Here is a 57,671-nt window from a genome sequence, read left to right as displayed (position 1 = left end):
AAAGATTAGTCTGGCAGCGGCCTTTGATCTTAATATACGGCCTTGCCCGTGTAATGACCACACCCATGCGAGCAAGTTCCTGTTCGCAGTTAATTGGCCTGGATTGTATAATACGGCTGGCACCCACCGGACCAATGCCCGGGACCAGCAACAATTCCTTCAGGCTTGCATTGTTGATGTCTACAGGGAACAGCTCAGGGTTGCATTGGGCAAGCAGTATCTTTGGGTCCTGATCTTTCAGAAAACCCGCATCTGTATATATTTCATCGAGATCTTTTGACTTCAGTCCGTAATCCTTGAGCAGATAAGATGTCTGGTAGAGCCTCACCTCACGCCATTGAGGTGAGGGAGTGCTGTGTTCAAGAGGGGTGTCCGGTACAGGATCGAAACTCATAAAATAAGGTCTTCTAAGATCGTATTTATCCATGAACTTGTTTACAGTGTGCACGATATCTCTGTCAGATTCATCGGCAGCGCCTACTACGAACTGGGTATCATTGGCGCCTATGATACGTCCCCCGTAACCAACCTCTTTCCTCTTTTGTATTATAAGCTCCTTTGTCCACTTCAGGCGCTGGAGGACATCGTTATTGTAATCGAAGTTAGGGCACACTTCCGAATAGTTAATGCTGCTGGTAGTCTCTGCATTGACCCCGAACTTGTTTGCAACATCTGCTATCTCCTCCAGCAGGTATTTTGGAGTTCCCGGCATTAGCCTCATATGTATATAACCCTGAAAACCCTGAGCACGCAACTTCCTGGCCACTTCAAGCTGTTTTTCGGAAGTGTTCTCAGCGTCTCCGATTACACCGGAAGATAAGAATAAGCCTTCCACAGCATTCCGTCTGTAAAATGACCATGTAATCTTCACGATCTCATCCACAGACAACGACACCCGAGGTGTATCTCTTTCACATCTGTTAGGACAGTAGGTACATTCTCCTGAACAATAATTAGTGAGCAATGTTTTGTAAAGCTGGATACACCTGCCATCGGGACCAAAAGCATGGCATACAGCACTCTGGTTGCAACTATCGTACTTAGTTCCTGATGTCAAGTAGCGCATACGCTCTGTGAGGGTCTTATGGGCTTCATTGGGAGTTTTCAGTTGGCTCACAATGAAGTGACTGATGATTGAATATAAAACAGGGATGTAAGCGATGTGAAAGTATTAATAAGGTATAAGAAGCCACGATCCGTTCACAGAAAGCGTGAACGGTTATTCCTCATCCTTTACTTTGATATTGATCTTCAGTTTGGTAACAGCTTCCAGTTTCTTCCATTCCACTGTTGCATCCTTTTCAAACCTGCAGTTTTTAACAGTTTTGTCAGGAAGTTTACCGTCCACTTCATACACAAAGAAACCTTCTTCGCCATTGGTAGAGACTACATTCTCAAAATCATTATCCTGACGGACTTCTACCACAGCAACCTTTTTCAGGGCTTCCAGCAGAGTTGTACCCTTAGCTACTTCTATATTCTTAGTGGGTGCAAGAATATCCAGCGCAGAAACAATGTTCTTGTTGTTAAGTTTCAATACATGGGTTTTTCCATAGACCTTGCGCTCTATCAGCTGAGCTTCTTCGAGGATTGTCGCATGTTTCGCCGCAACCGGAACAGATATATCAAGCTCCCTTGCCAGTTCGGAGATATGCACCTCACCCTCACATAGCTTTTCCAGCATCTTCAAGCGTGTATCGCTTCCCAGGGCACTGAATACCTTAAGACGCTCGGTGTTGTCCAGGTCTCGAGGGTCATTGTTATCAGATGGGCTCATATATATCAAAACTATCTATTATACATATATAAAACATTCCCCGTTAAGATTCCACTGAATATTATACTTCATCCAAACAGAAAATATATGTAAAAATCGCTTTTGTTGAGGTAATCTAAAAAGATGTAATATATGAGAGTTAGTGCTACTATCTCTATCCATGCAGCGCCTGTATCTGTGTACCGAGCTTCCAGTCCAGCTCAGACAGGCTGTTAGTTTCAAATTCATGAGTAAGGAACCTCGGTCTGACGAGATCCACTATTTCCCTGCATCTTTCATCAGTAAAAGGCATATGCTGATCTATTTTAGATACATGTTCCATGACAGCAATAAGCCGTTCGTGAAAGGAAAGATCATAGTAACCCTCAGGTACCCCTTTTCTTGCTACCTGCATCTGGTAATCGCCTGAAAGACTGCAATGAAAATGCATACCTTCTATCATGTCAATAATATCTTCCGAATACCTGCCCAGCACCTCAAGCACAGAATCAATTGCAGTTTTTTCATCAGTGCAATTCATTATGGCATTCATCAAATGACCTGTATCAAGAGTAAAAGCCCAGTTCCCGAACTCAAGAGAATCCATAAAATGCATTGTTGCAGCGGGATCCAGCAGATTTAGGCCAGGCCACCACAGATTCTCGAAAAAGAGCCTTACAGGTGGTTCTCCATTTGGAAAAACTGATACAGATTCATTGAGAAACTCCGCTGTAGTATCCATAACTTCTATATCTGACACCCCGAAATCCCGGGTGAACACATGATCTAGCTCCACATAAGCAACATGGAAGACCCCGTATTCGGCATTTATAGATGCAGCATTCTCAAGTGAACTCCTGAAATTCCCTATAACATCCTGACGATCATTCCCCCCGAACAGGAAAAACTTTTCATGATCATCCATATCCTCATTAAAGGCTTTTTCATCTACCCATGCACGGTGCCTTCCCATCCAATAAGGCAAATGCACACCTTCAAGTATCTTAGTGGGGAAATCCGGCAGAGTTGTGTGATCAACAAAAAGTTCCACACCGTCAAGTCCATGAGACTGCAAGAAAGAAGACACTTTATTCCAGTCATTTCCAAAACGTGAAAGGTCACTCTCATGAAGAGAGAAGTTCATTAGTTCTTTAATGCTAAAACCTCACAATGATGTCTGATTACTGTTCTTCACCAACCAGGCAGTCATGTAAACCAGATTGTCAACAATACCATCATAATCATTTAGCAATTCCACAGGTGGTTTGTGGTTGCATTGGAGAATATCAGGAAGCTGCCTAATAAGAGCAATAGCCATTGTCCTGGCAGAAGTTTCAGGAAGCAAACCCCAGGAAACTTCATCTACGATGTGTGTAATTGCAGCAGTGGCTGCTACCAGTGAAGGATTAAGGGCCAGTTCTCGCAGGTCTTTCAAAAAGCGCATTTTGCGATTCTCACCTGCCATGTGGGAAGCCACTTTCCAGTAATATGCTTCATCCACTCCGAATCTTTCAAGCCTTAACAGCATATTTCGCTGGGAAATAGGTGTAAGTTCCGACTGCTTTTCAAGTGCTTTCTTGGTGGCCTCGATCACACATTTCCCTATAAGTTCACCTAACTTGGAATGCTTTCCTGCATCCGTGAGCTTCAAAGGACTTGTCATATCACTTACCACAGCGATCATATCCGTTCCTGAACCTGTAGCAATGCCCTGCGAATATCTGCTTGGGACCACAAGCTCCTGCAAAGCTACTGTTTTTGCTTCCGTGGTAGTCATGATCACACGGGCCATTACATATTCCGGAAGATCCGCATTTATCACAAGAATCGTATTGATAGTTCCACTTATAGGAAAATGATTACCATTTTCCTGATAATATGAAGATGGATCACCAACTCTTCCTCCGTTGATCTCCACGCCGCCAGTCACAATAGCCGTGACCTCCAAACCCCTGAAACCCTTGCTTACTATGGCAACATTATTCATGTTCGCAGCAGTGAGCATTCCGGAGCTTTTTGAAGGATCAAAACCCAACTTCGAAGCCAGCAGGGAAAGATAAGCAGATACATCTCCACCTTCCAGGTCCTCTCCATTTTTTACTCCACGTGGGATCTGGTTATTGATAATGCATTCCAGATCTTCACTATAACCTCCGTTTAACCATGAGGTTGTAAGCGTACGCCTGCCTACAGGAAGCTTTACAACTATTGAATATTCCTGCCTGTATACTTTTTCGCCCGCTGGAAGTTCCAATAGCATCAGCAGAGAAGCTTCATTATCATTTTTGGGAGTTTCCAGACATTTTTCATTTGGATGGGACCCAGTGTGCATGATCATCTACCTTGCAAAATAAATGTACATCTTTTACTGTTCCCTAAAAGGTACTTTGGATACCCGGACAGCAAAAAGAGCCTGTGCAAAAGTTCTACTATTGACTATAAATAGATGGTGTCTAAAAAGCCCAATATCGATGAAACTATCCTGAAGATTCAAAAAACCACCAAATATGCAAAATTACAGCGGTAAATCTACTTTTTCACTATGTGATTCGACGATTATATAATCAAGGATATATATTCTGTAATGCCATGATTGATTACATATTTATCCTGATAGGTCTTGCATTTTTATACAAAGGAGCAGACTGGTTCGTTGAAGGTGCATCAGCTCTTGCTAAGCATTTTGGAATCTCATCGTTGGTAATTGGATTAACGGTTGTTGCATTCGGAACTTCCATGCCTGAACTCGTCGTTAATGTCTTTGCTTCCATTCAAGGTAACAGTGATGTATCATTTGGGAATATCGTTGGAAGCAATATAATCAACTTACTGCTAATTCTGGGATTGACTGGTTCAATAGCTCCCCTGATTGTGCAAAAGTCAACTGTTTGGAAAGAAATACCCTTTGCTTTACTTGCTGTCCTTGTTCTGGCAACCATGTCGAACAAAATAATGTTGGCAAATGGTTCAGGAAATATCTTGACGCGAGTAGATGGGATAATATTGCTGTTTTTCTTTTCGATCTTCCTGTATTACATATTTGAAACGATCAAAAATGGAACAAATGGATCATCTGATAATATTAAGGAGAAGTCTCTTACAAAAATTTCTTTTATGTTAATCTCTGGGTTTATCTTTTTAGTATTAGGAGGAAAAATGACCGTGGATAGTGCTGTGTCAATTGCAAGGCAAATGGGGATAAGCGAGTTCCTTATATCTTCGACAATAGTTGCTGCCGGAACATCACTCCCAGAGTTAGTTACATCAATTGCTGCAGCGCTCAAAAAAGAGATGGATATCTCTGTTGGAAATATACTAGGCTCAAATATATTCAATATATTTTTCATCATGGGAGTTTCTGCAATAATATCTCCTCTAACAGTGCCAATTGGTATTAACGTAGACTTAATTGTTCTAGCAATTGGAACATTGTTGTTCTTTGTCTTCATGTTTACCGGAGAGAAGCACAAATTTGAAAGATGGGAGGCACTGATTTTTTTGTTAATTTATGTAGGATACACCCTTTTTATCATAAACAGAGGATGAGTTTAAAAGGTCCTGGAGTTCAAATCCAGACCTTTAATCTTTACCTAAAATAACATTCAAACTAAATAGTAAATCAGCTTCGCCTCTCAATAGATAACAGATAGTTTCTCAGGAGCATTCATCTGCAGTTTACGAACGTACAGATAGACCCATCCAAAAGTCATAGTAGAACCCAGCACGTTCCCAAAGACCAGTCCCCACCAGACACCTGTAAGACCCATTCCCAGATAGTAAGAGAAGAGGAAGGCAAATAAAGGGGTCAATATAAGTGACCGGATAATAGTGGCAATAAGAGAACTTGTGCCTCTTCCAGTTCCCTGGAACAAGGATGAAGAAAGCAAACCCATAGCCGTAGTAGGGTAGAAAAGGAATGCTATCTTTAGGAAGTTAGTTATATCCTCTGTTATATGAGCAGCAGATTCTGCCTGCGTGAAAACAGCAGCAATATAAGGTGCCAGAAAGAAAGTAAATATAGCAATACCTGTTTCGATCATAATTCCCACTTTTATTGAGTAGATAAGCACTGGCATGAGCTTTTTGTAAGATCTTTCTCCGTAAACAAAACCCGATACTGTCATTACTGCAGTTCCAATACCTACCAAAGGAGCTATAGCTATCATTACTACACGCCATCCAACAGCATAAACAGCAACACCATCAGTATTACTCACTGCAATAATAACCAGGTTCATGATAACCATGGTAAAGGCCATTGACAATTGCTGCATAGCTGATGGCAGACCCACCTTGGATATCTCCTTGATGATCGCCATATCCGGAGTGAAATCAGAGAAATTGAAAGAAACATATGTATCGTTATTCAGGAACAACCATTTGAAAATCATGGCTGCTGTCATAGCCAATGAAAGCACAGTCGCCCAAGCTGCTCCTTTTATACCCAATCCAAAAGTGTAAATGAATAATGGGTCTAAAACAATATTTAGAACTGCTCCCAATACCATGGCATACATAGCACGTTTAGCATCACCCTCACTACGCAATATGGCACTTGCTACATTAATGAAGAATATGAGAATACCACCGGCAAATACTATACGCCCGTAGTCCATGGAGAGATCTACTGTCTTTCCTGCTCCTGCTGCCAGAAAAATGGGTTTTGCAAAAAAGAAGAGCGGCACACTGACTAGCAATGTAAGCACCAGCATAAGGACCATGCTGTGTACTGCAACATTATCGGCGGCTCTCTTGTCCTTGGCCCCCAGTTTTCTGGATATGGCTGACCCACCGCCCAGCCCAAGACCTGTTGAAAGCGCAATCATTGCCATGAAGAAAGGAAAAACAAAACCAATTGCTGCGAGGGCATCAGCACCGAGACCTGAAACCCAGAAAGTGTCCACCAAATTGTACACTGTCTGTACGGACATTGCAAGCATCATAGGCATGCCTAATTTTAAGATAGCCTTTCTTGGATCTCCCATTAGCGTTCTGACACCTGCGGTCATATGACCTGATTTGTTGTCCTCACTTGTAACTGGACTTTCATTCATTTGCAGCCTTCCTATTCTGATTCCATTTTGAAATATTTGTTCCAGCTTTTTGGATCATGTTTCTGAAAGACAGCTTTTCCTCATCAGTGAAACCTTCCAGCAGCATGTCGTTTAGATCTCTTGAAACAGACCACACGATTTGTCTCATATCGTGCCCTTGTTCTGTCAAAAATACCTTGTATGCCCTTTTGTCATCAGGATCTACAATCCTGCGTACGTATCCGGCATCCTCTAGCCGGGCTATGGACCTTGCACTAGTTGCTCTATCACATTTTAAAGCAGTTGCAAGGTATTCCTGGCTAATGCCATCTTCATGTAGTAGCATCATTAGAAAGGGAAATTGAGCATCGCCTATGCCATAAGGTTCCAGTTGTCGACCCATGAAGTTCCGAATAGATCTGAAAAGATGGGATACATCCCTGCCAATAGATTCCTGTGTTCTTAGTTGATCCATGAAATTGGAGTCCATATTGTTGCGTGTGCAATAATTGCATAAGCAACTAATAAATATACCGCTGTTTCATCCCAGATTTGGCTTAGCTAAGATATTTATATTCAAATAAATATAATATATTTGGTGATTTAATGTCGCTCATAACCTGGTCTGACAAGTATAGTGTGAATATAAAAGAAATCGATGAACAGCACAAAAAACTGGTTGGTATGATCAATGAACTCCATGATGCAATGATGCATGCAAAGGGTAAAGAAGCATCTCTTGCCATCATCAATAAAATGGCGGAGTATACAAAATACCATTTCTCCACTGAAGAGAAATACATGAAGCAGTTCGGCTACCCGGATTATAATGCTCACAAACTCTCACATGATAAATTCGTTGAACAGGTGCTTGAGTTCAAAAAAGAATATGAGACTGGAAAAACCGGATTAAGCTTTGATCTTCTAAATTTCCTGAAGAACTGGCTGGTCACTCATATACAATCCAGTGATAAGAAGTATTCAGCTTTATTCAATGAAAAGGGTCTTAATTGACCCTTTCTAATCACTTTTTGAAATTAAGATATATCAGCCATCATTACGAGTAAGATCTACTCCCATTAGTTCCAGGAAGACCTCTTCCAGAGCAGGTTCGATGGTGCGCATTTCTATGATCCTTCCTCCGTTTGTGGCTACACGTCCTGTAATATCATTTACAATAGCCATATCTGCTGTCACAAGCACATACCTGTCTTCAAGACGTTTTACCCCTTCAACGTACAGGTCAGCAATATCTTCGATCATGAACTCAAGTCTGTAGAGGACCCTGGAGTGTTCTTTTCGTATCTGCGAAGCTGATCCAAGAGTTACCTGTTTACCATCCTTGATTATAAGGATCCTGTCACAAAGTTTTTCCATTTGATACAGGTTATGAGCACTGAAAATGATAGTCTTTCCTTTTTCCTTAAGGGACCTGATATATTCAGTTATGAATCTGGAAGTCATGGGATCAAGCCCTGAACCTGGTTCATCATATATAAGAAGTTGAGGATCATTGATAAGAGACCTCGCAATGGCAACCTTACGACGCATACCTTTAGAAAGATCACCGATGCGCTTACCTGCTGCATTAAGTGAAAGGTCAGTGAGCAATGAATTTATTCTTTTTCTTGCAGTGGCCTTATCAACATCGTAGAGCTCTCCAAAGAACAGAAGATAATCTTCCACATACATACCTTCATAAAGAGGCGATTCTTCCGGCAAGAACCCAAGAATTGATTTTACTCTTACAGGATCGGTAGATAGATCTACACCATTTATCCATATGCTGCCTGCCGTAGGCCGTACAAGGCCACTCAGCATTTTCAGAGTAGTGGTTTTACCTGCACCATTTGGACCTACGATACCAAATATCTCGCCCTTTTTTACATTAAAACTTAACTGGTCCACGGCAACAAATTCACCGTATTCCTTTCTCAGGCTGTTCACTTCTATCATGTGTAATTTAAAATAATACTTCAAATTATATATAATTACTTAGTGATAGATCACATTTCGTTTACTTTGCCTCTTCCTTTCGGTTTATAGGAAATAAGAAGGTCATTTTGCATGCTCCATATCTATTAATATAATAAATACATTATATATTTTAATGTCAGGATGGTATACAGTTGCTAAATGGGAATTTCTCAGATCCAGAATGAAGTTCAGCCGCAAGTCTATACTTGCGATTACTATCACATTACTGCTACTTGCAGTTGTATCTTATGCAGTATCTCTTACGGGCATGAACCTGGACCAAAGGATATACAGTGTTGCATCCTCTTCGCCATCGCTGAACAGTATCATAGCCAGTGATGACAGATTCGACGTATTAACTCCAAATGATCAGAATGCAGACATAACGATTGAGGATAATCGTGCATATATTTCAGGCACAAAAAAATCAATTGCGGCAGCTGATGCACTAGAAAAAGTGTTCATTAATTACAGAGAAACTGTCCTTTCATCATATAACGATATTAATAACAGCCATCCCGTATGGGTAACTATCCATGATCTTGACAGGCCTGAAAGTTTCCAAGTGCTTGGAAGCGTTACAAAAGATGGAGAACAGTCTTCAGATAGTGAGAGTGGAAATGTCGATGATTCCGGAGAGTATAAAGGGAACTCCGGAATGGGTAAACGCGCTTCGACAACTATTTCACCTGAAGAACTGGAAGATCTGGATAATTCCAATTCTAATACATTATTTGAGAGGCAGACTATTGCCACGCCTTCAAATTTCACACCACCTATACCTTTCACAGCAATACTCTACTCTTTCCTGTTCATATTTCCAATCTACTTTGTATCTCAGTTCTATTCTTCCAGTATAATGGAAGAGAGAACGAACCGCAGATGTGAGCTGCTGCTTGTGGCACCACTCAGAAGCAGGGATATAGTGCTTGGAAAAAGCATTCCATATGTGCTTGTTGCCATGCTCCTGCTATCTGTAATATCACTTTACATAGAAAGTCCTTCAGACATCCATGAATTGGGAACAGCCCTCGCAATGATAGCAGTGATTTTTCCTGTATTGCTCCTGTTCTTTTCATTATCATTTATAGCAGCCATATTTTCCCGCAGCTTCAAAGAACTGACGTTTGCTATGGTATTCTTCTCGGTAATCGTTTCAGGATACATTTTCTTCCCTGCGATGTTCGCAAATGTTCATACAGTAAGCTCAATATCACCAATGACACTTATAGTGAACCTGATAGAAAGGGGAGACATTACTTTTGGGAAATATGTATTCTCCACACTGCCCTTTTATCTCGTTGCATTGAGCCTCTATGGTTTTGGTACGGCCATCTTCAGAGAAGAGGATCTTTTCAGCCAGAAAACAATACCCGAAAAAGTAGTGGACTGCATTGAAATGTTCTTGTCCTCACAGTGGGGTTCAGTATTTGCTCTTAGCATTGTATCAATTCCTTTTGTATACATGGCTCAACTGATGCTGATAGTGATGCTCTTTAACCTGCCTCTTCCTTACTCAATCATTGCAATGATAATACTCTCAGCTTTGGTGGAAGAGATTGCAAAATCCATAGGTATCTACACCCTCATTAAAAGAAAGTTAAAACCAGCGGACCTGAAAACTGCAGGGATGCTGGCATTGCTTGCAGGTGGTGGATTCTTCGTTGGAGAGAAACTCGTATCTGTGATAACTCTTGCACCCATCGCATCATCAGCATTCGGATCAGTAATGACAATGGGTGCATTGCTTCTGATACCTCTATTATTACATGTAACAACCACTGCAGTCACTTCTTTGGGAATGCACTTTACCGGTCATCGATATTATGTATTTTTCCTTTTAGTGGCAACGGCAATACATACTATTTACAATACTTACCTGCTCAGGGGGCTTCTTTTTGGATAAAACAAAAGTGTACCCGAAAAAAATAATGTCCATTGCCAGAAAGGAATACAGAGGTCTTTTACTTGAAAAGACATTCATGCTTTCCGTACTTGTTCAGTTGTTCATTGCTTCCTTCTCTGCCTTCCTTGTTGTAGGTCTTACATCTTTCTATGACCCTATGGCCCTGCAAGGCATGCAAATGAAAGAATCGAAGATAGGAGTTATTGGGGACAATGAAGGAGAACTCTTCAAGCTGATGAAAATAAGCGATCTGGAGCCTGTTCAGTATGCAGATTTCGGAGAAGCGTATAGCGATTTCTATGACAGGAAGATAGATGCTATCATAAACATACCTAATGAAACGGCTGAAGGCAATAATCTGATCAACCTGGACATATATCTGCCAAGGTCCGAACTGAAAGCAACTATTGTTTCTCTGCAGTTGAAAAAGCCGCTTGAGAAATTCGAGCAAAGTGTAAGAAGCGTGAGAACAGAACGTCTTGATGGATACACACCTCTTGATATTCAGATAATACGGGGAAACAGAGGGTCATCTTCCAGTAAACTGGAGTTCATTTATGTAGCACTTCTGCCACTACTTATGTTCACGCCTGCGTTCATATCAGGAGGGCTTGTTATCGACATGATAACCGAAGAATTTGAACGCAAGACCCTGGAGTTACTGATTGCTTCCCCTGTATCACTCCTTGATATAGTGGGAGGAAAAACACTGGTCGCGACTGCTATTGCACCTGTGCAATCCATTGCATGGATATTACTGCTAACCCTTAATGGCATACACATCAGTAACTTAATGGAGATACTTCTTATAGTGACCATGGTGTCCCTGATATTGGTAACTTCAGGGAGTATAATAGCTATGTCATGCAGAGAAAGAGGAACAGCCCAATTATTCTATTCACTGATATTGATATTGCTGTTTATGTCATCATACCTGTATACAAATTCTCCTCTTAATCTTGTTTCAAGGCTTTCACTTGATAGCATAAGAGGTACGGAAGCTTTTGCGTGGGCTGCAGGATACATGTGCCTTGCTGTCCTGCTACTATGGTTGCTGGCCACGGTAGTTCAAAAACAACATATGAAGGTCTGATATGAAAAGAACAGCACATATTGTTTTTACTTTCTTAATGATAATATTGCTGGTTTTCATCCACCCTAGCAGTGCATATGATTTCCAGCACGAGGACATTTGGGTCTATAAAGGAAGTCTTGAAATTGGTCTTGGTGAGAAGGCTAGCATTGAAAGATATACGCTGAAGGTCTATAACCTGGACCAGGAAGATTCAGAACCATCGGCTGTGATCCTCTTATATAAGAACAACGACTTCAAAAAAGAGTATTATGTTGATACAGGTCCCAACAGCCAGAAAATATATGACAATGATCTTAAGATCGAAATAACTGCGATCACATCGGAAAAAATCTCTGTGGATGTGTATGGGCACGAATATGAAAAGGTATGGGTATTATCAACATCTAAAGTCTCACTTTCAAAAGGAGATGTGATTCAGGATGGGGCATATTCAATCTCATTAACGAATGTCTCCAGTAAAGAAGTAAATATCTCAGTTACATCTCCATCCGGTAAATATGAGAATTCTTTTGCTTTGAGGGACTATCAAAAATATGACAATGAATTCATGATAAGGCTGACTTATATAAATGCGGCTAAATCACAGGCATTCATTGAGACTTACAGACCTGGGAAACCAGATGTTAACGTTGCTTTATCTCCTTTGAATGATACTTTTGAGGCTGATGAACCTGTTTCCTGCGTTCTCAGGCTAACCAACAATGGTACTTTAACTCTAAGAGAAGTAAAAATAGAGAACAAAGCTACTGAAGGTGTGTTTGATGAACAAACATTGTCATTGGATACTTTGACACCGTTGCAAACAATGGCAGTGGATCTGGGACTTGAAGTCCCTGCAGCAGCATCCGGGAGAAATATATCAATCACTACAGAGGTGTCGGGTAGTGATTACTCAGGAGATGCATACTATGCAACTGATACTCATGAGTTGTTTGTAGGACCTTATATATCCATAACCAAGGCAATCAATGGAAATAAAAGTACATCTGGAGAAATTGTTGCTTCAACGAATGAACAATTAAAGGTTAGTCTTAAAGTGAAAAATACTAATGATATACCTATTGAATTAACAGTAAGCGATAGTGTACCAGAGTCTTTTGAATTGGAAGATACACAAAAGCTTGAGTGGGAGATGCAGATAGACCCTCATACCACAAATGAGATAACGTACACTGCAAACCCAACAATTCCTGGTAATTTTACTTTAGGCAATGCTGTTGCTACATGGGAAGATAATGGAAATATGTATGAGGTAACATCAGCAGAACCAGAATTACTGGTAAATGGCTCTTATGTAGTGGCAGAAAAGACAGTAAGCAGTGAATATGCAGTAGAAGGGGAAACTGTTACTGTAACGTTGCAGATCTCAAACAAAGGTGATGAGATAGTAGATGTCACTGCACATGACAATGTGCACATGGCTGCTGATATTATTAGTGGCAGTCCGGAGTGGTCGGGTAAACTTGCACCTGGAGAAACAGCTCATCAAACATATGAAATTACATTTTCAGAACCGGGCGAATATACACTTCCAAAATTAGAGGTTGATTATACTGATAAAACTCTGAAGAAAGCAACGGTTTACTCACAGCAGATTGAAATGTATATTGATAATGCAGTTACTGATGAAGAGATTGATAAAACTGAAACTGCTGCCATAAATTCTGTTGCAGATGAAACACAGGCTAGTGAGCTTACAAACGTGCAGGCTGCTGGTTTTCTGGTATCTTCTTTTGCAGGATTGTTTTGTATTGTATCCATGATACCTGTAGTGGTGCTTTTTTTAGTAAGAAAAGCATATAAATAATATATTAACAATATAATAGTATTTGCTGATTAAAAACCGTCTGAGGATACCATGGACATTACGTACTCTGCAATCTCACTAGTGATATTCGCCCTGCTAACCTTGCTGGCGATATTACTCATGGTGTATGTATCTTCAGCAGTTGCTATACTTGCTCTTTTACTGGTACCTGTCGCGTGTATTTTCATAATACCTGATACTGCATTGTCTTTCCTTGCTTTCAGGCATGTAATGCTTGCAGAAGGGAATGTGCCTATAAACAACTACCATATTCTATTGTTCGTCTGGTCCACGCTCATTGGCATAATAGTTTATTCGGAGATCTTCACATGGTATCTGGGAAGAAGAGCAACTAAAAATGAGGAGGTAAAATCTCCAGAGGCAAAGTCTCCAAAAAATATCATATCTTCTGCAAAGGGAATTGTTTCAAAAGCTCGGTCATTGATCCACAGATAAATTACAGAAAAAGTTGAAAGGCAGATATGTAGAACTATTTATGAGTTCTACATATTCTGGTCTAGTCTTTTTTTCCATACTTGGCTTTCATTTCAGCCTGCTTGCCACAACTTTTTTTGCCTTCAGGGCATACTCCGTGTACACAATGTGGACCCGCATAGGAAAATATGATAGGGGCTACTTTTTTGACCTCGTCGAGCATGGCATCAGCAACTGCTCTGAACTCCCACTGGGCTCGGTTGCAAAGACGATATGAAAACACATGCAATAGCTCACGGGCGTTGAATGTAACAATCATTTTTGTCTCGGCTGCGTTGGGTAGGACAAAACGAGCGTCCTCGTTAGAAGATTCTCCTTTGTTTCCTAAGGCTTCGACCCATTCATTATACCATACCTGCATGGTACGCATCTGCTCATCGTATTTTTTGACGGCTTCCTCGCCTAATGCTTCAATTTGTGGTGGAAGGATATACGCAAATGTTCCTGTGCCATCGCCGATAGCCTTTGTGTATCGCTGGCTTTTGACTGAAAAACTGGCTATCCTGTGCCTTGTTATCTGGGCAAGGAATGCTCTTGACACACCTTCTATGCCAAAAGTAAAACTGATATGTTCTATAGGAGACATGTGGCCCATGGCAACCAGACCATTGATGAAATTGGACTGGTCGTTTGATTCTATTTTTTCGAGCAACTCTCCTATATTTGCATTCGAGTAACAGAGTTTAGCCGCCATGGCTACGACATTTTCCGGATTAGGCGTGTGTTCCAGAAGACGAACTTTTACGTTTGTTCTACCCATTATTGTAATCCCCTTTTTATGATATTGCTTTTATAAGAATGAACTAGAACCATCTTAAACGTGTTTCTTTATATGAATGACCCTGAGAAACGTGTTTGTATCTATCCTTACCAAATAGGATATCTAGCTTTTGAAGACTGATGATTGTTATTTTGAGTGTAGAGTTATTGTACACTCCTAATAGATAATTGATGCTTTTACCTGATATTCATGCAAATATCGAAGTTCATAAGATTTACTCATATTAGGGTCCTTTAAAAGTTGATTTAAAGGAACCTCAGCTCTTATTATAAGCTTTTTTCTTTATGTTCCCTAAGTATTCTGGGACTGACTTGCATTCCTTTGTATTTTTTCTTTTCAAGTCTCTTCAGTCCTATTTCTGCTTTTTCTGACTGGAATGCAAGTTCTGCATTCAATTTATGGTAACTATCCAGTCTTTCCTTTGCAATACTTCCTTCCTGAACTGCTTTTTGAACTGCACACCCCGGTTCCTGATCATGTGTACAGTCTTTGAAACGACATTTTTCAGCTACTCTGGCAATATCAGAAAAAGCTTTTTCAAACCCATCATAACTGTCCCCGAGCTGGATCTCCCGGATACCCGGATTATCAATAATTACTCCTCCGTTTGGAAGCAGGAATAATTGCCTTACTGTGGTTGTATGTCTACCTTTTTCATCATCTTCCCGGATATCTTTGGTTTTCTGGACAGATTCATCAAATAATGCATTTATCAATGTGGATTTCCCAACACCGGATGATCCCACAAGTGCCACAGTTTTGCCTGGTGCAATATAAGTCTCAAGTTTATCCAGACCTTCTTTTGAAAGGGCACTGATAGCAATAACAGGAACATCACCTGCAATATTTCTGATTTTATCAACAGCTTCAGCGGGTTTATCTGTAAGGTCTGCCTTATTCAGTACAATTACTGGTTTTGCACCCGATGAATATACAACTGTGAGGTAGCGTTCAATTCTTCGCAGGTTAAGGTCTTTTCCTGTTGCTATTACAATAAAAATAATATCTATATTTGCAGCAATTACCTGCTCTTCATTGTTGTCGCCTGCAGCACCTCTTGAAAGACATGTTTTTCGGGGTAGGACATTGACTATTATATAAGAATTAATTTCTTCCTGGTAAAGCAAAACAACAAAATCGCCCACTACCGGCTGTTTACCGATTCGTAAAAGTGCACCGGATAATCCGGCTTTGATGATATTGCCTGAAATGAGAACTTCCCAGTTAGTTTTATGTCTTGACACAATCCTTCCCGCTATGTATGGATCTTTGTAGACAGAAAAGGCCGATTCAAGTTCTTCATCCCATCCCGGAATTATTGTCTTGTCAGCGAAGTAGGAATTTTTTGGAAGAGAATGCATGTTCATAAAGAATTCTGTTCCTGGCAGCCTTAAATAATTTGTGGCAGATGATTTTGAAATCCAATTTGAGATCTGCCCGGTGCCAAAAAAAATTAATCTATTATCAGCATGTCCCTTTATGGGCGAATCTGCAGTTTTTGAGATATTTGATGGCCTGCCGCGTCAGGGTCCGGGCAGTAATGAATGCACTGATCTGTACATGTTGTTGTCATGTTTCTGTGGGACATAGACTGATGTACATCTAATAATTCAGTAGTTCTCTGTTTCATTTCAATAATCTTATATTTCTTGGAACTGTCTATTTACGAGGATGCTACTGGAAAATATTGGAGAAAATTTTGAAGGACCATCATGGTCAAATCGGATATTTTTCTATTTTTGTCTCTTTAGTTCCCTACTTATAATATTCCTGTTAGTATTCATCAGTTTCACGGCAATAAATCCTGATTTTGCAATCCCGAATGGCCCACACTATAACAGTACAGAATTAAGAAACATGGGCTTCTTCGACAACGAGCGCTACCTCATCAGCGCCCTTGTGCAGAGTCTAGCAGCTACCATCGCCCTCGTCATAACCCTGAGCCTCGTAGCAGTACAGCTTGCAGCCCAATCATATTCTGCAAGGGTTATTGATGTTTACAAAAACAACCCTGACATGTGGATACTGCTCAGCATCTATATTGTTGTTATTTTCTATGGGCTTGGGCTGCTGAAGGTAATAGATATTGGTGTTGCAGGTATCAACATGGAATTTGCTATTTTTGCAGCTTATTTTCTGGGATTCTTTGCTTTTGTGTGCCTGGTTCCGTATATGTTGAAGACATTGGATTTGCTGAAGCCTTCGACTGTGATTAAATTGCTAGCGGCTGATATTACAAAAGAGAGAATTCTTGAATCTTTGGAAAAAGATGGAGAAATAGCTGATAAAGACCCAGTCCAACCAATAATCGATATGATAAATGCTGCTCTTGAAAGAAACGATTATGAAACCGTGAGAAATGGGCTTATTGCCATAAAAAACTCTACGATTTTAACTTTTAAAGCAGGTCTTTTTGAAGAAAAACAAGACCAAAAGATTGCAGGCAATATTCTACAACATATCTCAAAATTGGGGATACAGGCAGCAAATAGGGGAAACAGTGATTCAACCTTATTTATAATAAAATGTGTTTATCAAATATGGAAAAATGCAGATGAGCAAGAACTTGAAGGAGCTATATGGGAATCTGCAATAGCACTTGAAGAAATAGGAATAAAGGCAACCAAAAAAGATTTTAAATGGGCTTCATTGGTAGCTGCAGAAGCACTCGGAAAAGTAGGGATTAGAGAAACAGAAAACCGAAATTTATTATATGTATTAAGGGTGTCAAAAGCATTAGAAAAAATGGGAGAAATAGCATTTGAAAATAAACTCGAAGCCACTATAATGGAAATATTGAAAGCATTAATAAAAATGAACATAATTGCAATCGCAACAGATTTTAAGTCTGCCACAAATATATATGAGACATCACTTATGAAATTACGGGAAATAGCAATAGAAAAAGAATCCAGTATAATAGAACTCATCGAAAATGGGCTTAATTTAATAGAAAATGCTAAAAACAACCCATCTGCTACCTAATTCTTTTACTTATCCACAAACATCCGAGCCAGCACGCCCAGATGGTCCTCGTGGAATGGATCAAGTTCTTTGCGTTGCAGCACTCCGAACTCTACTCCAAAATCACTTTCCAGCTTTTTAACTCCTTCTAAGAGACATTATTTTCAGCCTTATAACTACAAACCACAGAAAAATCAACATCATTCAATTAATTTGGTTTGCTAAACCAAATAAACTACTTATTATTTGGTCTATTAAACCAAATACATATAAACAAAGAACAACCAATATGGAATATGGACAGAGAGAAACTAAAAACCCTGCTGAAAGAGCAGAATGATCAGATAAAAGATGTGAGAGAGCTGGTCAAAAGGGAGATGCTGGATGAGATAAAAGAAAAAAGATCTAATCTTATCGTTATAGTATCCGGGCTTCGAAGAGCAGGGAAATCAACACTCATGAACGAGATCAGGAAAGATAATCTTCATGAAAGCTATTTTGTAAACTTTGACGATGAGAGGCTTTTTGATTTCACAATAGCTGATTTTCAGATGATGCAGGAACTGCTAATCGAACTGTATGGTGAGAGAAATATCTACTTCTTTGATGAGATACAGAACATACAGGGCTGGGAAAGATTCGTAAGAAGACTCCATGACAACGGAAAGAAGGTATATGTTACCGGCTCGAATGCCAGCATGTTGAGCCGTGAGATGGGAACCCATCTTACCGGCAGGCACCTGAGCTATTCATTATATCCATATTCATTCAAAGAGTTTCTGTATTTTAAAAAATACGAGCTGCCAATATCGGAAGTACTGACAACCACTGAAAAAAGTACAATAAAAAGGTACTTCAATGAGTATATTGAAGTCGGCGGGATACCTGAATTCGTGAAGAACAGGGATGAACTATATATCAAGACATTGTACGAGAACATACTCTATCGGGATATAATCACAAGATACAATCTCAAAGACGAAAAAACATTGAAAACTACGGTCTACTTTGCAGCATCAAACATAGCAAAGGAAATCAGTTACAACAATATCAGGAAATTGACTGGACTTTCCAGTGCAACAACAATAAAAGAGTACTTTGAGTACCTCGAGAACAGCTACCTTGCATATCTTTTACCAAGATTCTCGACTTCCCTTAAAGTACAAGTCTATTCCAATAAAAAAGTCTACTTTATAGACACTGCTATTGCAAGAATTCTGGGCTTCAGGACATCAGAGGACTATGGGAGAATCCTTGAGAACATTGTGTTCATGGAACTGAAAAGAGAATCCAAGGAAGTGTATTATCATAAAGAAAATAAAGAGTGTGATTTTGTCATAAGGGATGGGTACAACATAACAGAAGCAATACAGGTGACTCAAAGTCTCGAAAACCCTGATACCAGAAAAAGAGAACTAGATGGAATGCTTGATGCTATGAAAGCTTACAAGCTGAAAGAAGGTCTGATCCTCACTGATGACACTGAAGATGAAATAGAGATAGAAGGAAAGAAAATATTTGTAAAACCCATCTGGAAATGGCTGCTTCAAAAATAGAGGTGTGATCACCTCTTCGATCTGTTCTACTAACTATCTTTAATCCTCTTCCTCACCTTCCACAAACATCCGTGCCAGCACGCCCAGATGGTCCTCGTGGAAGGGATCGAGTTCCTTGCGTTGCAGTACCTCGAACTCCACAGCAAAATCGCCTTCCAGCTTTTTGACCTCGTCCTTGAATACCTTTTTTGGACTGGCTACGGTGTCAATGCTGCGGGATTTGATGGAAAGCATAAGGTGTCCGTCGTCTTCTAAGAAGCATTTGGAGTTAATAGCAGCTATCTCAGCCTGGTTGGGCTGGGCTACATCCTGAAATATAACATCCACTGTTTCCACAATATGAGCATAAGACCTGGGCTGGTTGGCATCCGCAAGTATGGGAATGATGTTAGGACGCTGGTCGCACAGCTTGATAAGATCGCGCATAGTGCGCGGGGAGAACTCCACAGCGTACACCAGACCATCGGTCAGGATATCAGAAACATGGCTCACAGTTGTACCTGATGCAGCCCCCAAGTACAGTACATGAGAATCATACTCAATCGGAATGTCAAAACCCTTGAGCACCATAGCACCCAGCTTGCTCCTGTGCGGGTCCCACTGGCGGTATTCCACGCCATCCACATCCATAAGCCGCTCACCGTACACGCTATGGCCGGGAAATAGATTATGCGTGGCCAGTATCTTCCTGTCGTCGATTATAACCTCAAAGATACCGTCTGACAACTGCTCAATTCTCATGCAGGTCTGCCTCCCGATCTGTCACCTGTATTCTTGCCGCCTTTGTTCATGCCACCCTTTTTCTGACCGCCGCGCTTCTTAGCTGGTCTGCCGCCTGCCCTTCCCGGACCCGGCTTTGTGACCTTAGTGGACTGCTTCTTAGGAGGCTCTGGATGAGCTTTCCTGATAGATTCCACTTTACGCTCAAGATTTTCCTTTATCGAAGGGTCAAGTTTTCCGCCATAAGCGTCCATGCGCACAGCCAGACTTATCTTAGCTGCCAATGCCCTGGCAATTTTACCCCTCTGCCACCACGGTGCACCCTTGATGAACGGATGATTGAATATCACACCATGCTTAGGAGACGGAGCACGAGACCTCAGATGTTTGAACAGGGCATTACTTGCACCTATGACCTGCACCGTACTTGAAGGAAAGGCCGCGAGCTTCCCCAGTCCTCCGGCAAGGCTGATGAGCCTCGCACCCAGAGGAGCACCTGCCACATTTGTAAGATTAGGAGCTACCGCACCCATATTATTCATAATGTACTGCTCCAGATTCTTGCGCGTATCATATAGCCCGCAAAGGCTGGATGCAAAATTGCGTAAAAGATCCTCGTCAACCAAAGACAGTTCCGCACCCATGGAACCGCTGGCCTTTGCAAACATATTATGATCTTCAGGCACATTCTCCCTGGAACCAAACCTTGCCACGAACCTTGCTATGGACTCTGCTGTCAGCTCCAGTTCCGGGAAATACGCACCATACCATTCAGTAAGCCTTTCAGAAAGCTCGTTAGCTGCTTTATCAATATCATCCATGGCCTCTACAGCCTGGATGATACGCTTGTCATCGGTATCTGTCATGGAAATCTGACGCTTGGCTGCCCTTATGCAAACTTCCCGAAGCAGCACATCATAATCCTCTTCAAGCTCAACAAAACCGCACCCTAGCGCTAGCTCCCTCATATCCAGGCTATGTGGAGGCAGCTCTTCTTTTTCCACAGCAAGCAGCATGTGCTCAGCCAACTGTTCAGGATCCTTCTCCAACAAAGAGCATTCTTCGATCTCGCCGTTGTCTGAGAGCTTCAGCGTGCCAAACCATGTAATTGCCTTCAAATCATTCCCCCCAGATAGAAGCGCCGGTGTTGTTGGCTTTGGTAACTAGTACTTTACCGCCGATGGTGCTATCCAGGAATGCCTGTGCATCCTTCTTCAGATTAGCTGCATCTTTGGGATTGTCCGTAAATGCATATACTACAGGACCAAAAGAACTCATGCCTGCACCATAGGCACCACTGTCCTGTAAAAGCTCCATTAGATCCCTGACAGCCTGATGCTGCAACCTTACTTCCCTTCGCTTGAAACCCAGTCCCTGAAGAAGGTTGGTTGCCTCTCCAAAAGCCTCAATGTCTTTTTCCATAATAGCAGGCATCATTTTCATAAGGACTACATGGGCAACTGCCTGTGCCTCTTGCAATGGAATGGGACATTCCTTCCTGAATATGTCCACTTCCTGAGAATCATGAGCTCCTATATGCATGTCCTCTCCCGGCAAAGCCAATACTATCTCCCAATCCGGGAAATCTTCCCTGAAAAGCACAGGTGCCGGAGGTGTCCTGCTTGCCGAGGAAGGAGAGAAAGAACCCTTATCCTTAAACTTATGCCCGCCATCAACTATGAAGCCACCTTTTTCAAAAGATGCGACACCAATACCGGAAGTGCCACCACGGCCCACAGCAATTGCCATCTCTCTCACACTCAAACCCAGGCCATACAGCCTGTTCACCGCAGCTGCAACAGAGAGAGCTGCCTGAGTTCCTGAACCGACACCTACATGATTAGGCATGTCTTCTTCAATTGTTATCCTTATACCCTGCCCTTCAGGTAGCAAAACCTTTGCTGCTGCCTTCATGCGCGGTGCAAGCAAAGAGTGCCCTATAACCTCTATTTCATCAGCGATCTCCGCTGAGATAACTACATGGGGATAGTCAATAGACAATCCAACCCCACCGTCCACTCTTCCAAGCTCAGCATTCATATCTATAAGACCCATGTGAATTCTGGAAGGTGACTTTACTCTGATCATTCAGGTCTTAATCGTCACTGCATGTTATTAAACTTTGACACTTGAGATACAATATAGGACCCAATATATCCAAACAGTGTTCATATGTAGGTGCGCACCAGTAACCATCCAGTTCTGAGCACTCCCCAGTTAAGTGCAAAACGAAAGAACACCGGAATGAATCTGTAAATACGTATCCTCACATCAGCCATCAATTGAATATTAAATGCTTTTTCATGGAATCTGGGTTCCAGAAAATATGAAAAATCCTTCCAGTACTGATGCAAAAAACCAAATATGCCATAAAGAAAACCACATAAAATACCTGTATCCGCAGGGTCAGGAAGTCCAAAACAAAGATCACATTTTCCATAGTGCAATCTGATATTGGATATTGTACCCTTGAAAAGCCTGAGAAGAGGTTTTTTAATATTATTGAAGATTCTAAATATGTCTTTAGCCTTCAATTCTTTTTTCTTTTCTGAACTTTTTGATTCATTTATGGCCTTTTCTTCAGGTACTTCTTCCGCACCCTTTACAGTGATAGGGGCTGATTTTTCTACTTTTTCCTTTTCAGAGGCACCCTGTAATTTCTTTGAAATAGAAGTATTGGGCTCAGTTGGGTAGAACACTTTGGAATAGGAAAGAAAGAGCCACTTTATCATTATTTTTCCGGAAATATTCTGATCTTTTTTTTTCAGGTCCACTACCAGATCTATGGCACAGAACAGTACAAGCAATATAAGCAATAGGATTACAAGCACTGCTATCTGTACAAACTGTATTGCAGTGAACATAGTACACCCAGACCAAATAAAGAAAGACAAAGGACAGAGAGATAAAGAAAGTCCCTTTATCTGTGCTCCTACCCTGTTTACTGTCCTTCTACCTCTATTTTAACAGATCCTTCATCCTCTGGAACTGTCTCAGAATCATTGTTATCGCTGTTACTCTTTTCCTTTTTTGCTTTCATCGTTTTTATCTTCTCTATAATACCGGGTACCGAGTCAAGGAGGACACCTATATCGGATTTCCCCGAAACTGACATTAAACGAACTCCATCCTTGGACATGACGATAAAAGCCACAGGCTCTATCTTTGCACCTGCTGCACCGCCGCCGCCAAAACCTTCTTCATTATCTTTACTCTTGCCCTCTCCGCCGCCTGTACCAAAACCGAAAGAAACCTTGGTTACGGGAATGATAGTTATATCCCCAACTGTTACAGCATCTCCCACCACTGTTTTGGTACTCACAAGTCTTTCAAGTTCACCGGAAACTTCTTTCATCAGGTCTTCAAGTCCCATGGTATTTACTCCCATAAACGTCGATAACTACGTTTTATAGGTTTATGATCCATACATGATATAAATTGTCCTGAATTTTCTGAATTATGTATTGTCCTCGAAGAAGTTCATCAAAGAGAACTTGACTTTTTCAGGCTGGACATCTATAAACTCTTCTTTTTCATCTGGAGGGAATATTTCAAAAACTGCAAATTTTCCGTATCTTTGACGGGAATCGGTGAGGAAACGTCCGTCAAGCAATATCCTTACCCCATAATCCATAGGAGAACGTACTACTCTTCCCATAGCCTGCCTTATCTTACGAATAGTTGGGATCTGCACAGCATAGTCCCATCCGGCTCCAAAACCATAAGAATGGTCATAGGCTGACTCCACGGCATTCATCCTATCATTGAGGGCAGGATAGCCGACACCTACGATTATAACTGTTCTACCTCTACCATCCCGGAAATCAACACCTTCGCTCAATGTGCCCCATAGATATGAGAAAAGCACACCTTTTCCTCCCTTCTCACCAAGCTCAAAGAAAGCTTCTCTCACTTCATGAGAAGACACTCCCGCCTCATCCAGGAACGTGGGTACATTTAGTCTGTTGCTAAGTTTTGAATAGTACCTTCTGGATTCAGCCGAGCTCTGGAAAAAGATTATTACATTACCTTTGGAATGCTCAATTGAATCTACAAGTACCTGCTCCACTGCTTCAAGAGCATGAGGGTCATCCCTGCTTCTTGCAAACAGCGGAGGAATATCAACTGCTATAGTAAGACGTTTTTCAGGTGGAAATGATGTGCTATAGGCGAGTTCACACGTTTCCCGCTTTATACCCAGAGTGGCCTTAACCATATCAAAAGGCCGCAGTGTGGCAGACATGAGGATGACCGAGAATACAGAGGCAAAAAGAGGCTCTGTCACATTGCTGGGAATACAGGTGAAAAGCTCCAGACGGCCATATATAACATCGCTCAAATCCCTGCGCACATTCATGATAGGATAATAACGGTGATCATTGGACAGGACAATGTAGGAGGACAGAAAATCCGCAGCATAGCGTATATGCGACTTTTTCAGCACCTTGCTTAGACCTTTCTTATATTGCTCTTTATATTCCTCGTCAAGCATTTGTCCAAATTCGCTGGCTTCGGAAAGCACAAGCTGTATCGCAGCCTCGTCCTTAAAACCCATTTCCAGAGCCTGCCTCATGAACCTGCCTCTTATCATATCATTGCGTTCATAAGGATCGCTGATACGCATATCATACCAGAGCCTGCCAACTCTTTCCCTTTCACCGAACTTGAACCTGTTATTGTATGTTTCCTGAATGATATCGTTCAGCATTTTAAACAAGTCAGATGCACGGCTTTCGGGCATATCATCTTTATTAGCTTCTATCTCTGCAATGGCTTTTTCAATGGTATGTTCGGTGATGGTTACAGAAGAATGCGAGCGTGCCGCAGATTCCAGATTGTGTGCTTCGTCAAATATTACTATGACATCCTGAGGCTCTTTGTCCATCCAGGTAAGCAATGTTGAAAATATCTCCGCACTCAGCACATGGTGGAAATTGCAGATGATAAGATCTGCATGCTTCAACTCCCTTTTAAGCAATTCGTAACCACACATGCCTTTTTTTGTAGCATACTCGTTGATCTCCTCAGGGGTTCTTACATCAGCAAAAAGCCACTGCCTGAATACTTCACTTTCAAAACGCAACACTTCGTAGAGATCATTACATGCCCTTTCCCTTACACCACGAGACTTTTGTTCAGAAACCTCTATTTCATTGAACAGAGCGTCTCTTAAAGCTATGAGGGCGGGGTCCTTGGAACGTTTGTAGTTCTCAGAGGCAGATTTAAGTTCCTTTTTCTTCAGATCGAGTTCTTTTTCCAGCTCTAACAGCTCAAAGGTATTTTCCCTCTTGAGACGGCATTCCTCATAATCGACTTCATGAGGACACATGGCAGCTTTACCCTTTACCACTGCAACCTTGACGTCATTTCCCCGCTTTATCTCCTTAGCCTCGCTAATGAACTGCACCATTTGTTGATGTACATTGGTCGCAATGATAACTGTTTTCTGCAACTGTTTACCCACAAAGAGCGCAGGAGCAAGAGAACTAAGGGTCTTGCCAGTACCGCAAGCACCCTCGAAAAGTATAACCTCTTTTCTAAGAAGTGCGGAATATATCTTTTCCATAGCATCCTGCTGGTTAGGATAACAATGCTCTTTGGAAAAATATTTTAAGTATCCTCTCTGTCCGCTCATCGCACTACCTAATACCTTTCTATACTAATAATTTGGGTTCAGATTTTCTTTGCAGCTATTACATTTGCATTACAGCTTGAGATCAGCCTGTGCGATGCGTTTTCTATTATTTTTATGTTAACTTTTGTTCCTTTCTGAAAACCAAAGTTATTCGAAGTATTCGTAGTGCTTCCCACCTGCACTTTTACCGTTGAATTGTGTCCGAACCCATCATCACCATTAAGGACAATAACTTCCCCGGCAGACCAATAACCGTCTGCTATACAAGGGTTACGTGTAGCATAATGTGGATCTTTTCCTGCAGGACATATATCTTGGTATATTACCTGCACATCTCCATTCACAATCGTCCCTCCATGTGCCACCACTCCTGTATAACTGCTGCCCTGGCCAACAATAACTATCTGTATATTTTCGAGAGGGAGAGGATCACCTCCCTCATGCGCCAGCGTTATGAAATTCTCCCTGTACCTGATCTCATTAGGTACGCCACCTTCTATAAATTCTATTTCCACATCAGCTGTTAGACCCTTTTTTAGAGGGTTAGGTATTCCACCAAGGGAAACAGCAGTAACTCCTATGAGCAACATTGTAATAGTCAACATCAACAATGTTCCTATAACAGGACTTATTCCCTGATCTGTGAACCGAACCTTCAAGAAACTGGAAAAGAATCGTTTTTGGTTCATACTCGAATTACAGAACACTTAATATATAAATTATTCTAAAAATAATTATATTTGCATAGTGTGCAGTCTCTGGTATTACTTTTAAAGAATACAGCAACAAAATGTGATTAGGAGAAAAAGAAAAAGAAAAAATGAAAATAACAGGCCAAAAAAGGTGGCCTGCTGCTAACAAAACAAACCGTTAATGTGAGGTTTAACTTATGCTGATCTTTCCTTTTGGTCTGACAACAAGCGTTTCTTCACAATCTTCTTCATCAGTGATATCATTCGCATTATATGCATTGGCAATGATGTAAGCATTTCCTGCAGTGGTTGTAGTAAAAGTCACGCTGTTGGAACCATTCACAGGTAAGGTGATCGGGTTTTCATGATCATTGAAATAACCAAGATCACTGTAAAGGGTCACAATAGCATTAGCAGGATTACCCGCATCATCCTTCACAGATAACGTCAGCTTAGTAGGCTCATTAATTAGGATAGTAGATTTATCAGCAGTCACAGTTAGGCCCGCTAGCTGAGTCACTATTGAAAGAGTGCTATCAGCATATACATCACCACTTACAGTGGGCAGATCCACTGTCACGTATTCGGTATCAAAGAATTCGTTCATATAGGTAATGTTTGATCCTGATAGGATAATGGGCACCGAATTTTGTCCTTGCACATCCATCTGATACCACAGTCCCCATTTTTCCCCTGCGTTCAGGTTAGGAAGATGCCACGTAAGTACTGATCTATCACTCATAGTCGTAATTATCGGCTCTGCATTAGCTGTTCTCGGAGATTTCGGAATGATGAAGGTGCTAAAGTTACCATTTGTATTGTTAGTGCTACCATTTACGAATGTAACTGTTGCTTTAACTCCGTTAATATCATAGTTGCGAGGTATCTGGATGTTCATTACAGGTCCCTCGACTGACAAACTTGTGATCTGTTCACCAATATCTTTGAAAATATTCTTCAGAATACTTGAGTTTGGCGCAAAATAATATTCGCCTCCGGTTATGTTTGCAATATCCGCAAGAATTGGGTCTACTTCAGATTCACTGTTACCGAATCCTACTGTATATATGACCGTATTGTTCTCTTTTGCCCGGTATGCCTGCTCCAGCAAGGAATGGTAGCCTGCATTATCTATTCCGTCTGTCAGCAGGACTACCGTAGAATTACCCGTTGCTGAAACTAATTCATTGTTCGCAGCAAGTAGTCCTTCATCAATGGCTGTCATACCATCAGCTGTTATTGTATCTATTGAATTTTCAAGGTGTGAGAGCGAATTGTTATTGAATGAAGATGCGACACTTGCAGTCCATTCATTCCACAGGACCGGAGTATTCTGGAAAGATTCATCCTGCATGGAAAATGCGATATCGAAACATTCATAGTCTTTATAAGTTGATGTCTCGACCTCTGATGCTGCTCCCCATGATGAGCCACTCCATTTTTGAATATTTAGGTCACTCGTATCATCAGATGTCATCAGGAAAATCTCATTTGAAGTGGGATCAGAAGTCAGTTGCACCCACTTTGGATAAGTGCCTATGTTTGAAGCAGAAGCGATATTGCTCCATGATACTCCGTTCCATACAACATATTTTGGATTATAGCTGTTATCTCCCAAAACTATCATTCCATTACCTGAAATCGAATCATACCCTACATCAATGCCCCTGGCACTAGGATATTTCACAGTGGTTGGAGAAGAATAGGAAGACCATGATGCACCATTCCAAATACCCACACGGACACCATAAGCATCCTGATGAGCTGCCATGATCTCATTTGAAGTTGGGTCCGCTGCTGCTGTGACCCAACAGTCGTAAGTGTTAGTTGTTGATTGAGAATATGGTGTGAAAGAACCAATAGATTTGCTGGTCCATGAAACTCCATTCCATATATACGATTTTAGATTTACATTACAAGTATATTTTAATGTATAATAGAAATATTGTTGAGATATCTGCCAGTCCGCATAGACGACCATGGCTCTTCCACTATTATCGTATACAACATCAAAACACTGATATCCATTATAACTATTAGCCGCGTTTGTTATTACAACAGAGTTGCCCCATTTGGAACCATCCCATATCTGGGCACGTATGACTCCTCCGCGGTCCTGAGTTGCAAGAACCATTTTATCAGAGTTCGGATCTGCTGCAAGCTTTACCCAGTAAATGGCATCACTACCTGTACCACTTACGGCAGCTGGAGAGCTCCATGAAGAACCATCCCAAACCATATACCGAGGAATCATGGAATTGACACTTCCATCAATGTAAGCTACGACTGCATCGCCCGAGATCTGCTCATACTGAACGTCAAAACCTCTTTTCGCATTTGAAGTCAACATCTTGCTTACTGTTTTAACTGATCCCCATGAACCGTCCCATACCTGAGCTTCGACATAACCCTGGCTGGTACCCGCTAGCATCATTATCTCGGCTCTGACAGGATTTGCTTCCATTACTGTATAATATAGATTTCCAGTTACTGATTTTGCTGACTGTTCATCAGACCATTGGGAATCATCCTTGTCCCATGCCCTGAAGCGCGGTTTCTGTAAACCTGACTCTGAATATGCAGTAAGTATCCTATCCGTTTGTGAACTTGAAACTTCGACAGTGAACTGAGTATCACTTAGATCAGTCCCTCCCTTTGTAACTTCCAGATGATAGGTTTTCCCTGCAGAGAGCAAAGAAGATACTGAGGATTCACCTGTGCCACTTGAAGAAGACAAAATGTCTATTCCATCATAGAGTTTGACCTCCATGTCAGAGGAATCCTCCCATGAGACAGTAAGATCATACAGAGCAGCTGTCTCCGGAGTAAAATAGCCAACCCATGTACTGTTACTAAGAATATAAGTGGTCTGAGTATCAGTCAAAGAGACTCCTTCATTACTATAAAGCACAAGTCCTGCTTTATCGCCATCACTTTCATTAAAGCTGGACATGAAAACATGAGATGATAATTGGGTTGCACTCTTCTTATCGATATATGTGGATACGAAGAAATTCTCCTGCCATGAACCCAGATCATTTACACCCATGCCTGTTACACGAATGGTCCAGGTACCGAATTCCACAGTATCTGTGTCGCTATCCGGATAAAGACCGGAAAGTGGACTTATCCATATATATTCAGATTTGCCATCAGTTCCAGGATAATAACCTGTTGTATCGTAACCAATACCATAAGCTTTTCCTGAAGGGCTTATCAACTGGAGATCAAGATTTGCATAGCTATGCTCCCATTGAAGTTTCACTTTAAGATCATTGATGGATTCATTTATCTCAAATTTATCTTCAAAATAGTCAGAAGATAAGGGTTTGTTAAACGAGATACCATATCCGTTTTCATTCAGGGAAGTTTCTGCCGGATACGATGCTATCTGACTACCGATGTCAGATATTACCACATTCCTTACCCTGTTATTGCCAATATAAGGTGGATTCGGATTTGGTTCATAATCTCTATAATAGTCGTAATAATCCCTGGAACCAGTGTAGTCATAATAGTCATAGAAAGTTATTGAGTTCTCACCGGCATGTATGTAATTCGTAATGTCGTACTGATACGTCTTCCATTGTCCACTATTAGCAGAAGTACTAACTGAAGGAGCCAGTACAAAATTCTCACCATTTACCCTGATAAGGCACTCTCCTGCAGTTGTTCCACCATAAAATGGACTTGCATCAAATACATCATCAAGATCATACCCTTGGAAGCTGAGAATGTAACGGTCTTGAATTGATATTGAGTCGTTGAAGTTGTAAGAATATGGTGTGAAACCCTCAAAACCATATTCTATATCTGTGATGTCGTAATCACATATTTCCTGTGCAATGGCATTATATATTGAAGCCAAATCAGAGCTGCTGGGAGCAGCATAATATTTTCCTCCTGTATCTGAAGCAATAGTTCTGAGAAGGCTTTCATCAATCTCATCTCCAAGACCGATAGTAAAAATGGTGATACTATTTGTTTTTGCCAGATTAACAGCAGCTGTACCTTGTTGATCTACACCCTGATTTGTCAATCCATCTGTAAGAAGGATCATTACCTTACGAGCATTAGAGCGACCATTGTTTATGAGCATAGAATTGGCATCTGCCATACCATTTCCCATTGCAGTCCCTCCAACTGCATGTAATTTATCGATAGAACTGTTGACAAGAAGCAGGTTTTCAGATGAGTTAAGTGGAGTTAATTCCAGATCTATATTGCTTGGTAAGAATGGCTCCCAAGCAAAAGATACCACTCCCAGTTGAGAGTTAGAAACCAGGTTCGTTGCAAATTTCTTGGATGCTGTCTTTGCAGCTAGCATAGCATCTCCATCCATACTCCCCGAACGATCAATAACAAGCACAACATCAAGAGGTGTCCCTGCATAATAATCAGGGTCCATACTACCGGAACGGTCAAGCACTAACATGGCATTTGACGCTGGTCGTGTGACAGGGAGATTTCCTTCAAAGGAGACAACTGTAGTTACGTTAACAACCTGACCGGATTTCAGGCGGGATTCAGGTTCCACATCTATGTATGCATTTAGGAAAGGTACATCTTTGACTGTGAAGATAGCGGATGCGTTCACATTACCTGCAGTTGCAACAATTGTAGTATTTCCTGGAACTTCGCCACACACAAAATTTAAGGTCGCCTTGCCAAAGGCATTTGTTGTTGTATTTATACTCGTGGCATTGATATTATCCATTAAAAGATGTCCTACTGTAGCATTCGTAGTACTTACAGTAAGATCAATTCCAGGTAAAGTATGCCCCCACTGATCCAGTGCAATCATTTTAACCGTACTTTCATGAGTTCCGTTCAAACCCTGAGCTAAGAGAGTATCTGGCGAAGCATACATATCAAGATGGAAAAGGTCACCTGCTATGAATTCCAATGTTGTAGAATTGGTGATGTTCGTGTACCCGCTGGAATTCCTATATGTGGCGGTGACATCTACATTTTCAACATATGGACTGGGGCCCATTTTAATATTTGCTTTTCCCTCTTCATTGAGAGGAAGTATTGCAGAACTGCTGCCGCTATAGAAAACAATCTGTTCTGTTATAGGAGATACTTCTGGAATAATAGGATTGAGGAATTTATCCACAGCCTGACATGTAAGATTGTATGTATCTTGATTGTTAGCATAGGCAAATGTAGGGGAACGTGTAAAGGAAAGACCATCAACCACATCTGCAAGTCCTTTTATTGGAATCTCGGTAGCTAAAGAAGTATTTGAGACTGTAATATTAACGGTGTTATTACCTGCCCTTTTGTCTGTCCTGAATACTGTCGAAGCAATTCCATCAATTCCCGTAACCGAGTTCATATTGCTTAGTCGCAATGAATTGTACTCATATGGACTGTTATATGGCGTGTGATCTGGAGGAGTTGAATTAAAAAGGACAGAAGCGTTATTTATAGGGTTATTATAAAAGTCATAAACAAATACAGTTATTCCTGAAGTCGTGTTCACAGTGTATTCATCAGTATAACTTGTGAACATCCTGAATGGTGCGCCTGGTTTAACTTCAATATCCTCTGTGCTAGTAATTTCTCCGCATGAAGCATAGATGTTAATATTGCCTGTAACAGTAGAATTGATCTCTAATAATACATCCGGATCAGCAATTGTCGTATTTGTAATATCCACATGCGTACTATTGGCCTGTATCTGAGCCAATGTATATGATGAATTTCTGATATCTATCTGATGAATGGTATTTCCGTAAACATCTTCAAATGTAACGTTCAAGGCCAGTTCAGCAGTTTCATTGATATTTCCGAACTGGTCTAAAGTATCAACCGTGACATTGAAAACATCTCCGGCAGTCACTGGGTCCTCCGATTCTACCATGCTGATGCTTGCTGGTCTGAGAGGTGAAAAAGTTATATTTGTAGTGTTAGAAATACTCCCAGTGGTCGCAGTTACTGTTGCAAGCCCGGATTCTGTGGTCGTAAGAAATACCTGAGCATATCCTGAGGAATTGGTCACCGCTGAAGTTGAGCTTAAGTAACCCAAGTTTGTGCCGAAATTCACGAGAATATTATTTAAAGGTATAGAATTGCCCATGACTCTGACTGTCATACTAACATTGTCACTAACACTATTCTGATAATAAGATGGATACATCTGTATAGTTGATGGTGACGGCATTAATGCAACAACAGCCATTGCAGACATACTTAATGAAATAAGGACCAATAATAAGACCATGAATCTTGTTTGAACTCTCATTGCAGAACCTCAGGTAAACTCGTATTTCAGCGACATTGGATATTTTCAATTAACAATACGCTGATATTTATCCATGCACATATATATAAATAAGATGAACATTAGTTCCATGCTTTTCTTTTATACATTCAGTTTCCACTTTCTCAGGATATTGCCTCTTTTTGAAAAAAGACAGGAGCTTGCAATAATGTAAACAGTGACGTGATTATGATTAAAAAATAAATGTCAGGCCAAAAAGTATGGCCGATATAAAATGTAACAATGGAATTGGCTCTAATTTATCCTGATCATACCCTTTGGTCTTATAACAAGCAATTTGTCACATTGCTTTGTGTCAGTTACATTGTTTACATTATATGCACAAGCTATGACATGGGCGTTCCCTGCCATTATACTTGAGAAAGTTAAGGTTCTGCGACCATCCACTGTAACATTTATGCGGTTTTGCTGACCATTCAAAGAACCAAGGTTTGTGTAAAGAATAACATACGCAGAAGTATAGTTACCAGTAATATCCCTTACCTCCAATGTCAACTCTGAGGATTCGTTTATCAACATCAATGGCTTGCTAGCTGTTATAGTAAAACTTCCAAGTGGATATGGATCACTATTTGCCGAACTCCCGCTGATAGCACTGCCTCCTCCTGGTACAGACGACTCAATATCTTCACCAGCCACATTCATATAGCTAATATTAGAACCTGTCATAACCAAGGGAACATACCCAGTTCCTTCTACAACCATCTGATACCATACTCCCCATTTTTCCCCTGTGCTTAGGGTAGGAAGTTGCCAGCTAAGTACTGATCTGTTACTTAGGGTTGTAATAGACGGTTCAGCATTGCCTCTTGAAGGATATTTAGGAGTGACAAAAGAACTCCTGTCACCTGTTGTGAAGTTACTGCTTCCCGAAATGTATGTAGCACCTACGATCCCGGCAGATGTAGCATAGTTGTGAGGTACCTGAAGGTTTAATACAGGTCCCTGAGCTGAAAAGTTTGTGATCTGGTCGGCAATACCTTTGAATATATCCTTTAAGACACTGGAATTTGGTGCAAAATAATATTCTCCGCCTGTCACATTTGCAATTTCAAGAAGTATGGGATCGACTTCAGATTCACTTTTTCCAAACCCAACAGTGTATATGATAGTATTGTTTTCTTTTGCCTTGTATGCTTCTTTCAACAGGGAATGATAACCTGCATTATCCAGACCGTCTGTCATAAGGACTATTGTAGAACTACCATTCACATAAGACAGTTCGTTGTTGGCAACGAACAAACCTTCATCTATTGCTGTCAGGCCATCAGCTGTAATAGTATCTATTGAATTGCCAAGATGAGCTAGAGAATCATTGTTCAAAGTAGATGTAACCTCAGCCGTCCACTCGGTCCATAAAACTGGAGTGCTTTGAACAGATGCTTCCTGAGAATTGTATGCAATATCAAAGCATTCGTAGGAATTACTGGAAGAAGTTTCAACCTCTGTGGCACTACTCCAGGAAGAGCCTGTCCATTTCTGAATATTCAGATCGTAAGAGTCATCAGATGTCATGAGGAAAATTTCATCTGATGATGGATCAGGTGTCAACTGTACCCACATTGGATATCCTGAACCAAAATTAGAAGCTGATGCCTCATTACTCCATGAAACACCATTCCATGTTTCATATTTAGGTGTTGAGGTAGTATCGCCCCATACCACAAGACCTGTTTCACTTGATTGTTCAAAAGCAACATCTACAGTCCTTCTACTAGAAGTACCTGCATTATTTTCAAGTAGTCTGCTGGAAGACCATGAAGAACCCGTCCATGTATTTGCATATATATCATTAGCAATATCCTGAGAAACAAGTATCATATTATTTGAATGGAGATCTGCAGCTAATTTCAACCAGCAGACACTATTTGAGAACGAATAAAGATTCTGTTCACTTCCCCAAGAGACTCCATTCCAAATACGATACTTAACATAGCTTGAATCTGCCCAGACTACCATCGCACGCCCTGTGCTCTGTTCATATGCTATGTCAAAGCACTGATAAATTGATGTTTTCGCATTTTTTGTAATTTCAACTGGACTTCCCCAAGAGTTACCGTTCCATACCTGTGCACGTATATAATTTGAACTATCAAGGGTTGCAAGAATCATTTCATCTGAATTCGGACTTGCTTCAAGCCTGACCCATCTTACTTCCCCTGGACCAGTAATTTTAGAAGCAGTTGCGGAAGCAGAACTCCAGGAAGAGCCATCCCAGATTTTATATTGAGGAATACTAACGTTAATGCTACGATTCATATAAACGACAACTGCGTCTCCTGATAACTGCTCGTATTTTACATCAAACCCTCTTTTGAAGTTTTCATAATAGTTATTGAAATAATTAAAATAATTGCTGAGTTCACTAACAGAACCCCAGGAAATACCATTCCAGATTTGGACATTAATATCGTTATCACTATCACCTGTTACCATCATTATTTCAGATCTAACAGGACTTGACTCCAACAATACAAAATAAGGGTATGCGCCAACGTTCTTAGCAGATTTTTCTATAGACCATTGGGAATCATTCCAAGTTCTGAACCTTGGTGTTACAGTACTATCGTAATAGGCAGTCATTACAGTATCAAGGGGTAAAGTTGTAACATTGACAACAAAATGAGTATCATCAGTAGATGCTGCTCCTTTAGTAATATCCAGATAATAGGTTTCTCCTGCAAAAAGTACAGAAGATACTTCACAGGCACCTGCACCACTTGATGAATCCAGCAAATCTGTACCATCATAAAGACAAGCCTCTATATTTGAAGAATCATCCCATGATAGATCGAAGTTATATCTCCCAGTGGTCTGGACTGTAAAATATCCTACCCATGTACTGTTTTTAAGAATATAACTGGATTGACTAGCACTAAGTGAATTACCTTCAAAACTGTAAAGTGCAAGCCCTGCTTTATCCCCACGGCTTTCATCAAAACTCGATATGAAGGCATGTGATGACAGTTTAGCTGCACTTTTTTTGTCTATATATGTGGAAACAGAGAAATTCTCCTGCCATGAACCCACATCATTTACACCTATCCCTGTTACACGTACTGTCCAGTCGCCTATTTCCACAGTATCTGTATCGCTATCAGGGTAAACACCGGAAAGCGGACTTATCCATATATATTCAGATTTGCTATCAGCACCCGGATAATAACCGGTATCATTGTAACCAATTCCATAAATCTTCTTTGATGGGCTTATCAACTGAAGATCAAGATTTGCAGAGCTATGCTCCCATTGAAGTTTGACTTTAAGGTCATTGATGGATTCGTTTATCTCAAATGTATCTTCAAAATAGTCAGAAGATAAAGGTTTATTAAAAGAGAGAACATACCCATTTTCGTTAAGAGCAGTGTCTGTTGTATATGATTTAATCTGGTTACCACTACCAGATATCACCACATTCCTTACCCTGTTATTGCCAATCGAAGATGGATTCGGGTTTGGGTAATAATCTTTATAATAGTCGTAGTAATCCCTGGAGCCGGTGTAATCATAATAGTCATAGAATGAAATAGAATTCTCACCGGCATGTATGTAATTTGTAATATCGTATTGATACGTCTTCCATAGGTTACTGTTAGCAGGAGTACTGGCTGATGGCACCAATCTGAAATTTTCACCATCTACCTTGATCAGACATTCTCCTGCAGTTGTTCCACCATAAAATGGACTTGCGTCAAATACATCATCTAGATCATATCCCTCGAAGCTGAGAATGTAACTATCTTGAATAGATATTGAGTCATTGAAGCTATAGGAATATGGTGTAAAACCCTCGAAACCGTACTCAATATCCGTAATGTCATAATCACATATTTCCTGAGCAATTGCATTATATATTGAAGCCAGATCAGAACTGCTGGGAGCAGCATAATATTTGCCTCCTGTATTTGAGGCAATAGATCGGAGAAGGCTTTCATCGATCTCGTTTCCAAGACCAATTGTATATATAGTAATGTCATTTGTTTTTGCCAGATCAACAGCAGCCGTACCTTGTTGATCTATACCCTGATTTGTTAATCCATCTGTAAGAAGTATCATTACCTTACGGGAATCAGAACGTCCGTTGTTTACTAGCATGGAGTTGGCATCTGCCATACCTTCACCCATCGCAGTTCCTCCAACTGAATGCATTTTATCGATAGAATTGCTGACAAGAAGCAGGTTTTTAGATGAATTGAGTGGAGTTAATTCCAGATCTATACTGCTTGGTAAGAATGGCTCCCAGGCAAAAGATACCACTCCCAGTTGAGAGTTAGAAACCAGATTTGTTGCAAAGTTTTTGGATGCTGTCTTTGCAGCTAACATAGCATCTCCATCCATACTTCCTGACCTGTCAATGACAAGAACAACATCCAGAGGAGTACCTGCATAGTAGTCTGGATCCATACTACCGGAACGGTCAAGAACCAGCATGGCATTTGCTGCGGGTCTCGTAACCTGAAGGTCTCCTTCTACAGATACCACTGTAGTAACGTTTACTATACCTCCAGATTTCAGAGATTCAGGTTCAATACTGACATTTGTGCTGACAAAAGGCACATTTTTGGTCGTTATTGGAGCAGATACAGTTGCATTTCCTGCAGTGGCAATAATCGTAGTAGTTCCTGGAACAGTACTTGAAAAAAAATTCAAAGTTGCTTTACCAAGATCATTTGTTGTTGCATGTATTGTTGTGGCGTTAACACCATTCAACGAGAGGTAACCCACTGTAGAGTTTGTAGTAGCGATGGTGAGATTTACTCCGGGCAGTGTATGACCCCATTGATCCAGTGCAACCACCTTAACGGTACTCTCGTGATTACCATGCAGATTCTGTGTAAGCAAAGTGTCAGGTGAACAGTATATTGTAAGACTTAGATTAGACCCAGGTATAAATTCCAATGTTGTGGAGTTGGTGATATTTGTATAACCACCAGCATTTTTGTATGTAGCATTGATAGTAATATTTTCAACATATGGTGTGGGTCCAAATCTATCCGTTGCTTTTCCCTCTTGATTAAGAATGAAAATATCAGAACGGCTACCACTATAGAAAATTACTTGCTCATTTATAGGGAAACTATCTGGAATGATAGGATTGAGGAATTGATCTACAGGCTGAGCAATCAGCTTGTATATGTCTTGATTATTTGCATAAGCAATTGTGGGAGTATGAGTTAGAATAATTTTATTTACCTCATCTGCAAGGACTTTGATAGATGTATTATTGCTGGCACTATCGCAAGATGCAGAAATGCTGATATTACCTGCAATTGTGGAATTTATTGCCAAAATTACATTTTGATCGCTGGTTGCTGAGTTTGTGAGCACTATATCAGCTGCGCCACCATCCGTTAGATTACGACTGACATGTATGTTAGTCAAATTATATGGCTTCCTTATGAGCTGGGTCTCTTTGAGAGTATTTCCAAAGACATCTTCAAACGTGAGGTTCAAGGTCATAGCTGCAGTATCATTAACATTGCCAAACTGATCCAACATGCGTATTCTTACAGTGGTAATATTGCCTGCAGTTACAGGTTTCTCTGATTTTGGGATGATTATACTCTTGGGGCTAGTAGGAGAAAAAGTAATATTTGTAATCTTTAAAAGGCTTCCAACACTTGTATTCAATGTTGCAATACCAGAATCTGTTGATCTAAGAAATACCCGACCATATCCTGAGGCATTGGTCAAAGTTGAAGCTGAGTTCAGAGTACCTAGATTTGTGATGAAATTTACAGCCATATTGCTTAAAGGTGTAGAGTTTTCTGTGACCCTGACCACTATGCTCACATTATCTCCTGCACTATTCTGGACATGCAGTGGATATACATCAATAGTTAAAGCCATTGCAGATACACTTAATGAAAGAAGCATTAGTGACAGGATTATTAATCTCATTTGAACTCTCATCTCAAAACCTCAGGCATATTCAAATTTAGCAAGACTGGATATTTTCAATTAACAATACACTCAAGCTTCATCATGAACATGTATATAAAGAAAATGAACATCAATTTCTTCTTTGTACAGTTATACTATTATTGTGCATTTCATGAATGAACAAAAAATCTATCATATCCTACACAATTTAATTGAACTACAAAGTATTCTCAACTTAAAAATGCTAGAGGAACCTAGCAAGACCCATGTGGATATAAAAGTGATCCACTTTAAGGCCTGGCCATCTATCAGAGTTTATAGTAGATGTTTAACTAAGTGAAGTTGCCAGATCATTCTTTGTCACATGTAAGTATGTAATAGCTCCAGGCATGCCTTCATAATTTAATGTAAGGCTTGACTCATCATAGTCCACAGGATCAGACTTCCCCGGACTGTTCAAGCTGAACTTTACTGACCCATCCATTGTAATAAGTTTCATGTAATGCTGAGTAATGTTGTAAAGTGATAACTGTGAAGTACCATTCAATTCGACATTTGGTGGTATACTGATAGAACTTGTGTCATTCCATGAAAAATCATCAGATGCATCATATTCCATTATAAAGTTCTTATCCAACAGATCAACGATAGCTTCCTGATCCTGTTTGCTGCCTGTTATAGGAAAGATATCATCAAAATCATAACCAATCCATTCTTCTGCATAGGAAGCGGCATTTGTATCCTGGTATGTTACAGTAAGCTGAAGCTGATTTGCTCCTCCTTTCTTTGCCAGAGAATAAGTCAAAGTCTTGGTACCTGAAGTTGCAGATATCTGATAATTTGTTGGGTTTAGGCCCTGGGAAGCCCTGGCACCGAGATCAAAAGAGAAGTTGTACATAGGTGATGACTTAGAAGCATTGAGTGCACCCACTTTGAAATTATGCGTAAGTGTTGATTTACCCATAGCCGGCATGACCTCAAGTTCTACTACTGCCGTGCTATTGGCTTCATCCACAGTGGCACTTGTATATGCAAGAGTATTAGCATAGTCAGCCCATGCATTGTAAAAGTCGCTCTTAATGTACACAAGGACCTTGTCTGACTTGAGAGGATTAATCATCCTGCTGTCCACAATAGGATTTGGATACAGCACAGTGGGCATGTTACTGGAGCTTACAGTCATTGCTACATCACTTGCACCGCTAATACTTGTATTTCCTTTGATACACATGATTGGCAATGTCAACGTCTCACCATTATAGTTAAATTCAGGAGGTGAGATCATAACAGCTTTCCCGGTTGGATATTTAGACCACACTCCACCACCCTCGTATCCCACTATACGATCATCTTTTTTGTAAATGATACTGCCCATTGACACATTGAACATGGTGAAGTTCGTCTCGGTTTCAAAACCTTCCCAGGATTCCCACCTATAGCGTTGCTGGCTGAAACTATCATACCACGATGCATCAATGTCAGCCAATACAACCGTAACCCTGCTATCATCATAAGATGAGTTGTCTCCATTGACCTCCAAAGACCCTCCCATGAGGGATAGAGAAGTTGTCTGGACAGGTGATTCTCCCAAGGCTACTTTGCTGGTTCTTGAGTCAAATACAGTAAATGCCTGTTCTGCTTTTTGTGATTTTGCCATATCCTGCATATCGTTGATAGTAGGCATACCATATAGCAGGATAGCACCTACAGAAAGAGTCGTAAGCATAAGTATTATTATCATACCTACTACTGAAGAATCTGCAGTTTCGCATTCTAGAATACTATTTTTTCTGGCCATCTTCTCTTCTCTCATTGAATAGTAACCCTCATGGGCGAGTAAACTATCACTACATCTATGCTGTTCGGAGAGTATTGCTTTGATGCAAATACAGTATTATTGGCTGTGTCATATCCTGTTATCCGCATGTCAAGTGTTTCATTGAGGAATCTTCCCCAACCATCGTAATACTCGCTGCCTATGGTGATGTTCACCATTGATACATTCTCATACCTGTGCACCGAAGGCACTCCTCCGTCACATACAACCCGAACCAGCCCTGTGCCAGAGACACTCGAAGAACCGGATACCATCACTGCAGGTATCATTAACAGATCATTACTCACTGCAAAACTAGGCTTCGATATCATCACTACTTTTTCCCGTTCATATTTTGCCCAGGAACCAGTGTTCTCATAACCTATAGACCGTTCTTGATACCGATTTTCTATTACTCTCAGCTGCCTGTCAAAAGACTCAGTATCCACTATCCCGGTGGAAGAATTCCACACCTGCATATCCACACTAATGGAACTAGTACCTGTAACAGCTGTTGTACTATCATGTAATTTTATTTCCACTGACTGGGAAGGTGAGTTACCGAATGCTACCTTATTAATATTTGAAGTAAGCACCGTAAAGCTTTGCTTTATGTTCTCTGTATGCTGTGCTTCCTGCATATATTCCACTAAGGGGTAACCGGCAGTACCAATGATAGATATTGCAAGCAGCATGATACCCATGGTTATGCTGAAGTCAACTACTTCAGAGACACCCTCTTCAGAATTCTTTAGAGCTTTCAAGCTTTTTTCCATGCACCCCATCTTACCTTATCTCCAGACTTCTTTGCACAGGATCATAGGTCATATAGTGCCTGCCGGCTTCACTGAAGATCGTGCTCTCCATAACTGCAATGTTGTTTGTACTGTAGGGTATCATCACCTTAGTCTCTGCTTTATCACGGGATTGCAGCATTATCTCATGGCTGCTGTTTACTACGCTCACAGAATAATGCTCTCCAGCTATCTGATCAGGGAGACTGAGTTCATATTCCATAACTCCTATGCGTGCTCCGGAATTATTCATGACAGCTACCAATGAATCTATACTTGCAATTTGCATAGAAATATCATTTCCGTGAATCTCAAACTCGCTTCTCATGACAGTCTGCTCCGCTCTGTCCATAAGCGTATAGAAAGAAGTAAGCACAGTAACCAGTGCTATGACACTGATTACAAAAGTAAGAATGAAACCAACTGAAATCGAAACAGCGGTTTCGTCTTTGAGGAGTTTCATGCGCTTCCTCCGGGAACGGGAACAGGATATGAAACGAACATTTCTTTATCTGCAGATGCTATTGTGATGTTTGCAAGCACTACCGAATGCCTTGCTATGGTGAAAGGCTGGCTGTCAGCAAGATTCCCTGATACTGTTAATGTACCTTCACCAGCTGCGCCATTTATCACATTTATCTGATATTCGTGAGAAGAAGTCAGATCATTGAAATGGAAGTTAAAGTCACTCCCATCAATGGAGTTACCTGTTACATTAAGAAAAACATTAAGGTAACCTGAAGAACTGACAGTACCCAGTGTGGAGTTGCTGTCCATGACGCTCACATTTACATTGCCTTCAGAATCATAGACATCCATAGCCCAAAGCAGATTGCCACCTGTTTCAACAGCCTCAATGCGCAAACATGAAGAAACATCATCAAGAGTGCTTGCATCTGGAATTTCTATTACAAAACTATTTGTTAAGTTCACATTGCGTATCAATGTCCAGTTAGCTACACCATCAACCATGCCATTCTTTGAAAAATGAGCATTTATGAGGCTGCTATTTTCGATCTCCAGACTTGTTCCTGACAAAGCAAAAGATTTAGACACTTCACTCTGGTACGAAGACAGATATGCTTGAAACGCATTGTTATCAAAAGTACCTGAAGAAATTGCACTTGTATAGGCATCCTCATAAGCCTGTGAAGTTAGTGCAAGCACATTTCCCATTTCATAAGAACTAGTCTCAGTGCTGGAATCCGAGGCCATATTGCTTGCATATATGACATTATTAAGCATAACAGTGAAGACGACAATACCCACACCTATGGCAAAGCCGGCAATAAGTAACAGTTGTGCTGAATCGTCATCTGCTCTCATCATATTTCTCCTGTTATCACATTCTCCAGAGGGTCAGTCTCACATCAACAATATTATAGAAATCCGAAGAGGGATCTGAATCAGGTATACCTGTGTTCGCCAGAAAAGTAGCAGGATCAGAAATATCATGGTTAGAAAGAAGTACTTTTCTTGAAATTGAAACTGCGTTGTCGGAAGGGTCTCCGTTGTAGATGTATGCTGTTCCCTGAGGCAACCCTGAACTGTCAATATACGAGAAAAGAACATTGTGTGCTATACCTCTGGGTACAGCTATCTCTTTGAGTATCCCCTCAGTGGAGCTGTTCAAAAGAGTGTAATCCGTAGTAGTTACCGAGCAATATGCTGTACCATTCCAGGAATATTCCTCTCCATTCCATGAGATAATATCCTGCCTGATAGGAGAAGTATCTCCTGAAGAAGCATGGTCCAGCACATTGAGCATATCCTGCCCCATTGTCTGCATTTGAGCTTCAATATGAGCATTGGCTGTAGATGATGTAAGAGGTGTAAGGGACGTTGCCTGTACAGTAAAAACAATTACTGAAACCATAATCATAGTGGCAGTAACTGCTTCCAATGTGTGCATCTGACCTAGAGAGTCACTTTTCAGACTGCAGTCAGCATTATTTCTGGCCATGTCACCACACCCGGAATGACAGTATGGCATGGTGGGTTTCACCGTCAATGTCCTCTATTAGTACTACTCTTTTAGTCTGTCCTATATTTCCCGCCTCTGGCAAATTTTTCCCAGCACAGGAGATAACTTTTGTACCATTTTCCAGTGAAATGTTCAGATCATAAAGAAAAAATGTACCATTGAGTCCCAGAGAGTCCTGAGTACTGCTATAGTTGTTGTTCAATTGTATGAAAAAATCATTCAGAAGGCTATTGCTCACTATGTTGTATGTCTGTGAGTCACCGGAACTTATTCGATCCTCCACTACAGTAGTGGCTACTCTGTCGGCTATCATGGTCACCTCATCCGAACTCGATTCAAATGGTGTGAAAAGTCCTGTGGTATATTGGAACACAAAAACAAGGGCTAAGAGGAATATTGTAATTCCGACAAGATAGTCCAGTGTGATCTGTCCATTTTCGTCCATTAAATAGAATATATTTGTAAATTATATAAATATAACTTATCTATTATTTATACCGAGTCAGTTGAGCTTACATTTCGGAATATTAAAATGCTGTAGGGGCATATTATAACCCAGATGGACCGAGAGATAAAAATAATCCATACTGCAGATACTCACATAGGATACCGGCAATATCACAATGAGGTACGAAGGCAGGATTTCCTTCAGGCGTTCTCAACCGTCATAGACCACGCCATTGAAATGAAGGTGGATGCAGTGGTACATGCAGGAGACCTTTTTGATTCAAGGACCCCTTCACTGGAAGATATCCTGGATACCATGAAACTTTTTTCGCGGCTCAAAGAAGCAAAGATTCCGCTTCTGGCCATCGTCGGCAACCATGAAAGCAAACAGAGTACCCAGTGGCTTGACCTTTTTGAAAGCATGGAGCTTGCAATAAGGCTTGGAACTTTTCCTTACATGATTGAAGATGTAGCCTTCTATGGTATTGACAGTGTTCCAAGATCAAAGATTCCTCTTTTCGATTTTTCTGCTTTTAAAGAACCTCTGGATTCATCGTACAATGTACTTGTAATGCACCAGCTCATGAGCCCTATAACTGTAGGAGAATGGGACTGTGCTTCAGTGATAGACTCTGTGCCTTTCCATGTGGATGTTATGCTTCTTGGGGATTATCACAAGTACGAGAAGATCACTGTAGGCGATACGTGGGTAACATACTGTGGCAGCACTGAGCGCAATAGTCTTGCAGAAGAGGAGAATCGGTCTTACAATACAATTACTATCTCACAAAAAGGTATCGATATCAGTAGAAGAAATATTCCGACTCGGGAATTTCTCAGAATACCAGTTAGCATCGGTGATCCTGCAAAGATATACGAGGACATATTGTCTGCCGTGAAGGAACAGGATGTAGAAAATAAAGTGGTGTTCGTGGAGATAAACGGTGACGATGACAGTGTGTCAATTTCCTATGCTGAGATAGAAGAGATGCTACTTTCACGTAATGTACTAGTTCCAGGAGTAAGGGACTTGAGGAAAGTCGCTGAAGATCTTTTTGGGCAATCTGTTTCCATTTCCTTCTATGATCCTGACGAGGCAATAAAAAATGAGATCAAAAAAATGAGCCTTTCAGAGGGTGGCCTGCTGGTAGACGAGATTGTCAGAGACCTTTCTCTTCCTAAAACAAAGGTTAGCGATGAGGCCGAAAACCGCCTTGGTGATCTTCTGGATAAAATGGACTTTTCAAAACCTATGCTATTAGAATCTTTGAATGAAGAAATTTCTTATTATTCATCTAAAAGTGAGAATGAAACTACTCTACCCTCAGCTCCTAAAGTAAATATAGCAAAAGAAACTGAAAAATATGTTATCAATGTTCACGAGATCAAGGCCCCAGAGTCTGAAAAAGAACCAGACATGGTTGCAATAGAAACAGAGAATAAAAAATATTATGATAAGAATCAAAAGGCATCTGCTCATGCAAAGCCAAAACAGTACAATCTGGGTGATTACCTTTGATGCTTAAACACTTGAAAGTAGAAAACATCCGTAGTTATGAAGATCTTGATATTCTTTTTAAGAATGGAGTTACTGTTATTTCAGGTGTAAATGGCAGCGGTAAGTCCAGCCTTCTGGAGGCTTGTTTCACAGGCCTTTTTGGAAGCAAAACCCTCTCAAAGGATTTCACTATTGCAGATATTGTACGCAAGGGAGCTACAAAAGCATCTATTTTATTGGAATTCGAGCAGAAAAGCGATATCTACTGTATGGAACAAGTATTCCGTAATGACCCTGAATCTGGCAGGGCCTCCAATACCCGTTCAGTGCTCAAGATTAACGGGCAGATCTTCACGGACCAGGCGAAGCGCACTTACGATAGCATTCTTTTGCTGTTGAGGATGGATGAAGAAGCTTTCAGGAACTGCGTATATATAAGGCAGGGTGAGATCGATGTTCTCATCAATGCAAAGCCTGCTGAGAGGCAGAAGATGATAGATGACCTTCTGCAGATAGGAAAACTTGAGGACTACAGAGAGCGAGCAGGAAATGCCAGGATTGGGGTGGGGAGGCATCAGCGCGATACTGAAAGGCGTATAAAGGAAGTAAAGAACGAAACCGCAGAGATAGAAGGTAAGGATCCTGTTGCCAACTTGAACCGCTTGCTGACCGAGGCAGCACAAATTAAAGAAAAACATGTGTCAGTTAGTGAAACCAGGGACAAGACAAGGTCAAGAATCGAAGAGTTCCGTTCAAAGCTTGGAGAATACGAACAACTTGCACTCCAAAAAAAGTCTATTGCTACCCAGATACTGGGGTTCAACACCAAGAAGACAGAAGCATTTGGAAGTATTAACAACAGTACTTCTTCTATCCAATCCCTACGCTCCCATATAAATGAACTCAAACAAAGTGTTTCTAGTATCAAGGAACAAATGGTATGGGATGGAGATGTGGAGCAAATGCTTGTACATGCTGAGGAGCAGGAGCGTGTACAACGGGACAAACTAAACTATACCGGACAAAAAAAAGCCTTGCATTTGCAGAACATCGAAAATGCAGATAGGACCTTGCAGCAGCTTTCTAACCAGATCAAAGACATAAACCTATCTATTGAAAGCAACCTGAAGAAGAAGGATGAAGCAACTCTACAAATTGAAAAACTGAAAGCTTCGCTTGAAAGTACACAAGCAGAGAAATTGTCCATAGCAAAAGAAATAGAATCTCTGGGTTTCACCCCTAAGAAGCTATCAGGACTTGAAGATATCATAGAATTAGTCCAGGCGCAACAAAAAACCTTGCATGGGGATAAAATGAAATTGTTCACCCAAAGAGAAGAGACAAAAAAGCGCATAGATAAAAGCAAAGAACTTATGGACCAAGGCAAGTGCCCAACTTGCGGGCAGGATTTGCACGGTTCTGCAATGCATGAAACAATTCAGTCTGATGAAGAACATTTGGCCTCATTGGAAAAAGAACTAGATGCTATCAGTAAGAAAGAAGAAGATTTTGGCCTGAAAATGGAACAACTGAAACAGGTAAAAGTAACTTCTAGAAAAATGGAAGATTATGATATTCAGGTCAAATCATTTAATGAGAAAATAGACTTGTCACAAAAGATTCTTAACGATCATGCTTCAAGAATGGATGAAGATAAAAATAGATTGAATGAAGCTGTTTCCCATAAGCAAGAGATAGAAATTACAATTGCACAAATGAAGGAGCAGGAACAGCTGCTGCAAGAAGCACTCACTTTTGAAACTAAAAAGCATGCTGAAACTATGGAAAAGCTAAATATTGCTAAAAAAGCAAAACAAAACCTTATTGAAAGTGAAAATAAGGGAAAGGATATAGAGAAGCTGGAAGAGCGGATACGCAGTGAACAGGAAAAAATAGGGCTGCTGGAACAGCAGATAAAGGATGGGAAGCAACGGTTATCCGAGATCGATGAAAAAATGGGAGGAATAGATGCCGGATCACTTAAATCCCTGTTGCAGCAGTATGAAGCAGCTCTCAAGAAGATTGAAATGGAAATAAAGAAACTGGAAGAGAAACGAACTGAACTGATAAAGCAAATAGGAATGACAGAAAAGGAAATAGAAAGGCTTTCCCGTTTGCAACAGGAGTTGCGCTCTCTTGTACACAAATCAGATTTTCTTGGTACGGTGTATAAGGATGCCGAGGAACTTGAGAGTATGTATATTCGTATCAGGGCTGAGTTGCGGTCACGCAACGTAGGTACTCTTGATACTCTTATTAATGAAATATTCTCATTCATGTATTCAAATAATGCATATTCACATGTGCAACTCGATTCTGAGTATAACCTGACGGTTTTCGGGAAGGATGGGACTCCACTAGAACCAAAGCTGCTTAGCGGTGGGGAAAGGGCTATTTTCAATCTTGTACTGAGATGTGCCATCTACAGATTATTGTCCATGGCAATGGGAGGACCGGAAAATGGTTCAAGCCTGCCTCCTTTGATAATGGATGAGCCAACTGTATTCCTGGACAGGGGGCACGTGCAGCAGCTCATAAAGCTCATCGATCTTATGAGAGATTTCGGTGTTGGTCAGATAATTATTGTTTCACATGATGAAGCGCTTATCGATTCTGCGGATCATTTATTCTATGTGGAAAAAGACCCAATCACAAATACTTCCGCAATAACAGCACGCTGAGAGAGGCTATTTATAAGCACATTTATATAAAATGAACCATAAGTTATATTATACTTTTATCATATAATTCGCCGCAGAAGGGATAGAATGGTCTTGCGAGGTATCACATGAATGGTGAGAATAGGGATTTCATCATCGAAAGGCTTGAAAGGCAACTAAGGGAAAAAGAAGCAGAAATAGATGAGATCAAAAGATCTCTTAGGGATTCCATCATGGTGGAGATCCGTAGTGAGTTTAAAAATGATCTTGACATCAATAACCGTCTTTCAAAGCTCGAGAATAGGATACAAGAACTTGCTAATAATCTCAATGGCGTAATGGATGAATTGTTAGATCAGAAATCGTTGATCCGTTCTTTCAAAAAATCAGCACTTGAAAAGAGAGAACAAGAGATCTCCATGCCAGTACAGCCTTCTATACCGGCTCCTTCAAGAGAACCAACACCTGTAAAAGAAGCAGAAGTAAGCATATTCCGGGATGAGAAAAAGAAGATAATACCACAGCCTGAAATTCCCAGACCGCCACAGTCGCCTGCTAAACCCCCATCATTTTCCATCAGGCCTACTGATCTTCCAAGGGGGCCAATCGGGCAAACTGCCTCAGTGAATCACCGATTCAACATAAGGGATGCGCAGCCTGAACCTGTCCAGATAAAGAAACCGGAAGTTGAAGAGAGAAAAACTGAGTATATTATAGCAGAAAGTGATGATGCACGTAATTTCAGAAAAAAGGATAAGAATGCTTCCCAAGCGTTCACTGGCGAGTTTATCGTTGCTAAGGATAATGTTTCTAGAAAGAAATCAGAAACAGACTACGAAAGCGTAGAGACACGTGATGATGAAGATGCGGTGGTTACAGTCGTCCGCAGAAAATGAACACCTTTCAGAGAAAGGATTTAAACACAGAGGATCCACGTGTACATAAAGGAAATCGAGTTCATTAACTTCAAGTCCTTCGGGAAAAAAGTTAAGATACCGTTCTATGATGATTTCACCACGATATCAGGCCCAAACGGCAGTGGTAAATCCAATATAATTGACGGTATACTTTTTGTGCTGGGTCTTTCCAGCTCACGCACCCTTAGGGCTGAGAAGCTTACTGATCTTATATATAATGGTGATAAGGCTAAAAAACCTGATTTTGCACAGGTAACCATCAAGTTCGACAACACTGATAGGGAGATGCCTGTAGATACTGACGAGGTTGCCATCACCAGAAAAATAAGGGAAACTGATAGTGGCTATTACAGCTATTTCTACTTCAATGGCAAAGCTGTGAGCCTTGCAGATGTGCACAATTACCTGGCAAAGGCCAGGGTGACACCTGAAGGATATAACGTGGTGATGCAGGGTGATGTAACCCGTATAATCACCATGACTCCTGTTGAAAGGCGCAAGATAATTGACGAGATAGCAGGAGTTGCTGAATTCGATAGTAAAAAAGAAAGGGCTCTCAGCGAGCTTGAGATCGTCCGGGAAAGAGTGGAAAGAGTAGACATTATCCTTGAAGAAGTTGCTGCTCAGCTTGAAAAACTCAAAGGTGAAAGAGACCAGGCGCTCAAATATCAGGCATTGAAAGAAGAAAAAGTAAAATTTGAGGGCTTCATGCTCCTTGCAAGGCTTAAGGATGCAAGGAAGGAGCTTGTATCAATTGATGCTGATATGGAAACACGCAAGTCTTCCATTAAAGAGCTGGAAACAACTCTTGAAGAGAGACGCCAGCGGATGGAAGAGCTGGAAAAGTCGTTAGAAGAACTCACTCTCCAGATACAGCGTATGGGAGAGGATGAGCAGATCCAGATAAAAAAAGACATCGAGTCTACACGCGGTGAGATCTCACGCTGCAAGGACAGTATAGAACTTGCTGACAGAGAATTGGAAGATGTAGATTCCAGACGCAGGAAGGCCTTTGTGGAAATTGATGAGGTCAAAGGCAAGGTCGCTGATCTGGATACTAAGATATCTGAAGAAAAAGTGCGTTTAGAAGGCATCAGAGCCGAACACTCGGAAAAGCGTACCCAGAGGATGATCCTGCAGAGCCGGATAGCCGATGTGGATGCGAAGTTTGCCAAGACTCGGGATGAACTTAACCAGCTTAAGAACAATCTTGAGAATACAAGGAATGAAAAGAACGAGCTCATGCGTCAGGAAGACAGGCTGCTGGATGCCCTAAGGCGCAAATCAGCTGAAGTGCGGGACATTGAGAGCGAAATGGAGGATGCCCGTTCCAAAGCTGCGTCTTCCGATAGTGATATCAGTTCTGTGAAATATGATATTGAGAAGCTCAATGAAAAAATAAATTCGCTCACAAAGGATATAGACGACCTTGAAAGAAACCGCTCCCAGCTTAAAGGTGTGGTAAAGGATATCGAAGAATCACTGCGTAAATACCAGGATGATTATGCCCGCATAGAAGCCAGAGTGAGGGCTGCAGAGGACCACAGCAAGTATTCCAAAGCCGTGGACATGATAATCAATGAAAAAAAACATCATGGACTTCCCGGAATATATGGGACTATCGCCGAGCTTGGAAGTGTGGACCAGAAGTATGCCACTGCTCTTGGCATAGCTGCCGGTGGAAAGATGCAGGCAGTAGTGGTGGACACTGATGAAGATGCTGCCAGAGCCATCGATTTTCTCAAACGCAGACAGGCTGGTAGGGCTACATTCCTTCCTCTTAACAAAATGGAAGAACGTAGACCTTACAAAGACCTCAGTGACAGAAATGGTGTTATCGGCTATGCAATAGACCTTGTGGATTTTGAAACACGGTTCGAGTCTGCTTTCTGGTATGTTTTCAGGGACACTCTTGTGGTAGATACATTACAGAACGCCCGCAGGCTCATGGGTGGCCTGAGAATGGTAACACTGGAAGGCGAGCTTATTGAGAAGAGTGGTGCAATGGTCGGAGGATCAGCGCAAAGCTCTGGTCTGTCCTTTGCCGCATCAGAGAAAGATAAACTTATCAAGGTTGCAGAGAAGATCACAGAATTTGATTCAAGACGCAGTGCAGCAATCAAGAAATTAGATGCAGTGGAAGGACATGTTGCTGATGTTAACCGGGAGATAAATGAACATGATAAAGAGATCTCCCGCAAAGAAATGCAGCTTGAGGAGATCGCTAGCAGGGGTGAGCGTCTGGCGCAGATGCTGGCAGCAAAGAATGCTGAACTTGCCCAGATAGAAGAGGACCGCAAGCAACTGAGAACAGAGATGGAATCTGTAACTGCCCAGAAGGCAGAAAAGGATGAACAGGGAAGTTCACTTGAAGAGAAAATATCTGAATTGGAGAGTGAGCTTGCAGGATCTGAAGTGCCTGAACTTAACAGGCAGGCTGAGAGTATTGATGAAGAAATGAGGCGTTTGGATGGACGTATCCGCGATACTGAAGCACAGATCAATGCTCTTAACCTTGACAGGGAATATGCTACTGGCAGGATAGACGAGAACAGAGATCTCATAAAGTCTCTGGATGAAAAGAAAGCCAGCCACAGGCAGCGGGTGGATGAACTCACAACTAAGATCAAGGAACTTGAGGTAGTGCTTACCCAGAAGCAAGCTCGCGAATCAGAGCTTGTTAACGAGTTAAAGGACATGCAACAGCAGCGTCTTACTATGCAGAATGAGTATGGACTCTCAAGAAAGCAATTCGAGTCTGCAAGGACAAGATTTGAAGACAGTAACAGGCAACTGATGGCTATGGAAGCTACTCAGGCAGCCCTTGTGGAGCAGATAGCCGAGTTGACTGCAGAACTGACACAAAGAGGCATAGAGGAAACGGATGATGTCCCTGGATCTGAGGCTGTGCGTACCAGAATAGCCTCCATTGAGAAAGCAATGGAACGTCTGGAGCCTGTCAACATGAGAGCTATTGATGAATTCAATGAAGTAGAGACAAGGCTGGAAGATCTCAGATCAAGAAGGGATACGCTGTTCAATGAAAGAGAACAAATCCTTGAAAGGATTAAGCAGTATGAAGTGCTGAAAAAAGATGCCTTTATGGAAGCATACAATGGGATCAATATAGCTTTCCAGGAGATCTTTAATGAGCTTTCTGATGGTATAGGTGAACTGGTACTTGACGATCCAGAGGAACCGTTCAACGGTGGGCTTACTCTGAGGGCTCAGCCTAAGGAAAAAACCTTGCAACGCCTTGAAGCGATGTCAGGCGGAGAAAAAAGTCTTACTGCATTATCATTTGTGTTCGCTATTCAGAAATATAGACCGGCACCGTTCTATGCTTTTGATGAGATAGACATGTTCCTGGATGGAGCCAATGCCGCAAGGGTGGCCGAGAGAGTGAAAAAGTCAGTGGAAAATGCCCAGTTCATTGTCGTATCCTTGAGAAAACCAATGATCGAAGCAGCTTCAAGGACTATAGGTGTAGCAATGCAGGAAAACAATATTACAAGCATAACAGGTGTGAAGTTCAGATGACCGGTATCATAGAGGAACTGGAAACATTACCTGTAGTTGAACCTGTTTCTGAGAGCTGTACATTGTTGCCTGGGGCAATAGATCCTGAATTCCTGGAGACACTGCGTGCTCTTGGGGTAGATGAAAACCTGCTTGAGTTTTCTGATGATGTAATGAACGAACCTGTGGAGATATTGGTCAACCTCGCCAAAAATGGAGAGATAGATCCATGGGATATTGATATTGTAAGTGTCACAGACAAATTCCTTGCGCGGATAGAAGACATTCAGATGATGGACCTGCGCATTTCAGGAAGAACACTGCTTTATGCTTCTATACTCTTGCGTATGAAGTCAAACTGGGTGGATATGGATGAACCGGAAGAAGAGGACATATTCGACGACGGTATGGACTTCTTTGAAGTTGATGATTATCCTGTGCCCAAGCTGCCTGTGAGAAGGATTGCCACAAGACCTGTGACTCTGCAGGAACTTATAGCTGAATTGAAGAAAGCTGAAAGAGTAGAGCACAGGAAAAAGGAAAAGAAACTGCTCCGTAAACTGGAAGAAAGAGTTGCTGTTACCACTGATGAGGTTTTGGGCATAGCCCATGAAGAGGATATTCTAGGGCGTGTTGCAAGGCTAAATCAAGTGCTCAATTCTATTTTTGAAGAGCATGAGTCTGTTGTATTCTCAGAATTGATCGGTGAAGAAAGGTCAGAGAATATAATGACCTATGTTTCCCTGCTTTTTCTGGCTACTGAGAAGAAAATATGGCTTCAGCAGGATGAATTGTTCGGGGAGCTGTTCATATATCCCTCAAATATTGCTGATGATGGTTCTAATGAGGTTATGACAGGGAATGAACGAGAAGGAAACTATTGAAGCAGCACTTTTTGCTGCCGGTGGGGCACTGGATGCCCAAACTCTGGGAAAGATAATAGGCAAACCTGCAAACAAAGCTGTTGCTGTAGTTGAAACCCTCATGAAAGAATACTCAGAGAGGGAGTCTGGTATTGAGATAATAGATCTGGGACAGCGTTATGTGATGCAGGTAAAACCCATGTTCACAGATCTTGTAAGGCCAGTGGCCCCTAAAGAACTGAGCGCGCCTATGCTTCGCACCCTTGCGATGATAGCGTATCATCAGCCTGTTGTGCAATCTGATCTCGTAGATATGAGAGGCAATACTGTTTATGACCACATAAGAGAACTCACAGATCGTGGCCTTATCATGTCCGTGCCTTACGGCAGGACGAAAAAACTACAGACTACTCCACTTTTCGCTGACTATTTCGGACTGAGTTCCAATGAGCCTGAAGCTATACGGCAGAAAATAATTGAACTTTCCCGCCAGCAGAGCGGTGACAAAGGACTCAATAAGTGGCTTGGATGCAAGGTTGTAGCATTCACTCCTATGTACCAATCCCTGGCAATATTATGTGGCATAGAGGATTATAAAGTGATCAATGCCTATGACCCCACAGAAGAAGAAATAGAGGAACTTGCAGATGTTTCCAAACTGATAATATCCAGAGGATATCTGGAAAAGGTCAGCAGATACTATGACGGGGAGATCATAGAGGTTGGTTCCACTACTTTTGATGATCTTATTGAAGCGGTGAAGGCACTGGAAAACGTAGGAAATTCCCAGAAAGTGGAACTTACCCTGTCGAATCTGAGAGAACTCAAGGAAAGATATGTTTCAAAAGCTCTTCTGATAGAGAGGAAAGTCAAACCGGCAACTGATATGATAGCCAGGATTGTGAATGACCTAAGACTAGGAGTGTCTGCAGAAGGCGTAGTGATTGCTCCCGATTATGGGCTGTCGAGCAATGATGTGCAAGTGAGCGAAGGTGCAGATATACTAGTTCCAACTCACAAAAGTGTAGAATCCGATCTAATAGAAAGGGTTTGCAGAAAGTATGATGCTATAATAGATGGCTTAAAAGAACGGGATATTGCTGAAGGTAAAGTACAGGATGACAATACATGATTCAGCATATCAACTGCTACATTAGTATTATTTTTTACACCCGGTGAGTTTAAATACCTATATAAATATCAAGCTATAAGTTTATATATGGATTTACGGATATAAAGCGTGTTTTAAATGCTGAGGATTTTCAATGACCGAATACAATATTAAGATCGAGAATGTGGTTGCCTCTACAAAACTTGCTGATGAATTTGATCTAACAAAGATCGAGGCTGAATTCGAAGGTGCTGAATATAACAAACAGAAATTCCCTGGCCTGGTATACCGGGTTTCTGAACCCAAGGCTGCATTCCTGGTCTTTACTTCCGGAAAGGTTGTGTGTACCGGAGCAAAGAACGTGGCCGATGTCCATACAGTAATAAGCAACATGGCAAAGAAGCTCAATGAAATAGGTATTAAGACCATAAAGGAACCAGAGATCACCGTACAGAACATTGTAGCATCTGCAGATCTTCATGCTGTGCTCAACCTTAACGCAATTGCTATAGGTCTTGGTCTTGAGAACATAGAATATGAACCTGAGCAGTTCCCTGGACTTGTATATCGTATTGATGAACCAAAAGTAGTTGTTCTTATTTTCAGTTCAGGAAAGCTTGTCGTAACGGGTGGTAAATCACCTCAGAACTGTGAAGAAGGCGTTGAAGTAGTAAAGCAGCAGCTTGACAGTATGGGACTTCTCTAAAGGTTAGCATCTTGCCGGAAAAAGACGTCTGTATACTAATTCCCACACTTAACGAAGGAGCTACCATAGCTCAGCTCATAAGGGATTTCAGGTCTGAAGGGTTCAACAACATATTGGTCATAGATGGAAATAGTACCGATAAGACCAGAGAACTTTCGAAGGCTGAAGGAGCCCGGGTGATAGTGCAAAGGGGAAAAGGCAAAGGACAGGCCGTCCAGGAAGCCTTTGAGATACTCGATAATGAGTATCTTGTAATGCTTGATGGGGATGGTACTTATCTAGCATCGGATGTGCATGCAATGCTGGCTCCGTTATTCGAAGGGAGAGCAGAGCATGTGATAGGTAACAGGCTGGTAAACTTCGAAAAAGGCGCATTTCCAGGTCTTAACCTGATAGGTAACAAACTCATCAATTACCTGTTCAGTATGGCATACAGGCAACATCTCACAGATATATTGACAGGATATAGGGCCTTCACTAGAGATGTTTACAAATCCTTTGATCTGAAGGAAATGGGATTTGAAGTAGAGTCAGAAATGACAATACAGAGCATTAAACTTGATCATGTGATAGAGGTAGTGCCAATATCTTATCTTTGCCGTAAGTCCGATGCAGCAACCAAGCTTAATCCTCTTAAAGATGGGTTCAGAATAGGCAAAACTATCTACCGTTTAGCCAGGTTCCATAATCCTATGTTCTATTTTGGACTGATCGGTGCTATTTTTATTCTTTCAGGACTTGTGACAGGTACTTACGTAGTTGATCAGTGGCTCAAAGGTATTACACGTATACCTATGACAGTGCTTACCGCTTTGCTCATCATGTCCGGTTTTCAGATGTTCGTCTTGGGAATGTTAAGCGATCTTATGGTTTCAATGCATATGGAAACCATGCGCTTTCTGAGACGACAAAATAGATCAGGTAAACAATAATTTCTGTCTAACAGGTGTGCCCTGTCCACACTATCATTTTACTTGACAATACATCAAATCAACTTGATTTACTTTTATACAAATTAAACTTAATCTGTCTATTGATGATATGACTCTATTTTCATAACGAAAATAAGCCTATAGATATCATAAAAATATGGGTATTATTTTTCATGGGTATCCACTTTAAAGAAAGTAAAGTTAACTTGAGTCTAACAAAAGTTAATTTTTTAAAAAGTCTTATATAAGACCTGTACTTTGTAGGATATAGCAATCATTGAGGAATCGATCATGACAATAGTTACAGATGCAAAGAATGGTAAAATCACAGAAGAGATGAAGATAGTAGCCAAGGTAGAAGGCAAAGATCCTGAATTCATAAGGCGTGGAATTGCATCCGGTAGGATTGTAATCCCCATGACTCCATACAGAGACATAAAACTCTGTGGTATGGGTGAAGGTCTTACAACTAAGGTAAATGCATCTATTGGTGCATCATCAGACATCGTTGACCTTGACATGGAAGTTAAGAAAGCAAAGGCAGCAGAGGCAGCAGGTGCAGACACACTTATGGAGCTCGGTACCGGTGGCGACTTCCTTGGTATCAGGAAAGCTGTATGTGACGCAATCTCCCTTCCAGTAGGTTCAGTTCCACTCTACCAGGCATTCATCACAGCAGCAAAGAGAGACGGTTCCATTGTCCACATGACAGAGGACGACCTCTGGTATGCAACCGAGGAACAGGCAAAGCTCGGTACAAACTTCATGGCTATCCACACAGGTATCAACAACATTGTCCTTGACAGGTTGAAAGCACACGGCAGATATGGTGGCCTTTGCTCCCGTGGCGGTGCATTCATGAGCACATGGATGCTCCACAATGAGAAGGAAAACCCGCTTTACGCACAGTTCGATTACCTTTGTGAGATCCTCAAGGAACACGAAGTTACCCTTTCAACAGGAAACGGAATGCGTGCAGGTGCAGTAGCAGATGCAACTGACAGAGCACAGGTACAGGAGCTCATCATCAACTCCGAATGCGCACAGAAAGCACACGACAAATACGATCTTCAGGTAATCGTAGAAGGACCAGGTCACGTACCACTTGACCAGGTAGAGATGAACGTCAAGCTCATGAAAGCAATGAGTGATGGAAAACCATTCTATATGCTCGGTCCACTCGTATCAGACATTGGTGCAGGTCGCGATCACATCGTAACAGCAATCGGTGCATCTGCTTCTGCAGCAGCAGGTTGTGACTTCCTCTGTTATGTTACTCCCGCAGAACACCTCGCGCTTCCAAATCTTCAGGATGTAATTGAGGGTGTCAAGACCTCTAAGATCGCTGCTCACGTCGGTGACATGGTCAAGTACCCTGAAACAGCCCGCAAGGTTGACCTCGCAATGGGCAGAGCACGTGCAAAACTCGACTGGGAGGCACAGTACAAACTTGCACTCGACCCTGAACTTGCAAGAGCAACTAGGGACAGCAGAGCACCAGGCGACGAAGACGCATGTACCATGTGCGGTGATTTCTGCGCTCTTAAGATCGTAAACCAGAACTACGACCTCTGCAAGTAATGCCGAAAGGCACTACTTCTTACCACTCTTTTTCTGTTTTGTGCCTCTTTCATTTTTTTCTGTATAGAGAGAATCTCAAATTAGGATTTTGATTTAAAAACCTATTCCTTTTTTCTTTGATACTGCTATTCTCTTTTTTTTTTGGGGGGGGGGGCGGTAGCTATAAATAGCATAAATTTTGCTCCTCCATGGATAAAAAATCTATAGAGTATAAAGGAGTCCTCTTCGAGGACTCCATAGAAAACTATCTTTA

The 57,671-nt window shown here is 41.2% G+C and carries 42 protein-coding genes and 1 pseudogene (1 of these 43 running past the window's edge); 18 read left to right on the top strand and 25 right to left on the bottom strand.

Annotation, left to right across the window (positions count from 1 at the left end; translation table 11 throughout):
• The 4 genes from ACC612_RS02035 to ACC612_RS02020 all read right to left on the bottom strand — a co-directional run.
• Positions 1-1,117, bottom strand: the 5' portion of a protein-coding gene (locus ACC612_RS02035) for a radical SAM protein (RefSeq protein WP_371852803.1). 26 nt of this gene lie to the left of the window's left edge; only the first 1,117 of its 1,143 coding nucleotides appear in the window; it begins with the start codon at positions 1,115-1,117; its stop codon lies off the left edge, out of view.
• 102 nt (positions 1,118-1,219) lie between these two features.
• Positions 1,220-1,777, bottom strand: a complete 558-nt coding sequence (locus ACC612_RS02030) for an ArsR family transcriptional regulator (RefSeq protein ID WP_371852802.1) — start codon at positions 1,775-1,777, stop codon at positions 1,220-1,222.
• 154 nt (positions 1,778-1,931) lie between these two features.
• Positions 1,932-2,900, bottom strand: coding sequence for a sugar phosphate isomerase (locus ACC612_RS02025; protein ID WP_371852801.1), 969 nt, complete (start codon positions 2,898-2,900; stop codon positions 1,932-1,934).
• A gap of 21 nt (positions 2,901-2,921) precedes the next feature.
• Entirely contained in the window at positions 2,922-4,088 is a 1,167-nt protein-coding gene (locus ACC612_RS02020; RefSeq protein ID WP_371852800.1) for an adenosylcobinamide amidohydrolase, read from the bottom strand.
• 257 nt (positions 4,089-4,345) lie between these two features.
• Here ACC612_RS02020 and ACC612_RS02015 point away from each other — a divergent pair, with 257 nt between their 5' ends.
• Positions 4,346-5,302 carry a calcium/sodium antiporter gene (locus ACC612_RS02015; protein WP_371852799.1) on the top strand — a complete coding sequence of 319 codons (957 nt, stop codon included), beginning with the start codon at positions 4,346-4,348 and terminating at the stop codon, positions 5,300-5,302.
• A gap of 86 nt (positions 5,303-5,388) precedes the next feature.
• On the opposite strand, the gene ACC612_RS02010 is transcribed toward ACC612_RS02015, so the two are convergent.
• Positions 5,389-6,810 (bottom strand): MATE family efflux transporter, encoded by a 1,422-nt coding sequence (locus ACC612_RS02010; RefSeq protein WP_371852798.1) that lies wholly within the window; start codon positions 6,808-6,810, stop codon positions 5,389-5,391.
• Positions 6,803-7,264, bottom strand: coding sequence for a MarR family winged helix-turn-helix transcriptional regulator (locus ACC612_RS02005; RefSeq protein ID WP_371852797.1), 462 nt, complete (start codon positions 7,262-7,264; stop codon positions 6,803-6,805). The genes ACC612_RS02010 and ACC612_RS02005 overlap by 8 nt, the downstream gene beginning before the upstream one ends.
• 131 nt (positions 7,265-7,395) lie before the next feature.
• Between ACC612_RS02005 and ACC612_RS02000 the strand changes: the two genes are divergently transcribed.
• Entirely contained in the window at positions 7,396-7,803 is a 408-nt protein-coding gene (locus tag ACC612_RS02000; protein ID WP_371852796.1) for a bacteriohemerythrin, read from the top strand.
• A 33-nt stretch (positions 7,804-7,836) separates the two neighbouring features.
• Here ACC612_RS02000 and ACC612_RS01995 read toward each other — a convergent pair whose 3' ends face one another.
• Positions 7,837-8,745, bottom strand: a complete 909-nt coding sequence (locus ACC612_RS01995) for an ATP-binding cassette domain-containing protein (protein WP_371852795.1) — start codon at positions 8,743-8,745, stop codon at positions 7,837-7,839.
• A 154-nt stretch (positions 8,746-8,899) separates the two neighbouring features.
• On the opposite strand from ACC612_RS01995, the gene ACC612_RS01990 reads away from it, so the two are divergent.
• The 4 genes from ACC612_RS01990 to ACC612_RS01975 are packed head-to-tail and all read left to right on the top strand — an operon-like array spanning position 8,900 to position 14,031.
• Positions 8,900-10,672 carry an ABC transporter permease gene (locus ACC612_RS01990; RefSeq protein ID WP_371852794.1) on the top strand — a complete coding sequence of 591 codons (1,773 nt, stop codon included), beginning with the start codon at positions 8,900-8,902 and terminating at the stop codon, positions 10,670-10,672.
• On the top strand, positions 10,665-11,765 hold the full coding sequence (locus ACC612_RS01985; protein ID WP_371852793.1) for an ABC transporter permease: 1,101 nt from the start codon (positions 10,665-10,667) through the stop codon (positions 11,763-11,765). The genes ACC612_RS01990 and ACC612_RS01985 overlap by 8 nt, the downstream gene beginning before the upstream one ends.
• A gap of 1 nt (position 11,766) precedes the next feature.
• Entirely contained in the window at positions 11,767-13,575 is a 1,809-nt protein-coding gene (locus tag ACC612_RS01980; protein WP_371852792.1) for a hypothetical protein, read from the top strand.
• Between the two features lie 51 nt (positions 13,576-13,626).
• Positions 13,627-14,031, top strand: a complete 405-nt coding sequence (locus ACC612_RS01975; RefSeq protein WP_371852791.1) for a hypothetical protein — start codon at positions 13,627-13,629, stop codon at positions 14,029-14,031.
• A 61-nt stretch (positions 14,032-14,092) separates the two neighbouring features.
• Here ACC612_RS01975 and thyX read toward each other — a convergent pair whose 3' ends face one another.
• Together thyX and rsgA are read right to left on the bottom strand one after the other, a co-directional pair.
• Complete coding sequence (gene thyX, locus ACC612_RS01970) at positions 14,093-14,830, bottom strand: FAD-dependent thymidylate synthase (RefSeq protein WP_371852790.1); 738 nt, start codon at positions 14,828-14,830, stop codon at positions 14,093-14,095.
• A gap of 287 nt (positions 14,831-15,117) precedes the next feature.
• On the bottom strand, positions 15,118-16,218 hold the full coding sequence (gene rsgA, locus ACC612_RS01965; protein ID WP_371852789.1) for a ribosome small subunit-dependent GTPase A: 1,101 nt from the start codon (positions 16,216-16,218) through the stop codon (positions 15,118-15,120).
• 34 nt (positions 16,219-16,252) lie between these two features.
• Between rsgA and ACC612_RS01960 the strand changes: the two genes are divergently transcribed.
• Positions 16,253-16,441: a hypothetical protein gene (locus ACC612_RS01960; RefSeq protein WP_371852788.1), complete on the top strand. Its 189-nt coding sequence runs from the start codon at positions 16,253-16,255 to the stop codon at positions 16,439-16,441.
• Between the two features lie 81 nt (positions 16,442-16,522).
• Complete coding sequence (locus tag ACC612_RS01955; RefSeq protein ID WP_371852787.1) at positions 16,523-17,836, top strand: DUF2254 family protein; 1,314 nt, start codon at positions 16,523-16,525, stop codon at positions 17,834-17,836.
• A 5-nt stretch (positions 17,837-17,841) separates the two neighbouring features.
• On the opposite strand, the pseudogene ACC612_RS01950 reads toward ACC612_RS01955, so the two are convergent.
• A pseudogene (locus ACC612_RS01950) lies at positions 17,842-17,964 on the bottom strand (fibrillarin-like rRNA/tRNA 2'-O-methyltransferase); the annotation flags it as partial.
• 147 nt (positions 17,965-18,111) lie between these two features.
• Between ACC612_RS01950 and ACC612_RS01945 the strand changes: the two are divergent.
• On the top strand, positions 18,112-19,371 hold the full coding sequence (locus ACC612_RS01945) for an ATP-binding protein (RefSeq protein ID WP_371852786.1): 1,260 nt from the start codon (positions 18,112-18,114) through the stop codon (positions 19,369-19,371).
• Positions 19,372-19,410: 39 nt separating this feature from the next.
• On the opposite strand, the gene ACC612_RS01940 is transcribed toward ACC612_RS01945, so the two are convergent.
• From ACC612_RS01940 to ACC612_RS01870, 15 genes are all read right to left on the bottom strand, one after another.
• Positions 19,411-20,112: a fibrillarin-like rRNA/tRNA 2'-O-methyltransferase gene (locus tag ACC612_RS01940; protein WP_371852785.1), complete on the bottom strand. Its 702-nt coding sequence runs from the start codon at positions 20,110-20,112 to the stop codon at positions 19,411-19,413.
• Positions 20,109-21,209 (bottom strand): NOP5/NOP56 family protein, encoded by a 1,101-nt coding sequence (locus ACC612_RS01935; RefSeq protein ID WP_371852784.1) that lies wholly within the window; start codon positions 21,207-21,209, stop codon positions 20,109-20,111. The genes ACC612_RS01940 and ACC612_RS01935 overlap by 4 nt, the downstream gene beginning before the upstream one ends.
• A gap of 1 nt (position 21,210) precedes the next feature.
• Positions 21,211-22,179, bottom strand: a complete 969-nt coding sequence (locus ACC612_RS01930) for a beta-ribofuranosylaminobenzene 5'-phosphate synthase (RefSeq protein WP_371852782.1) — start codon at positions 22,177-22,179, stop codon at positions 21,211-21,213.
• 80 nt (positions 22,180-22,259) lie between these two features.
• Positions 22,260-22,955 carry a DUF2953 domain-containing protein gene (locus ACC612_RS01925; RefSeq protein WP_371852781.1) on the bottom strand — a complete coding sequence of 232 codons (696 nt, stop codon included), beginning with the start codon at positions 22,953-22,955 and terminating at the stop codon, positions 22,260-22,262.
• A gap of 77 nt (positions 22,956-23,032) precedes the next feature.
• Positions 23,033-23,464: a GerW family sporulation protein gene (locus ACC612_RS01920; RefSeq protein ID WP_371852780.1), complete on the bottom strand. Its 432-nt coding sequence runs from the start codon at positions 23,462-23,464 to the stop codon at positions 23,033-23,035.
• An 84-nt stretch (positions 23,465-23,548) separates the two neighbouring features.
• On the bottom strand, positions 23,549-25,726 hold the full coding sequence (locus ACC612_RS01915; protein ID WP_371852779.1) for an ATP-dependent DNA helicase: 2,178 nt from the start codon (positions 25,724-25,726) through the stop codon (positions 23,549-23,551).
• Between the two features lie 38 nt (positions 25,727-25,764).
• Entirely contained in the window at positions 25,765-26,415 is a 651-nt protein-coding gene (locus ACC612_RS01910) for a type IV pilin (RefSeq protein WP_371852778.1), read from the bottom strand.
• A 193-nt stretch (positions 26,416-26,608) separates the two neighbouring features.
• The gene (locus ACC612_RS01905) at positions 26,609-32,668 is read right to left on the bottom strand and encodes a VWA domain-containing protein (RefSeq protein WP_371852777.1); all 6,060 of its coding nucleotides are present in this window, start codon (positions 32,666-32,668) and stop codon (positions 26,609-26,611) included.
• 273 nt (positions 32,669-32,941) lie between these two features.
• Positions 32,942-38,608 (bottom strand): VWA domain-containing protein, encoded by a 5,667-nt coding sequence (locus ACC612_RS01900; protein ID WP_371852776.1) that lies wholly within the window; start codon positions 38,606-38,608, stop codon positions 32,942-32,944.
• A gap of 310 nt (positions 38,609-38,918) precedes the next feature.
• Entirely contained in the window at positions 38,919-40,403 is a 1,485-nt protein-coding gene (locus ACC612_RS01895; protein WP_371852775.1) for a hypothetical protein, read from the bottom strand.
• Positions 40,400-41,182 carry a hypothetical protein gene (locus tag ACC612_RS01890; protein WP_371852774.1) on the bottom strand — a complete coding sequence of 261 codons (783 nt, stop codon included), beginning with the start codon at positions 41,180-41,182 and terminating at the stop codon, positions 40,400-40,402. The genes ACC612_RS01895 and ACC612_RS01890 overlap by 4 nt, the downstream gene beginning before the upstream one ends.
• Before the next feature lie 10 nt (positions 41,183-41,192).
• The gene (locus ACC612_RS01885) at positions 41,193-41,663 is read right to left on the bottom strand and encodes a hypothetical protein (RefSeq protein WP_371852773.1); all 471 of its coding nucleotides are present in this window, start codon (positions 41,661-41,663) and stop codon (positions 41,193-41,195) included.
• On the bottom strand, positions 41,660-42,526 hold the full coding sequence (locus ACC612_RS01880; protein ID WP_371852772.1) for a hypothetical protein: 867 nt from the start codon (positions 42,524-42,526) through the stop codon (positions 41,660-41,662). Before ACC612_RS01880 ends, ACC612_RS01885 begins: the two co-directional genes overlap by 4 nt.
• A 16-nt stretch (positions 42,527-42,542) precedes the next feature.
• The gene (locus ACC612_RS01875; RefSeq protein ID WP_371852771.1) at positions 42,543-43,163 is read right to left on the bottom strand and encodes a hypothetical protein; all 621 of its coding nucleotides are present in this window, start codon (positions 43,161-43,163) and stop codon (positions 42,543-42,545) included.
• Between the two features lies 1 nt (position 43,164).
• Positions 43,165-43,629, bottom strand: a complete 465-nt coding sequence (locus tag ACC612_RS01870) for a hypothetical protein (RefSeq protein ID WP_371852770.1) — start codon at positions 43,627-43,629, stop codon at positions 43,165-43,167.
• Between the two features lie 114 nt (positions 43,630-43,743).
• Between ACC612_RS01870 and ACC612_RS01865 the strand changes: the two genes are divergently transcribed.
• The 9 genes from ACC612_RS01865 to thiC all read left to right on the top strand — a co-directional run bounded on the left by ACC612_RS01865 (position 43,744) and on the right by thiC (position 57,418).
• Entirely contained in the window at positions 43,744-45,150 is a 1,407-nt protein-coding gene (locus ACC612_RS01865; RefSeq protein WP_371852769.1) for a metallophosphoesterase, read from the top strand.
• Positions 45,150-47,810, top strand: a complete 2,661-nt coding sequence (locus ACC612_RS01860) for an AAA family ATPase (protein WP_371852768.1) — start codon at positions 45,150-45,152, stop codon at positions 47,808-47,810. Before ACC612_RS01865 ends, ACC612_RS01860 begins: the two co-directional genes overlap by 1 nt.
• Positions 47,811-47,917: 107 nt before the next feature.
• On the top strand, positions 47,918-48,685 hold the full coding sequence (locus ACC612_RS01855; RefSeq protein WP_371852767.1) for a hypothetical protein: 768 nt from the start codon (positions 47,918-47,920) through the stop codon (positions 48,683-48,685).
• Positions 48,686-48,724: 39 nt separating this feature from the next.
• Entirely contained in the window at positions 48,725-52,246 is a 3,522-nt protein-coding gene (smc, locus tag ACC612_RS01850; protein ID WP_371852766.1) for a chromosome segregation protein SMC, read from the top strand.
• On the top strand, positions 52,243-53,109 hold the full coding sequence (locus tag ACC612_RS01845) for a segregation/condensation protein A (protein ID WP_371852765.1): 867 nt from the start codon (positions 52,243-52,245) through the stop codon (positions 53,107-53,109). Before smc ends, ACC612_RS01845 begins: the two co-directional genes overlap by 4 nt.
• Positions 53,087-54,220 (top strand): SMC-Scp complex subunit ScpB, encoded by a 1,134-nt coding sequence (gene scpB, locus ACC612_RS01840; RefSeq protein WP_371852764.1) that lies wholly within the window; start codon positions 53,087-53,089, stop codon positions 54,218-54,220. Before ACC612_RS01845 ends, scpB begins: the two co-directional genes overlap by 23 nt.
• Positions 54,221-54,353: 133 nt before the next feature.
• A complete protein-coding gene (locus ACC612_RS01835; protein ID WP_370572975.1) occupies positions 54,354-54,905 on the top strand; it encodes a TATA-box-binding protein in 552 nt (183 codons plus the stop codon).
• An 11-nt stretch (positions 54,906-54,916) separates the two neighbouring features.
• Complete coding sequence (aglJ, locus tag ACC612_RS01830) at positions 54,917-55,837, top strand: S-layer glycoprotein N-glycosyltransferase AglJ (RefSeq protein ID WP_371852763.1); 921 nt, start codon at positions 54,917-54,919, stop codon at positions 55,835-55,837.
• Positions 55,838-56,128: 291 nt separating this feature from the next.
• Positions 56,129-57,418: a phosphomethylpyrimidine synthase ThiC gene (thiC, locus tag ACC612_RS01825; RefSeq protein ID WP_371852762.1), complete on the top strand. Its 1,290-nt coding sequence runs from the start codon at positions 56,129-56,131 to the stop codon at positions 57,416-57,418.
• Positions 57,419-57,671 lie beyond the last annotated feature (253 nt).

The organism is Methanomethylovorans sp. (assembly GCF_041447285.1).
Taxonomy (GTDB): Archaea; Halobacteriota; Methanosarcinia; order Methanosarcinales; family Methanosarcinaceae; genus Methanomethylovorans.
This window is presented reverse-complemented; position numbering and strand designations above follow the sequence as displayed.

Bases quoted from the DNA above. Each gene is read 5' to 3' on its own strand.
- ACC612_RS02030 (WP_371852802.1), bottom strand. From the start codon at position 1,777: ATGAGCCCATCTGATAACAATGACCCTCGAGACCTGGACAACACCGAG.
- ACC612_RS02025 (WP_371852801.1), bottom strand. From the start codon at position 2,900: ATGAACTTCTCTCTTCATGAGAGTGACCTTTCACGTTTTGGAAATGAC.
- ACC612_RS02020 (WP_371852800.1), bottom strand. From the start codon at position 4,088: ATGCACACTGGGTCCCATCCAAATGAAAAATGTCTGGAAACTCCCAAA.
- ACC612_RS02015 (WP_371852799.1), top strand. From the start codon at position 4,346: ATGATTGATTACATATTTATCCTGATAGGTCTTGCATTTTTATACAAA.
- ACC612_RS02010 (WP_371852798.1), bottom strand. From the start codon at position 6,810: ATGAATGAAAGTCCAGTTACAAGTGAGGACAACAAATCAGGTCATATG.
- ACC612_RS02005 (WP_371852797.1), bottom strand. From the start codon at position 7,264: ATGGATCAACTAAGAACACAGGAATCTATTGGCAGGGATGTATCCCAT.
- ACC612_RS02000 (WP_371852796.1), top strand. From the start codon at position 7,396: ATGTCGCTCATAACCTGGTCTGACAAGTATAGTGTGAATATAAAAGAA.
- ACC612_RS01995 (WP_371852795.1), bottom strand. From the start codon at position 8,745: ATGATAGAAGTGAACAGCCTGAGAAAGGAATACGGTGAATTTGTTGCC.
- ACC612_RS01990 (WP_371852794.1), top strand. From the start codon at position 8,900: ATGTCAGGATGGTATACAGTTGCTAAATGGGAATTTCTCAGATCCAGA.
- ACC612_RS01980 (WP_371852792.1), top strand. From the start codon at position 11,767: ATGAAAAGAACAGCACATATTGTTTTTACTTTCTTAATGATAATATTG.
- ACC612_RS01975 (WP_371852791.1), top strand. From the start codon at position 13,627: ATGGACATTACGTACTCTGCAATCTCACTAGTGATATTCGCCCTGCTA.
- thyX (WP_371852790.1), bottom strand. From the start codon at position 14,830: ATGGGTAGAACAAACGTAAAAGTTCGTCTTCTGGAACACACGCCTAAT.
- rsgA (WP_371852789.1), bottom strand. From the start codon at position 16,218: ATGAACATGCATTCTCTTCCAAAAAATTCCTACTTCGCTGACAAGACA.
- ACC612_RS01955 (WP_371852787.1), top strand. From the start codon at position 16,523: ATGCTACTGGAAAATATTGGAGAAAATTTTGAAGGACCATCATGGTCA.
- ACC612_RS01945 (WP_371852786.1), top strand. From the start codon at position 18,112: ATGGACAGAGAGAAACTAAAAACCCTGCTGAAAGAGCAGAATGATCAG.
- ACC612_RS01940 (WP_371852785.1), bottom strand. From the start codon at position 20,112: ATGAGAATTGAGCAGTTGTCAGACGGTATCTTTGAGGTTATAATCGAC.
- ACC612_RS01930 (WP_371852782.1), bottom strand. From the start codon at position 22,179: ATGATCAGAGTAAAGTCACCTTCCAGAATTCACATGGGTCTTATAGAT.
- ACC612_RS01925 (WP_371852781.1), bottom strand. From the start codon at position 22,955: ATGTTCACTGCAATACAGTTTGTACAGATAGCAGTGCTTGTAATCCTA.
- ACC612_RS01920 (WP_371852780.1), bottom strand. From the start codon at position 23,464: ATGGGACTTGAAGACCTGATGAAAGAAGTTTCCGGTGAACTTGAAAGA.
- ACC612_RS01915 (WP_371852779.1), bottom strand. From the start codon at position 25,726: ATGAGCGGACAGAGAGGATACTTAAAATATTTTTCCAAAGAGCATTGT.
- ACC612_RS01910 (WP_371852778.1), bottom strand. From the start codon at position 26,415: ATGAACCAAAAACGATTCTTTTCCAGTTTCTTGAAGGTTCGGTTCACA.
- ACC612_RS01905 (WP_371852777.1), bottom strand. From the start codon at position 32,668: ATGAGAGTTCAAACAAGATTCATGGTCTTATTATTGGTCCTTATTTCA.
- ACC612_RS01900 (WP_371852776.1), bottom strand. From the start codon at position 38,608: ATGAGATTAATAATCCTGTCACTAATGCTTCTTTCATTAAGTGTATCT.
- ACC612_RS01895 (WP_371852775.1), bottom strand. From the start codon at position 40,403: ATGAGAGAAGAGAAGATGGCCAGAAAAAATAGTATTCTAGAATGCGAA.
- ACC612_RS01890 (WP_371852774.1), bottom strand. From the start codon at position 41,182: ATGGAAAAAAGCTTGAAAGCTCTAAAGAATTCTGAAGAGGGTGTCTCT.
- ACC612_RS01885 (WP_371852773.1), bottom strand. From the start codon at position 41,663: ATGAAACTCCTCAAAGACGAAACCGCTGTTTCGATTTCAGTTGGTTTC.
- ACC612_RS01880 (WP_371852772.1), bottom strand. From the start codon at position 42,526: ATGAGAGCAGATGACGATTCAGCACAACTGTTACTTATTGCCGGCTTT.
- ACC612_RS01875 (WP_371852771.1), bottom strand. From the start codon at position 43,163: ATGGCCAGAAATAATGCTGACTGCAGTCTGAAAAGTGACTCTCTAGGT.
- ACC612_RS01870 (WP_371852770.1), bottom strand. From the start codon at position 43,629: ATGGACGAAAATGGACAGATCACACTGGACTATCTTGTCGGAATTACA.
- ACC612_RS01865 (WP_371852769.1), top strand. From the start codon at position 43,744: ATGGACCGAGAGATAAAAATAATCCATACTGCAGATACTCACATAGGA.
- ACC612_RS01860 (WP_371852768.1), top strand. From the start codon at position 45,150: ATGCTTAAACACTTGAAAGTAGAAAACATCCGTAGTTATGAAGATCTT.
- ACC612_RS01855 (WP_371852767.1), top strand. From the start codon at position 47,918: ATGAATGGTGAGAATAGGGATTTCATCATCGAAAGGCTTGAAAGGCAA.
- ACC612_RS01845 (WP_371852765.1), top strand. From the start codon at position 52,243: ATGACCGGTATCATAGAGGAACTGGAAACATTACCTGTAGTTGAACCT.
- scpB (WP_371852764.1), top strand. From the start codon at position 53,087: ATGAACGAGAAGGAAACTATTGAAGCAGCACTTTTTGCTGCCGGTGGG.
- ACC612_RS01835 (WP_370572975.1), top strand. From the start codon at position 54,354: ATGACCGAATACAATATTAAGATCGAGAATGTGGTTGCCTCTACAAAA.
- thiC (WP_371852762.1), top strand. From the start codon at position 56,129: ATGACAATAGTTACAGATGCAAAGAATGGTAAAATCACAGAAGAGATG.